The organism is Rhodococcus sp. C3V (assembly GCF_029269915.1).
In the GTDB taxonomy this organism is placed as follows: Bacteria; Actinomycetota; Actinomycetes; order Mycobacteriales; family Mycobacteriaceae; genus Rhodococcus_F; species Rhodococcus_F qingshengii.
This window is the reverse complement of record NZ_JARJBE010000008.1, coordinates 113,211-170,881: the sequence shown is the minus strand read 5'-3', so window position 1 is coordinate 170,881 and position 57,671 is coordinate 113,211. Positions and strand designations below refer to the sequence as shown.

The 57,671-nt window shown below is 63.1% G+C and carries 56 protein-coding genes and 4 tRNA genes (2 of these 60 cut by a window edge); 44 read left to right on the top strand and 16 right to left on the bottom strand.

What is annotated here, in order from left to right:
• Positions 1–2,801, top strand: the 3' portion of a protein-coding gene (locus tag P3G66_RS21055) for a BTAD domain-containing putative transcriptional regulator (RefSeq protein ID WP_276117072.1). Its footprint begins 448 nt before the window's first position; 2,801 of the gene's 3,249 nt are visible here — the last part of the coding sequence; its start codon lies off the left edge, out of view; it ends in the stop codon at positions 2,799–2,801.
• Between the two features lie 21 nt (positions 2,802–2,822).
• Here P3G66_RS21055 and P3G66_RS21050 read toward each other — a convergent pair whose 3' ends face one another.
• From P3G66_RS21050 to P3G66_RS21020, 7 genes are all read right to left on the bottom strand, one after another.
• The gene (locus tag P3G66_RS21050) at positions 2,823–3,650 is read right to left on the bottom strand and encodes an ABC transporter permease (RefSeq protein WP_003941848.1); all 828 of its coding nucleotides are present in this window, start codon (positions 3,648–3,650) and stop codon (positions 2,823–2,825) included.
• A complete protein-coding gene (locus P3G66_RS21045; RefSeq protein WP_192712110.1) occupies positions 3,647–4,654 on the bottom strand; it encodes an ATP-binding cassette domain-containing protein in 1,008 nt (335 codons plus the stop codon). Before P3G66_RS21045 ends, P3G66_RS21050 begins: the two co-directional genes overlap by 4 nt.
• Positions 4,655–4,742: 88 nt before the next feature.
• On the bottom strand, positions 4,743–5,882 hold the full coding sequence (gene menE / locus P3G66_RS21040) for an o-succinylbenzoate--CoA ligase (RefSeq protein ID WP_063315120.1): 1,140 nt from the start codon (positions 5,880–5,882) through the stop codon (positions 4,743–4,745).
• On the bottom strand, positions 5,879–6,181 hold the full coding sequence (locus P3G66_RS21035) for a DUF3349 domain-containing protein (RefSeq protein WP_003941976.1): 303 nt from the start codon (positions 6,179–6,181) through the stop codon (positions 5,879–5,881). Before P3G66_RS21035 ends, menE begins: the two co-directional genes overlap by 4 nt.
• 4 nt (positions 6,182–6,185) lie before the next feature.
• Positions 6,186–6,521: a DUF3349 domain-containing protein gene (locus P3G66_RS21030; RefSeq protein ID WP_003941853.1), complete on the bottom strand. Its 336-nt coding sequence runs from the start codon at positions 6,519–6,521 to the stop codon at positions 6,186–6,188.
• Positions 6,522–6,575: 54 nt separating this feature from the next.
• Positions 6,576–6,839: a hypothetical protein gene (locus P3G66_RS21025; RefSeq protein ID WP_003942079.1), complete on the bottom strand. Its 264-nt coding sequence runs from the start codon at positions 6,837–6,839 to the stop codon at positions 6,576–6,578.
• A 15-nt stretch (positions 6,840–6,854) separates the two neighbouring features.
• The gene (locus P3G66_RS21020; RefSeq protein ID WP_063314761.1) at positions 6,855–8,054 is read right to left on the bottom strand and encodes an inorganic phosphate transporter; all 1,200 of its coding nucleotides are present in this window, start codon (positions 8,052–8,054) and stop codon (positions 6,855–6,857) included.
• A 284-nt stretch (positions 8,055–8,338) separates the two neighbouring features.
• Between P3G66_RS21020 and P3G66_RS21015 the strand changes: the two genes are divergently transcribed.
• From P3G66_RS21015 to P3G66_RS20995, 5 genes are read left to right on the top strand one after another with little or no spacing between them, the layout of a single operon-like run.
• Complete coding sequence (locus P3G66_RS21015) at positions 8,339–9,763, top strand: ABC transporter substrate-binding protein (RefSeq protein WP_042453062.1); 1,425 nt, start codon at positions 8,339–8,341, stop codon at positions 9,761–9,763.
• 60 nt (positions 9,764–9,823) lie between these two features.
• The gene (locus P3G66_RS21010) at positions 9,824–12,082 is read left to right on the top strand and encodes an ABC transporter permease (RefSeq protein ID WP_276117071.1); all 2,259 of its coding nucleotides are present in this window, start codon (positions 9,824–9,826) and stop codon (positions 12,080–12,082) included.
• A complete protein-coding gene (locus P3G66_RS21005; protein WP_007728482.1) occupies positions 12,075–12,818 on the top strand; it encodes an ABC transporter ATP-binding protein in 744 nt (247 codons plus the stop codon). The genes P3G66_RS21010 and P3G66_RS21005 overlap by 8 nt, the downstream gene beginning before the upstream one ends.
• Positions 12,815–13,573, top strand: a complete 759-nt coding sequence (locus P3G66_RS21000; RefSeq protein WP_003941866.1) for an ABC transporter ATP-binding protein — start codon at positions 12,815–12,817, stop codon at positions 13,571–13,573. Before P3G66_RS21005 ends, P3G66_RS21000 begins: the two co-directional genes overlap by 4 nt.
• A 2-nt stretch (positions 13,574–13,575) precedes the next feature.
• Positions 13,576–13,935 carry a hypothetical protein gene (locus P3G66_RS20995; RefSeq protein WP_003942018.1) on the top strand — a complete coding sequence of 120 codons (360 nt, stop codon included), beginning with the start codon at positions 13,576–13,578 and terminating at the stop codon, positions 13,933–13,935.
• Positions 13,936–14,032: 97 nt separating this feature from the next.
• Here the strand turns inward: P3G66_RS20995 and P3G66_RS20990 are convergent, their stop codons facing one another.
• Both P3G66_RS20990 and P3G66_RS20985 read right to left on the bottom strand, forming a co-directional pair.
• On the bottom strand, positions 14,033–14,422 hold the full coding sequence (locus P3G66_RS20990) for a VOC family protein (RefSeq protein ID WP_003941917.1): 390 nt from the start codon (positions 14,420–14,422) through the stop codon (positions 14,033–14,035).
• 28 nt (positions 14,423–14,450) lie between these two features.
• Complete coding sequence (locus tag P3G66_RS20985) at positions 14,451–15,344, bottom strand: 1,4-dihydroxy-2-naphthoyl-CoA synthase (RefSeq protein WP_024487301.1); 894 nt, start codon at positions 15,342–15,344, stop codon at positions 14,451–14,453.
• An 83-nt stretch (positions 15,345–15,427) separates the two neighbouring features.
• Here P3G66_RS20985 and P3G66_RS20980 point away from each other — a divergent pair, with 83 nt between their 5' ends.
• From P3G66_RS20980 to P3G66_RS20970, 3 genes are read left to right on the top strand one after another with little or no spacing between them, the layout of a single operon-like run.
• Positions 15,428–16,072: a PaaI family thioesterase gene (locus P3G66_RS20980; RefSeq protein ID WP_037129937.1), complete on the top strand. Its 645-nt coding sequence runs from the start codon at positions 15,428–15,430 to the stop codon at positions 16,070–16,072.
• Between the two features lies 1 nt (position 16,073).
• Positions 16,074–17,069: an o-succinylbenzoate synthase gene (locus P3G66_RS20975; protein WP_219468046.1), complete on the top strand. Its 996-nt coding sequence runs from the start codon at positions 16,074–16,076 to the stop codon at positions 17,067–17,069.
• A gap of 48 nt (positions 17,070–17,117) precedes the next feature.
• Positions 17,118–17,564 (top strand): hypothetical protein, encoded by a 447-nt coding sequence (locus P3G66_RS20970; protein WP_003941973.1) that lies wholly within the window; start codon positions 17,118–17,120, stop codon positions 17,562–17,564.
• A gap of 66 nt (positions 17,565–17,630) precedes the next feature.
• Here the strand turns inward: P3G66_RS20970 and P3G66_RS20965 are convergent, their stop codons facing one another.
• Positions 17,631–18,458 (bottom strand): siderophore-interacting protein, encoded by an 828-nt coding sequence (locus tag P3G66_RS20965; protein ID WP_149357745.1) that lies wholly within the window; start codon positions 18,456–18,458, stop codon positions 17,631–17,633.
• 58 nt (positions 18,459–18,516) lie between these two features.
• Entirely contained in the window at positions 18,517–19,119 is a 603-nt protein-coding gene (locus P3G66_RS20960; RefSeq protein ID WP_039972961.1) for a flavin reductase family protein, read from the bottom strand.
• 68 nt (positions 19,120–19,187) lie between these two features.
• Between P3G66_RS20960 and menD the strand changes: the two genes are divergently transcribed.
• From menD to P3G66_RS20940, 4 genes are all read left to right on the top strand, one after another.
• On the top strand, positions 19,188–20,801 hold the full coding sequence (gene menD / locus P3G66_RS20955; RefSeq protein WP_058038142.1) for a 2-succinyl-5-enolpyruvyl-6-hydroxy-3-cyclohexene-1-carboxylic-acid synthase: 1,614 nt from the start codon (positions 19,188–19,190) through the stop codon (positions 20,799–20,801).
• Positions 20,798–21,241, top strand: a complete 444-nt coding sequence (locus tag P3G66_RS20950; RefSeq protein WP_231783085.1) for a DUF3592 domain-containing protein — start codon at positions 20,798–20,800, stop codon at positions 21,239–21,241. Before menD ends, P3G66_RS20950 begins: the two co-directional genes overlap by 4 nt.
• Before the next feature lie 68 nt (positions 21,242–21,309).
• Positions 21,310–22,455: a glycosyltransferase family 1 protein gene (locus tag P3G66_RS20945; protein ID WP_197523597.1), complete on the top strand. Its 1,146-nt coding sequence runs from the start codon at positions 21,310–21,312 to the stop codon at positions 22,453–22,455.
• A gap of 37 nt (positions 22,456–22,492) precedes the next feature.
• The gene (locus P3G66_RS20940) at positions 22,493–23,191 is read left to right on the top strand and encodes a demethylmenaquinone methyltransferase (RefSeq protein WP_003941879.1); all 699 of its coding nucleotides are present in this window, start codon (positions 22,493–22,495) and stop codon (positions 23,189–23,191) included.
• Positions 23,192–23,247: 56 nt separating this feature from the next.
• Here the strand turns inward: P3G66_RS20940 and P3G66_RS20935 are convergent, their stop codons facing one another.
• A complete protein-coding gene (locus P3G66_RS20935) occupies positions 23,248–24,516 on the bottom strand; it encodes a geranylgeranyl reductase family protein (protein WP_261258464.1) in 1,269 nt (422 codons plus the stop codon).
• Between the two features lie 98 nt (positions 24,517–24,614).
• On the opposite strand from P3G66_RS20935, the gene P3G66_RS20930 reads away from it, so the two are divergent.
• Together P3G66_RS20930 and htpX are read left to right on the top strand one after the other, a co-directional pair.
• A complete protein-coding gene (locus tag P3G66_RS20930; RefSeq protein ID WP_037129929.1) occupies positions 24,615–25,664 on the top strand; it encodes a polyprenyl synthetase family protein in 1,050 nt (349 codons plus the stop codon).
• Between the two features lie 153 nt (positions 25,665–25,817).
• Complete coding sequence (gene htpX / locus P3G66_RS20925; RefSeq protein ID WP_276117105.1) at positions 25,818–26,681, top strand: zinc metalloprotease HtpX; 864 nt, start codon at positions 25,818–25,820, stop codon at positions 26,679–26,681.
• 71 nt (positions 26,682–26,752) lie between these two features.
• Here htpX and P3G66_RS20920 read toward each other — a convergent pair whose 3' ends face one another.
• Positions 26,753–27,244 carry a YajQ family cyclic di-GMP-binding protein gene (locus tag P3G66_RS20920; protein ID WP_003941854.1) on the bottom strand — a complete coding sequence of 164 codons (492 nt, stop codon included), beginning with the start codon at positions 27,242–27,244 and terminating at the stop codon, positions 26,753–26,755.
• Between the two features lie 224 nt (positions 27,245–27,468).
• On the opposite strand from P3G66_RS20920, the gene P3G66_RS20915 reads away from it, so the two are divergent.
• The 27 genes from P3G66_RS20915 (at position 27,469) to P3G66_RS20785 (ending at position 54,726) form a co-directional block, all read left to right on the top strand.
• Positions 27,469–27,551: transfer RNA gene (locus P3G66_RS20915), tRNA-Tyr, on the top strand.
• 330 nt (positions 27,552–27,881) lie between these two features.
• Positions 27,882–27,954: transfer RNA gene (locus P3G66_RS20910), tRNA-Thr, on the top strand.
• Positions 27,955–27,999: 45 nt separating this feature from the next.
• Positions 28,000–28,072, top strand: a tRNA-Met gene (locus P3G66_RS20905).
• A gap of 61 nt (positions 28,073–28,133) precedes the next feature.
• The gene (gene rpmG / locus P3G66_RS20900) at positions 28,134–28,301 is read left to right on the top strand and encodes a 50S ribosomal protein L33 (protein WP_003941903.1); all 168 of its coding nucleotides are present in this window, start codon (positions 28,134–28,136) and stop codon (positions 28,299–28,301) included.
• 86 nt (positions 28,302–28,387) lie between these two features.
• The gene (hadA, locus tag P3G66_RS20895) at positions 28,388–28,942 is read left to right on the top strand and encodes a (3R)-hydroxyacyl-ACP dehydratase subunit HadA (RefSeq protein WP_007728457.1); all 555 of its coding nucleotides are present in this window, start codon (positions 28,388–28,390) and stop codon (positions 28,940–28,942) included.
• Positions 28,929–29,354 (top strand): (3R)-hydroxyacyl-ACP dehydratase subunit HadB, encoded by a 426-nt coding sequence (hadB, locus tag P3G66_RS20890; protein ID WP_003941909.1) that lies wholly within the window; start codon positions 28,929–28,931, stop codon positions 29,352–29,354. The genes hadA and hadB overlap by 14 nt, the downstream gene beginning before the upstream one ends.
• 173 nt (positions 29,355–29,527) lie before the next feature.
• Positions 29,528–29,600, top strand: a tRNA-Trp gene (locus P3G66_RS20885).
• 31 nt (positions 29,601–29,631) lie between these two features.
• Positions 29,632–30,135 (top strand): preprotein translocase subunit SecE, encoded by a 504-nt coding sequence (gene secE, locus P3G66_RS20880; RefSeq protein ID WP_007728455.1) that lies wholly within the window; start codon positions 29,632–29,634, stop codon positions 30,133–30,135.
• Positions 30,136–30,219: 84 nt separating this feature from the next.
• Entirely contained in the window at positions 30,220–31,056 is an 837-nt protein-coding gene (gene nusG / locus P3G66_RS20875) for a transcription termination/antitermination protein NusG (protein WP_003942049.1), read from the top strand.
• Positions 31,057–31,122: 66 nt separating this feature from the next.
• Entirely contained in the window at positions 31,123–31,557 is a 435-nt protein-coding gene (rplK, locus tag P3G66_RS20870) for a 50S ribosomal protein L11 (RefSeq protein ID WP_003941896.1), read from the top strand.
• Between the two features lie 109 nt (positions 31,558–31,666).
• Positions 31,667–32,386, top strand: coding sequence for a 50S ribosomal protein L1 (gene rplA / locus P3G66_RS20865; protein WP_003941982.1), 720 nt, complete (start codon positions 31,667–31,669; stop codon positions 32,384–32,386).
• 151 nt (positions 32,387–32,537) lie between these two features.
• Positions 32,538–33,230, top strand: coding sequence for a hypothetical protein (locus P3G66_RS20860; protein WP_042453090.1), 693 nt, complete (start codon positions 32,538–32,540; stop codon positions 33,228–33,230).
• 419 nt (positions 33,231–33,649) lie between these two features.
• Positions 33,650–34,234: a 50S ribosomal protein L10 gene (rplJ, locus tag P3G66_RS20855; RefSeq protein WP_003942074.1), complete on the top strand. Its 585-nt coding sequence runs from the start codon at positions 33,650–33,652 to the stop codon at positions 34,232–34,234.
• 78 nt (positions 34,235–34,312) lie between these two features.
• Positions 34,313–34,699, top strand: coding sequence for a 50S ribosomal protein L7/L12 (gene rplL / locus P3G66_RS20850; protein WP_003941857.1), 387 nt, complete (start codon positions 34,313–34,315; stop codon positions 34,697–34,699).
• A gap of 259 nt (positions 34,700–34,958) precedes the next feature.
• Positions 34,959–36,080: an ABC transporter ATP-binding protein gene (locus tag P3G66_RS20845; RefSeq protein ID WP_007728450.1), complete on the top strand. Its 1,122-nt coding sequence runs from the start codon at positions 34,959–34,961 to the stop codon at positions 36,078–36,080.
• A 9-nt stretch (positions 36,081–36,089) separates the two neighbouring features.
• A complete protein-coding gene (locus P3G66_RS20840) occupies positions 36,090–36,884 on the top strand; it encodes an ABC transporter permease (RefSeq protein WP_003942038.1) in 795 nt (264 codons plus the stop codon).
• Between the two features lie 5 nt (positions 36,885–36,889).
• The gene (locus P3G66_RS20835; RefSeq protein WP_003941894.1) at positions 36,890–37,750 is read left to right on the top strand and encodes an ABC transporter permease; all 861 of its coding nucleotides are present in this window, start codon (positions 36,890–36,892) and stop codon (positions 37,748–37,750) included.
• Entirely contained in the window at positions 37,747–39,108 is a 1,362-nt protein-coding gene (locus P3G66_RS20830; protein WP_003942007.1) for an MCE family protein, read from the top strand. Before P3G66_RS20835 ends, P3G66_RS20830 begins: the two co-directional genes overlap by 4 nt.
• A complete protein-coding gene (locus P3G66_RS20825) occupies positions 39,105–40,184 on the top strand; it encodes an MlaD family protein (RefSeq protein ID WP_003941932.1) in 1,080 nt (359 codons plus the stop codon). The genes P3G66_RS20830 and P3G66_RS20825 overlap by 4 nt, the downstream gene beginning before the upstream one ends.
• Positions 40,181–41,176, top strand: a complete 996-nt coding sequence (locus P3G66_RS20820) for an MCE family protein (RefSeq protein WP_003942053.1) — start codon at positions 40,181–40,183, stop codon at positions 41,174–41,176. The genes P3G66_RS20825 and P3G66_RS20820 overlap by 4 nt, the downstream gene beginning before the upstream one ends.
• A complete protein-coding gene (locus P3G66_RS20815; protein ID WP_003941941.1) occupies positions 41,176–42,429 on the top strand; it encodes an MCE family protein in 1,254 nt (417 codons plus the stop codon). Before P3G66_RS20820 ends, P3G66_RS20815 begins: the two co-directional genes overlap by 1 nt.
• Positions 42,426–43,703 carry an MCE family protein gene (locus P3G66_RS20810; RefSeq protein WP_003941859.1) on the top strand — a complete coding sequence of 426 codons (1,278 nt, stop codon included), beginning with the start codon at positions 42,426–42,428 and terminating at the stop codon, positions 43,701–43,703. Before P3G66_RS20815 ends, P3G66_RS20810 begins: the two co-directional genes overlap by 4 nt.
• The gene (locus P3G66_RS20805) at positions 43,700–44,947 is read left to right on the top strand and encodes an MCE family protein (protein WP_003942085.1); all 1,248 of its coding nucleotides are present in this window, start codon (positions 43,700–43,702) and stop codon (positions 44,945–44,947) included. Before P3G66_RS20810 ends, P3G66_RS20805 begins: the two co-directional genes overlap by 4 nt.
• A gap of 99 nt (positions 44,948–45,046) precedes the next feature.
• Positions 45,047–45,775: a hypothetical protein gene (locus P3G66_RS20800; protein WP_346349161.1), complete on the top strand. Its 729-nt coding sequence runs from the start codon at positions 45,047–45,049 to the stop codon at positions 45,773–45,775.
• 45 nt (positions 45,776–45,820) lie between these two features.
• A complete protein-coding gene (locus P3G66_RS20795; protein ID WP_007728432.1) occupies positions 45,821–46,684 on the top strand; it encodes a hypothetical protein in 864 nt (287 codons plus the stop codon).
• A gap of 461 nt (positions 46,685–47,145) precedes the next feature.
• A complete protein-coding gene (gene rpoB, locus P3G66_RS20790; RefSeq protein WP_276117069.1) occupies positions 47,146–50,652 on the top strand; it encodes a DNA-directed RNA polymerase subunit beta in 3,507 nt (1,168 codons plus the stop codon).
• A 117-nt stretch (positions 50,653–50,769) separates the two neighbouring features.
• Positions 50,770–54,726, top strand: coding sequence for a DNA-directed RNA polymerase subunit beta' (locus P3G66_RS20785; protein WP_003941914.1), 3,957 nt, complete (start codon positions 50,770–50,772; stop codon positions 54,724–54,726).
• A 71-nt stretch (positions 54,727–54,797) separates the two neighbouring features.
• On the opposite strand, the gene P3G66_RS20780 is transcribed toward P3G66_RS20785, so the two are convergent.
• On the bottom strand, positions 54,798–55,184 hold the full coding sequence (locus tag P3G66_RS20780; RefSeq protein ID WP_003942070.1) for a glyoxalase superfamily protein: 387 nt from the start codon (positions 55,182–55,184) through the stop codon (positions 54,798–54,800).
• An 88-nt stretch (positions 55,185–55,272) separates the two neighbouring features.
• On the opposite strand from P3G66_RS20780, the gene P3G66_RS20775 reads away from it, so the two are divergent.
• Positions 55,273–56,280: an LLM class flavin-dependent oxidoreductase gene (locus P3G66_RS20775; RefSeq protein WP_276117068.1), complete on the top strand. Its 1,008-nt coding sequence runs from the start codon at positions 55,273–55,275 to the stop codon at positions 56,278–56,280.
• A gap of 13 nt (positions 56,281–56,293) precedes the next feature.
• Here the strand turns inward: P3G66_RS20775 and P3G66_RS20770 are convergent, their stop codons facing one another.
• Positions 56,294–56,791 carry a histidine phosphatase family protein gene (locus P3G66_RS20770; protein ID WP_007728426.1) on the bottom strand — a complete coding sequence of 166 codons (498 nt, stop codon included), beginning with the start codon at positions 56,789–56,791 and terminating at the stop codon, positions 56,294–56,296.
• Between the two features lie 73 nt (positions 56,792–56,864).
• Here P3G66_RS20770 and P3G66_RS20765 point away from each other — a divergent pair, with 73 nt between their 5' ends.
• Positions 56,865–57,065, top strand: coding sequence for a hypothetical protein (locus P3G66_RS20765; RefSeq protein ID WP_003941897.1), 201 nt, complete (start codon positions 56,865–56,867; stop codon positions 57,063–57,065).
• Here the strand turns inward: P3G66_RS20765 and P3G66_RS20760 are convergent.
• Positions 57,062–57,671, bottom strand: the 3' portion of a protein-coding gene (locus P3G66_RS20760) for an acyl-ACP thioesterase domain-containing protein (RefSeq protein WP_083291738.1). The gene runs 149 nt beyond the window's last position; the window shows 610 of its 759 coding nt (coding positions 150–759); its start codon lies beyond the right edge, outside the window; its stop codon occupies positions 57,062–57,064. The genes P3G66_RS20765 and P3G66_RS20760 overlap by 4 nt on opposite strands.

The following is a 57,671-nucleotide window of genomic DNA, read 5'->3' as shown; positions in this document are numbered from 1 at the left end:
GGAGTGACGTCGTCGGCGACGTTGCAGATCGTCTGGCGCTCGACGCAGGCCGGGTGTACGACGAACTGGAGACGGCGCAGATCGACGCGTTGCTCACATTGGGGGAGTACGCGGCAGCCATTCCCCTGGTGCGCGGACGCCATCTGGCGAGCCCATTCGACGACACAGCGGCCGAGGCGTTGATGCGTGCACTCGCCGGAGCAGGCCGAGTCAACGAGGCACTCGAAGTGTTCGCGGAGTTCCGCAACCACCTCGCCAATCGCCTGGGCGCTGATCCGTCACCCGCACTGGTGACTCTCAACGCGGAACTTCTCGGGGCACCTGCGGCTACACCGCGGGCCGCCCGTGCGATCGGTCTGCGCGCTGCCCCCAACACCTTGCTCGGTCGCGACAACGACATCGACCAGATCGAATCCTTGCTCGCCCGCTCCCGCGTCGTCACCATTCTCGGACCTGGTGGCGCCGGAAAGACCCGTCTTGCACACGAATTGGGCCTGCGCGGATCCGTGAACCAGCCGGGCGTCTCGGTGGTCCTCGTGGAGTTGGCGTCGTTGCGCAGCAGCGAAGATGTCATCGCGGCCATCGGAGGCACCCTCGGAATCAGCGAATCCGATCTGGCGCCAGGCAAATTGACCGTCGGCCGAACGCATTCGGCGAGAGAGCGACTCAAAGAGGCGCTGTCCGCCGGTCCGATGTTGCTCATCCTCGACAATTGTGAGCACGTGATCGGCGCGTGTTCGGAGATCGTGGCCGAGATGATCGCGGCCGGTCGTCAGCTGACGGTTCTGACCACCAGTCGTTCTCCGCTCATGATCAGTGCCGAGGCGGTGTACCCGTTGCCGCCGTTGGCGATCGACGACGGAAGCGGCTCGGCAGTCGAACTCTTCTCGGCGAGAGCCCGTGCGGTGCGGCCCTCCGTTCATCTGGACGTCGACGCGGTAGTCAAGCTGTGTACGACGCTCGACGGACTCCCGTTGGCGATCGAGCTCGCTGCCGCTCGGGTCCGGACCATGAGCGTCGACGAGATCGGTTCGAGACTGCGAGACAGGTTCGCGTTGTTGCGCTCCGATGATCCGACGTCTCCGGATCGGCATCGCACCCTGCACGCGGTGATCGACTGGAGCTGGAATCTGTTGGGCAGCGGGGATCAGATTGCGCTGCGTCGATTGTGCCGATTCCCGGCCGGCTTCACCCTTTCTTCGGCGCAGGCCGTTGCCGGGTGGGGCGAGTTGACCGATGTGGCAAGCGCCGTCGAAGCGCTGGTGAATCAGTCACTTCTTTCCGTCAGCGACGGGCAGGGAGATCTTCGGTACTACATGCTCGAGACTGTCCGTGAATACGGCGAGGAGCAACTCGCCGCGTCCGGAGAGGGACCGGAAGTGATTCGGCGCCTCGACGACTGGGCGATTGCGATCGCCGAGGATGCCGTCGTGCGTGCACGGACGGATCAGCTCCGTCTGATTGCCGACCTCGACGCCGAGCACGACAACCTTCTGGCTGTACTTCGCTGGGCCGTGGAACGCGGCGACGCGGTGACCGTAGCCAACGTCTTCCCCGTCCTTGCGATTCTGTGGGCCGTACGAGGATCGAACTCGGAAATCTCGAACTGGGCGTCGAAGATCGTCGGGGCGACCGCGGACAACGATCTGCGCGACGTGAATGCAGAACTGGTGGGCGCTACGTTCATCCTGGTGGCGATGCATCTCTTCTTCGGAGAGGCCGATCGAAACCATGCCCGTGCGCGGATCCGACTTCGAAAGCTGTTGCGTGAGCGCGATGATCTCGGTCCGTTGTTCGCATTTCTGATCAAGCTGACCACGAGTGGGATCGCCAACCACAAACTTGCGCGGTTGGTGGCCGAAGGCGTTCGCAGTTCCGATCCCGAGACCCGAATGGCGGCGCTGTCCGCGCGTTCGAACATGCGGGAGAACATCGGAGATCTGCGCGGTGCGTTGCTGGACGGGGAGACTCTGTTCGACTACGCCACCAGCATCGGTGACGAGTGGGGTCTGGCGATGGCGGCCCAACATGTCGGGTCGGTTCACAGCCAATCCGCCCGCTATGGCGAGGCCATCGAGTTCTACGCGATCGCGGCGGCGTCGATGGAACGCCTCGGTGCGCGTGACGAGGCGATGCAGCTCATCTGCTTTCAAGCCGGAGCAATGATCGCGGCCGGTGACACCGCTGGTGGTCGGGTGCTTCTCGATCGTGCACGTCCGGCATTGGCGCATTCGGGTGGGACCGGGGCCATCGAAACCGATCAACGGCGCGCGGCGCTCATAGCGAGTATCGCCGAGGCGGATCTCGCGGACGGCCGTATCGACGAGGGCTTGGCTCGGTATCGAGAAGCGCTGGAGCTGTTGGGTTCTGCGATCGAGAACATCTTCGGTGATCCCTTCGTCGTTCTGCTCGGTGCCGCGGCTGTGTGCGCTCACGCAGTTCACGGCCGGCACGAACTGGTGGCGGGCCGCGTTCTGCAGATGAAGGAGTCGAGTGCTCTCAAGCTCGATCCCAACGGTTACGCGGACCTGCCGCTCGCGGGTTCGTTGGCGTCGGCGATCGGGTCGTTCGATCTTGTCACGGGCAACATCGAACGCGGAGTCGAACTGATGGCTTTGTCGTTGAAAATGCCGGGGAGACAAGACTTCGTCTCGCTCCATCACGCGCGCCTCTCCGACTTCGCGGTTGGTCTGGTCGGAGCCGACAGGTGGTCTGTGGAAACCGAGAAGGTATCGGGTTACTCACGCAGAGCGGTCCGCGAAGCAGTGTTGGCTGCGCTTCGCGGACCGGTGCTGGACTAGGTCTGGACGATGGTGCGGGACTTATGTCTTGCGCATGTACATCCGCACGGTCAAAGGTGCCATGACGGCAACGATCACCGCGGCGCCCACCAGCGACCACACGACGTGGATACCGAAGTGGCCGTCGTTGGCCAGCTCGCGAACCGCGGTCACCAGGTGTGAGACCGGATTGACGTTCACGAACTTCTGAAGCCAACTCGGCATGGTGGCAGGATCGACGAACGCATTCGACAGGAACGTCAGCGGGAACAGCACGAGCATCGAAACACCCTGCACCGTGGACGCTTTGTTCATCAGCACGCCCATGAGAGCGAAGATCCAGCTGATGGAGAACGCGCACACCATGACCAGGATCGCGGCAGACAGAATGCCGACCACGCCGCCTGCGGGGCGGTAACCCATCGCGAAACCGACGATGAACGTGATGGTCGTGGCGATGCCGTAGCGCACGACGTCGGCGAGCAATGCACCGGACAGCGGGGCGATACGAGCGATGGGAAGGGACTTGAAGCGGTCGAACACGCCCTTGTCCATGTCCTCACGAAGCTGAGTGCCCGTGACGATGGAACCGGTGATGACGGTCTGGACGAGGATGCCGGGGATGATCGTCGGCAGATATGCCGTCACGTCACCGGCGATCGCGCCGCCGAAGATGTAGGTGAACATCAACGTGAAGATGATCGGCTGGATGACGACGTCGAACAGTTGCTCGGGGTTGTGCTTGATCTTGAGAATTCCGCGGTACGCCATCGTGAACGTGTTCGCGAAGCTCTGCTGCAGGCTGATGCGGCGGGGTGCGGCATCCGGCTGGGCTATCGGCGACCGGGGTTTGGTGAGAGTGGTTGTCATGCGACGCTCCGATCGGAGTCGTTGTCGGACTGGGCGTCGTTGCGACCAGTGTCTTCGGGCTGGTGCCCGGTGATGGTCAGGAACACTTCGTCCAGGCTGGGTTTCTGTACGTTGATTTCGTCGACGGCGATACCTTGCTCACGCAGACGGATCAACAGGTCCGCCGTGATCGACGGGTCGCTCAGCGGGGCGGTGATCCGCCCGACCTCGGGAGTGACACCCACCTCGACGCTCAGCGCAGCGGCGATGAGCGAGCGAGCCTCCTCGGTGCGATCACGATCGACCAGCTTGAGTTGGAGCGAGGAGATCCCGACCGAAGCCTTGAGTTCGTCGGCGGTGCCGTTGGCGATCACGCGGCCGCGGTCGATCACCGCGATGCGATCGGCCAGTTGATCGGCTTCGTCGAGGTACTGCGTGGTGAGCAACACCGTCGAACCCTCGGCGACGAGTCGCCGGATGGTCACCCACATCTGGGCGCGGGTGCGCGGATCGAGGCCGGTGGTGGGCTCGTCGAGAAACAGCAGCGGCGGGCGCGCGATCAGGCTTGCCGCCAGATCCAGGCGTCGACGCATGCCACCGGAGAAGTTCTTCAGCGGTTTGGTCGCGGCCTCGACCAGATCGAACTCCTCGAGGAGTTCCAGGGACTTGGTGCGCGCATCGCGGCGGCTCAGGCCGAGCAGCCGCGAGAAGATCACGAGGTTCTCGGTCGCCGTCAGATCCTCGTCGACGGAGGCGTACTGACCGGTGACGCCGATCAGGGATCGGACCGCGGTGGGTTCACGGCTGACGTCGTGGCCGAAGATGCGCGCCTCACCGCCGTCGGGGCGAAGGAGAGTGGCGAGCATGCGGACGGTGGTGGTCTTGCCGGCGCCGTTCGGCCCGAGGACGCCGAACACCGAGCCGGTGGGGACGGTGAGGCTGACGCCGTCGACCGCGCGGTGCTCGCCGAACTTCTTGACGAGTCCGTCGGCCTCGATGGCAAGAGGCGAAGCTGTGTGGTTCATGGGATGAAGCTTGGCAGACCGATCTTGCATGGACCTTGCGTGGAACTTGCGGTTACTTGCACAGCGCGCGAGGTCGGTGCTGCGGCTGCTAGCTGAACCGAGCCACCAGGGCGGCGCGGTCGAGCTTGCCCGGTCCGCGCAGGGGGAGCGCGTCCAGGACGAAGAGTTCCCGCGGCGCTGCGGTGACGTCGAGTGTCCGCTGAGCATGTGCGCGCAGTTCGTCGAGCGTCGGAGCTTCGCCCTCGGGTACGACGACGGCCACCACCCGCTGCCCCAGCCGCGGGTCCTCGATGCCGATCACCGCGCACTCGCGAACGGCGGGGTGATCGGCCAGCGCGGCCTCGACCACCTGCGGTACGACGGTCAGCCCGCCGGTGGAGATTGCCTCGTCCAACCGGCCGGTGATGCGCAGGACTCCGTCGACCACTGATCCGGCGTCGTCGGTCCGGAACCACCCAGGCTCGGCGAAAGCGGGGTGGTCGGCAAGCCCGCGGTACCCGGACGCGAGCATCGGACCGCCCAGCAGAACTCGGCCGTCGTCGATACGAATCTGCGCTCCGGACAACGGGATTCCGTCGTAGACGCAACCGCCGGACGTTTCGCTCATCCCGTAGGTGCGGACGACGGTGATGCCCGCTTCGGTGGCCTGCGCGAGTACCGGTGCGGGAGTAGCAGCGCCGCCGAGCAGAACCGCGTCGAGCGAAGCCAGAGCCTCGACCGCGGCGCGATCACCGAGTGCCTTGACCAACTGCGTCGGCACCAACGAGGTGTAGCGGCGCGGTCCGCTCATCGCGGCGACAGCGCCCGGCAATGCGGCAGGGTCGAAACCCGCACTGACGTCGACGATCACCGGTTGTGTTCCGGCGAGGACACTGCGCAACAGAACTTGCATCCCGGCGATGTGGTGCGGGGGGAGAACCAGTAACCAGGATCCGGTGCCGCCGAGGCGTTCGTGGGTCGCGTCGCCGCTGGCTCGCAGTGCGCTCGCGGTGAGCATCGCGCCCTTCGGGGTTCCGGTGGTCCCCGACGTGGCGACCACCAGCGAGATGCCGTCGTCGATTGGCTGATCGGGGTGCAGAGCGTCGCTCAGTCGGGCCGTCTCGCGTGCGTCGGCCGCCGGGACGGGAAGCACGGCGTCGTGCACGCCGTCCAGGATCTGCGCGATGGCAGGCAGTACCTCGAAGACCGCCTCACCCTGTGGAACGGCCAGTGTGCGAAGAACGTTCACCGGACGTCCGGCCCGGCCAGCGGCCAACCACCGGCAGCCAGATGGCTTCGTACGCGGTCGACGTCGGTTTCGAGTGGCATCTCGTTGGTGATCTTCGTGATGAGGACCTGGATGTCGGTCTTCTCGATGGGCAGATCGCCGTCCTCGATCAACGCATCGGCGACGGCGTCGACCTCGGTTTCGGAGAGTCTGCGAGTGAGGAGCGCGAAAAGTGGGATGTAGTCCTGCTCGGGGACGCCATTGGGATAGCCGGCCCGCAACCAGCCGACTATCGACGTGAGGAAGGGCGGAAGGGCCATGACGTCAGCTCACGTCTCGAACTTCGTTGTCGGTGTCCACGTCTTCGATGACCGGCCACCCACCTGCGCGCAGCCTTTCGGTGACACGATCGACGTCGTCCTCGGACGGCTCCTCGTTGAGGATTCCCTCGATGATGGCGCGGATGGTGTCGTAGTCGACATGGCGGTCCGGCACTTCGTGTGCCGACTCGATGGACATCGAAACGACCTGCTCGATCTCCTCGTCGGTCAGACGACGACGGAGAACGGCGAGCAGCGCAAAATGATCCTTGTCCGGGATGCCCTCGGGATACCCGGCACGCAGCCAGTCGAGCACGCTGCGCAATGAATACTTGCTCAAATCCTCGGCCTCATTTTCGTTTCGGTGGTTTCAGTGGTGTGCCGCGACGACCACTCAGAAGACGTGGATTCCGAACGTGCTGGCCAAGAAGTTCTTCATCAACAACAGTATTCCGGCGAAGATCGTGACGAGCACGACCGCAAAACAGAGGTACGCACCCATTTTACCCAGGGTGGACGGTCCTTCGGTGCCGTCGGCGTTCGGCAGACTCAGCGACTTGAGGCCGAAGGCGAAGATCGCCGGCAGTCCGGCTCCGAAGAGCAGTCCCACTGCCACTACCTGCCAGAGCGAATCGAGGGTATCGGTGAGTAGATGCATTCTCTTGCGCCCCTTTCAGGAGTTGCGAGTGGGTTCGGTGGACGGAGTGGGATCAGCAGTCGGAATCTCGCGAGCCGTCGCATCCGGATTGTCGTCCCATTCGGCGGTCACGTTGGCGGCGTCTACGGGTTCCTTACGCGAACGCAGGTACATGAAGATCGCGAACGCGATGAGGGCAGCGAAGACGACGAGCACGCCGGCCAGGCCGCCGATCAGATGCGCGAGTGCCCAGCAGATGGCGCCGACCACTGCGGCCGACGGCAAGGTGATCAACCAGGCGGCGGCCATCCGGCCTGCGACGCCCCAGCGGACCTCGGCGCCCTTGCGCCCGATGCCGGTACCGAGGATCGATCCGGTGGCGACGTGGGTGGTCGAGAGGGGGAGTCCGAGGTGGCTCGACGTGAGAATGATGGCGGCGGACGACGCTTCGGCTGCCAGACCCTGCGGCGCGGCGATCTCGACAAGGCCCTTGCCCAGGGTGCGGATGATGCGCCAACCGCCCAGGTAGGTGCCGAGAGCGATCGCGACGGCACAGGTGAACTTCACCCAGAACGGCATCTCGGTCTCGGCGGTGATGGTGCCGTGAGCGACCAGGGCCAAAAAGATGACGCCCATAGTCTTCTGGGCGTCATTGGTGCCGTGCGCAAGTGAGATCAATGAGGCGGTGCCGATCTGGCCGAAACGGAAACCGCGCTCACGCTCGTCTTCCTTGACGGATGCGGTGATTCGGTACACGAGCTTGGTACCGACGCCTGCGACCAGGGCCGCGACGACCGGCGCGAGGATCGCGGGGACGACGACCTTGGTCAGAACTCCACCCCACTCGACGCCGCCCATACCGATGGAGGCGATTGCGGCGCCGATCAATCCGCCGAACAGTGCGTGTGAGGAGCTCGACGGCAATCCGAGCAGCCAGGTCGCCAGATTCCAGATGATTCCGCCGACGAGACCGGCGAAGACGATCAGCAGCAGATCCTGCCCACTGACCGCGCCGAGGTTGACGACGCCTTTGGCCACGGTCGCAGCGACCTCGACGGACAGGAACGCACCGACCAGGTTCAGGATCGCGGAAAGTGTGACCGCAACTTTGGGCTTGAGTGCTCCGGTCGCGATGGAGGTGGCCATTGCGTTACCGGTGTCGTGAAAACCATTCGTGAAATCGAACGCGAGGGCGGTGACAACTACCACCAGGAGGATTACGAGCTCTGCGGTCACAACGTGAATTGTGCGTATCGAACGCGTAAAAGTACAGCGAACGGGATGCGAACAGGGGCTCCGCGGAGTACGTCCCCGCGCGTGGGCTGCGGCGCTGCCGTTCGCGATGTGTTCAGCGCCACGAAATCGGAACCCTGTGTGGGACCTCACTTTTTGGTCTCACTCACCGGGAAGGCACATTCGGACCGTTTTAAACGCTGATTACCTACGGGCACCGAGCGCACCGGAACAGGGGTTTCACCCCTGTTTCTCGGTGTCTGTCAGTGAGAAGGAGAGCTCCGACCGTGAAGCCCAACAAGTCCACGAAGCTGATCGTGGCACTCGCCGCGACCGCCGTTCTGGCGTCAGCCTGCGCATCGAATCGTGGTGACGATCCCTACGCCGTCGCTGTCGGCGGACCCGGCGTCAGCGCAGACCTTGCGTCGAGCACATCCGACGCGAAGTTCGGCACCCTCGATTCGCCCTGTGGTGAAGGCGACGCCGCCGGCGCAACCGATCAAGGCGTCAGCGACACCGAGATCAAGATCGGGTTCGGTGACGACCGCGGTTATGTGAAGTCTCCTGGGCTGAACAAGGAAATGAGCGATGCGGTGAACGCGCTCATCTCTTGGTGCAACGATCAGGGCGGCATCAACGGCCGCAAGGTTGTCGGTACCGACTACGACGCCGCGATGACGCAGGCCAACTCGGTCATGCAGGAAGCGTGCGCGAGCCAGTTCATGATGGTCGGCTACGGCTTCGCGATGGATCAGACCGCCGAGCAGACGCGTGTCGCGTGCAACCTGGTGTCCGTGCCAGGCTTCACCGTGTCATCCGACGCAGCCAACGGACCGATGACATTCCAGGGTGTCCCGTTCCCGGTCGACTACGCGAACGGTTCGCAGTGGTTCCAGATGGCCGAGATGCACCCCGATCTGGTGAACGACTTCGACGTCGTCAACAGCACGATGCCCACGATCATCAGCTCCACCACGAAGATTCGTTCGATCGCCGAGGCTGCGGGCTTCAAGCTCAAGGATTGCGGCGTCACACTCAACTACGAGGGCGAATCGAGCTACGTGCCGTTCGCCGAGAAGTACAAGGAGTGCGGCGCGAAGGGGATCTGGACGTCACGATCGGCAAGCCCGTCGGAGCTGAACTTCGTGAAGGCGCTCGACCAGGTCGGGATCGATCCCATCTTCTTCGGTGAAGCCACCTGGTACGGCGCGACCGTCTCCGATTGGAACAAGGACACCGGACTGCTCGACAACCTCAACGCGGGCATGACCTTCCAGATGCTCGAGAACGCGGACAAGGTGCCCGCAGTGAAGAAGTACGTGGATCTGGTCTCCGAGCAGGGTGGCAAGACCGCGCTCCTCGGTATGCAGGCGGCGTCGTCGTTCCTGCTGTGGGCGGCCGCCGCGGACGAGTGCGGTAGCGATCTGACGCGTCAGTGCATGGTGAACGAACTCTCGAACATTCACGAGTGGGACGGCGGCGGATTGCATGCCGTCACCGATCCCGGCAAGAACATGCCGGCCACCTGCGGACTCATGACCTCGCTGAAGGGCAGTACCTACGCGCAGGCGTTCCCGTCCACCGCGGGCGAATTCAAGTGTGACCCCAAGTACCTCGTCGCGACCGACAAGAGCACCTGGGGAACCGAACTCGGCGCTGACCGCGTGTCGACGAAGTACCAGAACGCCAACGTCATCAAGCCGCAGTCCTGATTCTTCCGACTCGGGCGGCGAGCGCCAACCGCCGCCCGAGTCCCTAACGAGGGTTCAGCCATGAACACTTTTGTCACTTTCACGATCCTGGGCCTGGTCCTGGGATCGGTGTACGCGATCGCCGCCTCCGGGCTGGTACTCACGTACAACACGTCAGGCATCTTCAACTTCGCGCACGGTGCACAGGCAATGCTCGGTGCGTTCATCTACTGGCAGTTGCGCTACGGCTGGGAACTTCCCACCGTCGTCGCTTTGCTGATTTCACTCGTCCTGGTCGGGCCACTGATGGGCCTCGGCCTCTACGTCCTCATCATGAAGGGTCTGCGCGATACCGCCGAGGTCACCAAAATCGTTGTGACGGTCTCGATCCTGCTCGGAATGCTCTCGATCTCGCACTGGTTCTGGCACCCCGAGACCGCTCGGACGATGCAGATGTTCTTCGGCGACCAGTCCAAGATCACGGTGTTCGGCGCGAGCATCCGCTACCACGAGTTGATCTGCATCCTCGTTGCGATCGCCATCGCCGTCGGCCTGCGCATCCTGTTCACGCGCACCCGCGCCGGTGTCGCGATGCGCGGCGTCGTCGACGATCCGGAACTGTTGCGCCTCAACGGCCACAATCCGGAGCGTCTTGCGGCACTGTCCTGGGCGATGGGTTCGACGCTCGCAGTCCTGGCCGGCATCCTGATCACCCCGATCAGTGGCGGCACACTCGAGGCGAACATGTTGACACTCTTGGTGATCGACGCGTTTGCCGCGGCCATGTTCGGCCGGTTGCGCAGCATTCCGCGCACGTTCGTCGGCGCCGTGGTCCTCGGGCTTGCCGGTACGTACGTATTGGCATACTTCCCGACGAGTTGGAGTTGGACATCGAATTTCCGTGTCTCCCTACCGATGATCGCGCTGTTCGTGGTGCTGATCGTGCTCCCACAGGACCGCTTGCGTGGCGCGGTCACCCGTACTCGCGAGCGTTACCACGTGCCGAGCGTGCGCAAGGCCGTCGTCTGGGGCGTGGCCCTGATCGTCATCGTCTACCTGATCCGTCTGCTGATGGTGACCTCCGCCGTCACCACACTGACCATCGGAATGACGTTCGCGATCATCGCGCTCTCGCTCACACTCCTCACCGGCTACGCGGGTGAATTGAACTTGGCGCCGGTGTCTTTCGGCGCCATCGCGACCATCGTGGCCTTCCACTTCGGGATCTCCGGTTCCGGGTTGGCTGCGCACCTCAACCTGTGGGGCATCGTCGTCGGAGTCCTCGTCACCGCAGTCATCGGTGGCCTCGTCGCCCTACCGGCGCTGCGGCTGAGAGGGCTGTATCTCGCGCTGGCAACCATGGCCTTCGGAGTGTTCCTCTCCAACATGGTTCTTCGTGACACCACCGAACACGAGATGTTCGGCATGAAGTACTCGCTGTTCAAGGACGGGAACATCGCCCTCCCTCCGCTGAAGATCGGTCCGCTCGATCTGAGCAACGAGACGGTGTTCCTGATGACCGTGACCGCGCTGTTCTCGATACTCGGCGTCGGCGTCATCGCGTTGCGTAACAGCGGCTACGGGCGCCGACTCGCTGCGATGAAGGACAGCCCGGCCGGTTCGGCCATGCTCGGACAGAGCCTGGTTCGGCTCAAGCTGAGCGTCTTCATGATCTCTTCGGGGATCGCCGGTCTCGGCGGCATTCTGATGTCGAGCGCCATGGGGTCCGTCTCGGGCGAGAGCTTTGCCATCATGGTCAGCCTCTCGCTGCTCATGCTGACCGTCGTCGCGGGTATCGGATACGTCACCGGCGCCCTGTTCGGTGGACTGATGGCCGGAATCGGGTTTGCGGTCATCATGGTCTCGTTCACCAATCTGGCTTCGGCGCAACCGGAGTTGGAGGGAATGTGGCTGCTCTTCGGCAACATCGCGGCAGTCAGCCCGGCACTGATCGGCATCGGCGTCGGCGCGAACCCCAGCGGAACGGTCCACAGCGTGATCGAGGGCTACCGACGGCTCGCCGGTGCCAAGCCTGTTCTGATCGGCGGCGCCGCAGTCGTTCTGCTGACCTACGTCCTTGCTCTGACCGGTGTACTCGGCAACTGGTGGTTCGCGTCCATCACGATCGCGGTGGTGTTCATGCTGCCGGTGATCGGTGAGATGGTCATGCCCAGCGCGGTTCTCACTCCGGAGGAACTGGCCGCCAAAGCGACAGTCGTTCCCGAGGACATCGGGATCGATGTCCCTTACAGCCCCGAGATCCGTGACGAGATCGACCGCGAACTGGGGCTTCCTCAGTACCAGGGTGGCTCGCCGAAGGAGTTGACCGTCCATGTCTGATACACCACTTCTCGAAACGCGCGGTGTGAGCGTTCGTTTCGGTGGACACGTCGCGGTCAAGGACGTTTCGCTCACCGTGCAACCCGGCACCGTGACAGGACTCATCGGACCGAACGGTGCCGGCAAGACGACGCTCTTCAACACCATCACCGGGCTGCAGAAACCCACCTCCGGTCAGGTGTTCCTCGGTGGCGTCGACGTGACGAAGCTGCCGCCGCACAAGCGGGCGGGTCGCGGGCTGGCACGTACCTTCCAGCGGCTCGAACTGTTCGTCTCGCTGTCGGTGCGTGACAACCTGCGCGTCGCGGGAGACATCCACAAGGCGAACGGCCGCAACAAGATCGACGTGGACAGCGAGACGGATCGTCTGCTGGAGCTGACCGGGCTGACGGATGTCGCGGACAAGGACGTCGCGGACATCCCCACCGGACGCGCCCGCGTCGTCGAAGTTGCACGGGCGCTCATGACCGACCCGCGAGTGCTGCTGCTCGACGAACCGGCCTCGGGTCAGACCGAGCAGGAAACCGAGGTCTTTGCCGAGATGCTCACCGAACTTGCTGCGGGTGGACTCGGAATCTGTCTGGTGGAGCACGACATTCCGCTGGTGATGAAAGTGTGCTCGACCATCCACGTGCTCGACTACGGCGCAGTCCTCGCCTCGGGTGATCCGGAGAAGATCCGGACGGATCCGGAAGTGATCGCGGCCTACATCGGGACCGAGGAGGAGGCGGTATGACGTCAGCGAAAATTGGCGAGGCGAAAATCGACGAGGGTATACGCAGCCCCGACCGCGCCGAACCGTTGCTCGAACTGTCCGGTGTCCGCGCCGGTTACGGATCCATCGAAGTTCTGCACGGGGTGGACCTGATTCTGGAACCGGGCGCCGTGGTGGCGCTACTCGGACCCAACGGTGGCGGCAAGACGTCGACGCTCAAGATCTGCTCGGGCGTCCTTCCGGTCACCCGCGGCGAGTTCCGGCTCGCGGGCCAGGTCGTGAACGGAGTCGAGCCTTCGGAGTTGGCTCGGCTGGGGGTCTGCTCCATCCCCGAAGGACGCGGGATCTTCGCCAACCTCACTGTGCGGGAAAACCTGTGGATCGCCACCGGAACGGGCGTCGGGCTGGCCGAACTCGAAGAGGTTGCGTACGGCAGGTTCCCGATCCTGGGGGAGCGGCGCGGACAGTTGGCCGGATCGATGTCCGGTGGTGAGCAGCAGATGCTGGCGCTGTCACGGGCACTCGGCACTCACCCGACGGTGCTCCTGCTCGACGAGCTGTCGATGGGTCTCGCACCTCGAATCGTCTCGCAGATGTACGACGTCGTCGGCTCGCTTGCAGCCGAGGGCATTTCCATTCTCGTCGCCGAGCAGTTCGCGCGAGCGGTGCTGCCCATCGCGACGTCGGCCGCACTGATGTTGCAGGGACGCGTCGTCAAGACCGGCGATCCACACGACATCGAAAACGAACTTTCTACCAGTTATCTAGGAGGATGACGATGACTACTCTCGCCGAAGATCGCCGTGAGGAATTCAAGAAGAACATCGCAGAGTTGAAGCTGGACAAGAAGCAGGCAGGCGGCGACGCGGCGACGCGCATCGCGGGCCTGGTGCTCATGGTCGTCGGTGTGGTCGGCGCCTTCGTCGTCTACATCTCTTCGCTGACGCTCTCGGACCTGCGGGATCTGGTGTCGTACCAGATCCTCACCGTGGTTTTCCTCGCCCTGACAGTGGTCGGTGCCGCTCTCTTCCTGGCCGCATCGGTGGCAAAGGTGCTGCGGCTGTGGCTGGTTCGCCAACTGCTCGAGGGCCAGGCACAGACAGATCAGATCTCGCAGGCGTTGAGCACGCGCAACTGATCTTTGTGAAGAACCGAAAGATGCCCGCCACGAAAGTCGTGGCGGGCATCTTTCATTGCTCGGCTACAGCGGTGTCTCGGCTACAGCGGTGTCTCGACTACGCGGACGGTGGCCGGGAATCGCGTCGGATGGGATGGTCCTCCGGGATCTGCACCATCACGATCGGTGTCCCGTCCGGGTCGGCGATCCACATCTCGTGTAGACCCCACGGTTCCTGTCTTGCCTCGCGCGCGATCTTGACCCCGGCGAGAACCAGTTCGGTCTGAACGGCAGTGAGGTCCCGGACCTGCAGCCAGATCGCGCCGCGAAAGCCGCCCTCGCCGGTGCCGCCGTGCGCAGCGACTTCGATCAGCCCTTGGCCGGCGAAGAAGACTGTGCCGCCGGGATATTCACGAGCGATCGCCAGACCGAGGGTGTCTCGGTAGAAGCTCAGCGTTCGTTCGTACTCGCTCGGGCGCAATATCGTCCGACTGCTCAGAATCTCCACGTCCGACCTCCCTCTCGCACCTACTGTGTCAGAAATACCAGGGATATGGTGACCAGTCGGGATCACGCTTTTCGAGGAACGAGTCACGACCCTCGACGGCCTCGTCGGTCATGTACGCCAAACGTGTTGCCTCACCGGCGAACAGCTGCTGGCCGACCAACCCGTCGTCCTGCAGGTTGAACGCGTACTTGAGCATCCGCTGTGCCTGCGGCGACTTGCCGTTGATCTTGCCGGCCCAGTCGATCGCGACGTTTTCGAGTTCAGCGTGGTCGACAACCTTGTTGACCGCGCCCATCTGATGCATTTCCTCGGCGGTGTAGGTCTCACCCAGGAAGAAGATCTCGCGAGCGAACTTCTGGCCCACCATCTTTGCCAGATAGGCGCTGCCGTAGCCGCCGTCGAAGCTTCCGACGTCGGCGTCGGTCTGCTTGAACCGTGCGTGCTCGCGGCTGGCGAGCGTCAGGTCGCACACCACGTGCAGGCTGTGGCCGCCGCCCGCAGCCCAGCCGTTGACCAGGCAGATCACGACCTTCGGCATGAAGCGGATCAAGCGCTGGACCTCGAGGATGTGCAGGCGCCCGGCGCGTGCTTTGTCGACGGTGTCCGCCGTTTCTCCTTCGGCGTACTGGTAGCCGCTGCGACCACGGATGCGCTGGTCTCCGCCGGAGCAGAACGCCCAACCGCCGTCCTTCTCGCTCGGTCCGTTGCCGGTCAGGAGCACCGCTCCCACGTCGGAGGTCATCCGGGCGTGATCGAGCGCGCGGTACAACTCGTCGACGGTGTGCGGGCGGAACGCATTACGCACTTCCGGTCGGTCGAAGGCGACGCGAACGGTGCCTTGGCTGACATGCCGGTGGTAGGTGATGTCGGTGAGGTTCTCGAATCCGGGGACAGGGCGCCAGAGCTGCGGGTTGAAGGTCACCTGAGCCACGATAGAGGCACGGCTCGCGCGTCTAACGGATACCTGAGGTAGAACACGTTCCCGGGCGCGCTAACGTGCAGGTCATGAGCGAACAAACCGCAGACGGCACGGAGATCGTCACAGACGGTGAGAAGCGGGGCGGATTTCCACGGTTCCGGCACACTCCCGCAGGTCCGGACTTCGGCCGCTTCGTCGAAGCGATGCGCAGGTTGCAGGACCTTGCCGTCTCGACCAATGTTCCCGACGACGTACTCGCAGACATCGCTACGCAAGCCGAAGAGCTTGCCGATCGGTTGACTCCGTACGAGGTCCCGGAAGGCAAGTCGCCCGCGGGCTCGAACATCCAACTGCCCGGACGCGGCAGCCTCCTCATGCTCCCGTGGATGGTTGAGAAGTTCGACACCGAAGGAGTCCGCAGTACCGGCGTCTTCCGCCGCTACCACCTGGGCGGCAACGGCGCCGCTCACGGCGGTGTCCTGCCCTTGCTGTTCGACGACGTCTTCGGGATGACGGTCCACGCGGGTGGCCGTCCGATCTCCCGCACCGGCTACCTCCACATCAATTACCGCGCGATCACTCCGCTCAATCAACAACTGGTGATCGAGGGGCAGGTGGATCGGGTCGAGGGTCGCAAGACTTTTGTCAGCGCGCGCCTGACCGATCTCGACGGCAAGCTCCTCGCCGACGGTGAGGCGCTCATGATCGAACTGCTTCCGGGACAGCCCTGACATGTTCCCCTCGTTCGACGATCTGATCGCGGACGCCGTGGTGCTCGCGCTGCCGATGCGAGTTCGCTTTCGCGGCATCACGACTCGTGAGGCCCTGCTCGTTCGCGGCCCGGCCGGGTGGGGAGAATTCGCCCCGTTCGTCGAGTACGACGACGACGAGGCGTCGCAGTGGCTGCTCGCGGGTATCGAAGCGGCGTGGCTGGGTCCGCCGCCTGCGCTTCGTGACGCAGTTCCCGTCAACGCGACCGTGCCGGCGATCGACGCGTCTGCCGTTCCGGAATTGCTGGAGCGCTTCCCCGGGGCCCGGACAGCGAAGGTCAAGGTCGCCGAGAAGGGACAGTCGCTGGCGCAGGACGTCGCCCGGGTGAACGAGGTGCGTCGGCACATCCCGAACGTGCGCGTCGACGCCAACGGCGGGTGGAGCGTGGACGAGGCGATCACGGCCTTGCGAGCGATCACCGATGACGGTGAACTCGAATACGCCGAGCAGCCGTGTGGAAGCGTCGAGGAACTGGTCAGGGTCCGCGCCGCGGGGACCGGTGTGCGGATCGCTGCCGACGAGAGCATTCGCCGTGCCGAGGACCCGCTGCGCGTCGTACGAGCGGGGGGAGCGGACGTCGCCGTCGTGAAGGTGCCGCCGCTGGGCGGAATGCGTGCTGTGGTGGCGCTGTCGGCGCAGCTGGCGGACTACGGGGTGCCGGTGGTGGTCTCGAGCGCTCTGGACACGGCTGTGGGGATGTCCGCGGGACTGGCGGCCGCGGCAGCCTTGCCCACCCTTCCGTTTGCCTGCGGACTCGGTACCGGCGGCCTGTTCGTCCGGGATGTCGCGGTCACCGGGGCAGCTGTCGACGGTGCTTTGTCGGTGGGTGCCGTCGAGCCTGATCCGGTTCTGCTCGAGACGCTGGCCGCGCCCGCGGACCGGCGCGACTGGTGGTTGGAGAGGGCCAGGCGCTGCCATCGGATACTCGGCAGTAGGGACCAGCCGAATTTCGTATAGTCTCGGGCGCGACCTGATGAACATCAGTGAAGAATGAAGGGATCGAAAGTGGTTGCAGCTCTGAACGAAACCCTGCTCGAGGAATCACGGGTTCCCGCGGTCGTCGCGGACGTGCAGACCTTGATCGACGCAGAGGTTTCGGATAAGTCGGGGGCCTCAGGGCTGGCTCTCAAGGGTGGCTACGGCGCGGTCAAGAAGGTGAGCCCGTCCATCGTGCCGGACGCCGTCACCGCGCTTCTGCCGGCTTTCGTGGCAAAGCTCGAGCCGTACTGGCAGGAATTCTCGGCTTCCGGTGAAGGCAGCTTCGCCGATTTCATCAGCGCCCGCGGTGACGCGGTTGCCGATTCCCTCCTCGAGGTGACGGACGAGCGTATCGAAGGTAGCGACAAGGCCGTCGTCAAGTCGATGTACTCGAAGCTGCGCGGTTCGGCGAAGAAGCATGTGACTGCAGCTCTGCCGCGTCTGGGCGATGTGATCCAGAAGCACGCTGCATAAGCGAACGTAAAACGACGAGTGGCCCGGGAGTTTCTCTCGGGCCACTCGTCGTTTTCGGTGCGTTTGTCAGTGAGCCGAATGTCCGTGGCGCCAGAAGCCGGTGAAGGTGATGTCGGTTTTGGCGAACTTCCGGTCGTTCACGAGGTGCCGACGCAGCCCGGTGGTGAGTGCCTGTTCGCCGGCGACAAAGGTGTACGACGGCCCCTCGGGCAGTTCGGCGGCGCGGACGGTCTCGAGGGTCAGAACACCCGGCGTCGCGTGTTCGTCCTCGCGAACGAGCCAATGCACGTTGACGTTCGCCAACTCCGGAATGCCTTGCTTGTCTTCGATGTTCGGAATCTCGACGAAGACCTCGGCACGCAGGTCTGCGGGCGCGGATTCCAGAATGCCGATGATCGCGGGAAGTGCACTCTCGTCGCCGACGAGCAGTTGCCACTTGGCCTCGGGTGTGGGGTTGTAGATGCAGCCTTCGTCCAAGAGGGCGACCTCGTCGCCGGCCGACGCGGTGTCCGCCCACACGGATGCCGGGCCGATGTCGCCGTGATAAGCGAAGTCGATGTCGATCTCCGTGGTCTCGCCGAAGAGACCGGATCCGGCGGCACGGTAGGCGCGAATCGTGTAGTTGCGCACGACGGGTCGCGTGTCCTTGGACATCAACAGGTACTGCGCATACCAGAGATTGCTGGCCGCGCTCGGCAACCGGAGTTCACTCTGGCCGACCTGCGGGATGAACATGCGGAACCACTGATCGGCACCCATCGGAGCGATGGTGGACAGCTCTTCGCCGGCAATGGTCACCCGGATGAAGCTGGGGCTGATTCGTTTGTTCGCCACGACCTGCGCCGACACGATGCTGCGTGAGGCCGGTTTCACGAACTTGGCGCGCTTGGCCATGGCTGGTTGCTCCCTGATTATCTGCTACTCGTACCTAATCAGGTAACCCTAACCTGATTTACGGTCGCTGTGGAGTGGTGGGTCTGTCCTTTTCGACGACTTCGGGAGGAAGACCCCACTGCGCTCGGCCAAGTCGGCTCATCGGTGCGATTGCCGCGAAGTCCGGTAGGCCGTCGTCGGCGACAGCCTCGGGACGAACCGCGACCGCGACCACATTTCCCATCACGACAAATGAATTACCGACCTCGATGACCTGGTGGAGCGTGCATTCGATGGCGATCGGGGAGTCGGCGACCCGGACGGGGCGAACCCGCTCGCTCGGCTCGCTACGGATGTTCAACTCGAGAAACTCGTCGGCCTCGGCGTCGTAGAAGGCGGAACTCTGGTTCACCACGTCGGCAAGCCTGGCAGTCGCCAGGTTGATCACGAATTCGCCGGTCGCTTCGATGTTGCGCAGACTGTCCTTGCGTCCGACCGACGTGAACTGCACGATCGGCGGCGCCGAACTTGCCACGGTGAAAAAGCTGTACGGAGCTAGATTGCCGACGCCGTCCGCCGACAGGGTGGACACCCAGGCAATCGGCCGGGGGACCACCGAAGCGGTGAGTAACTGATAGAACCGGCGGGGTTCGAGCTCGGCTGGATCGAAGAGTGTGCGCACCCACACATAATGCCGCTGTCCCCGCCCCTGGGCATGCTTGCACCCGAACATCTGACACTCTTGAAGGCGTGAATCCGTCCACTGCACAAGCCACAGCCGTCGTCGACGAACTGGTTCGTGGTGGCGTGCGTGAAGTCGTGCTGTGTCCAGGCTCTCGCAACGCGCCCCTCGCATTTGCCCTCCAGGCTGCCGATCTCGACGGCCGGTTGCGTCTGCACATGCGGATCGACGAGCGGACAGCAGGCTTTCTGGCACTCGGACTGGCAATCGCCGGGAAACGACCGGTCCCCATCGTGATGACCTCCGGGACCGCCGTTGCAAACCTCGGACCTGCTGTCCTCGAGGCGAACTACGCACGAGTGCCGCTGGTGGTCCTGAGCGCCAACCGGCCTTACGAGATGCTCGGCACCGGCGCCAACCAGACCGTCGAGCAGCTCGGGCTCTTCGGCAGTCAGGTTCGCGCAACCATCAGCCTGGGCTTGGCCGAGGACGATTCGACGCAGAACAGCCAGTGGCGCTCGGCGGTCTGCCGGGTCCTCGCCGCTGCCCGCGGAACCCGATCCGGAAACGCGGGTCCGGTGCATTTCGATATCCCGCTCCGTGAGCCGCTGGTGCCGGACGTTCACGTCCAGGGACCGGTTCCGGAGGGCCGTCCCGGCGGTGCGGCCTGGACCACCACCCAGAATGCGACGCTCGACGTTCCCGTCGATCTGGATCTCACCGCAGATACGGTGGTCATTTCCGGACACGGTAGTGCGCTTCGGCCTGAGCTGGCCGGCCTGCCGACCGTGGCCGAGCCGACGGCTCCGATGCACGGGATCGCACTGCATCCACTCGCGCTCTCGCAACTCAAGCCCAAGCAGGCGATCATCACCGGCCGCCCGACGTTGCATCGTCAGGTCTCGAAGGTGCTGGCCGACCCAGGCGTCGACGTCTACGCGCTGACTACCGGGCCGCGCTGGCCGGACGTATCCGGCAACGTACTCGCCACCGGAACCAGAGCAGTGGTCACCGGGACTCCCGATCCCGCCTGGATCGCTCGATGCGCCGCGCTGACCGAACACGCCGAAACTGCCGTCCGCAAGCAACTCGACGCCCACCCCAAGGCCACCGGCCTGCACGTGGCCGCTGCTGTGATGGATGCTCTCGCGGACGGCGACCAGCTTCTGCTCGGCGCATCCAACCCTGTTCGCGACGCGGCCCTCGTGAGCTACCCCAAGCCCGCCGTGCGGGTGCTGTCGAATCGTGGCGTCGCAGGTATCGACGGCACCGTCTCGGCGGCGGTCGGTGCTGCGTTGGCGTACGACGGTGGCCGGACCGTCGCTCTCATGGGCGACCTGACCTTCCTGCACGACGCTTCCGGGCTGCTGATCGGGACCGGTGAGCCGAGGCCGAGCGACCTCACCATCGTCGTCGCCAACGACGACGGCGGCGGTATCTTCGAGCTCCTCGAACAAGGCGACCCGCAGTACGCCGGAGTCTTCGAGCGAGTCTTCGGAACTCCGCACGGCATGGACCTGGCCGCGCTCTGTGCGGCGTACCGCGTGCCACACGCAGCTGTCACCGTCGACGCCCTGGCCACGACGCTGGCGCAACCGGCCAACGGCATTCGTGTGCTCGAGGTCGCGACGGATCGCAGTGGGCTGCGCGAACTCCACGCTTCCGTGCGGGCACAGCTGTGACGCAAACGGTTCTGCGTCGCCTCCGCATCGGTGTGCTGGTGGTTGCGGTCGGCATTTCCGTGCTCGCGGTGATCCTGGTTCTCGGTGCCTGGCGCAACGATCGGACCATCGAATCGAACATGGGGACCGCAACTGCCGAGGTGCTCTCGGCAGGCTCGCTACGTTCGGCGATCAACTTCGTGACACCGGACGGCGCCAACCACAACCCTGAACTCGGCGTGCTCTACCCCACCAATCTGACTGTGGGACAACGCATCGAGGTGGAGTACTCCAAAGCCGACCCTGATTTGGTCCGGGTAGCGGGACGCAACGCGACGGTGGCGCTGATCCCGGCAGGATCGGTGATCGTCGTGACGTGGCTCCTGGCTGGACCGTCGATCTGGTACCTGCGCAAGCGGGAAGCGCAGGCGGCAAGTTCGGCGCCGGTCGCCTCGAGTTAGTTCGCGCTTCGCCCGAACTTCACACGAACATGACGTGGACTTTTCCTGGCCCTGTCACCGTTCTCGGTGTGAGAGTAGCCATCGTTGCGGAGTCATTCCTGCCCAACATGAACGGCGTCACCAACTCGGTACTACGCGTGCTCGAACACCTCGATCGCACTGGCCACGACGCCATGGTCATTGCGCCGGACACCGTCGGATCCGACACCTCTGCCGCCACCGAACACGAAGGCGTTCAGGTGGTTCGGGTGCCAGCCGTCATGGTGCCCAAAGTCAGTTCACTTCCCGTCGGCCTGCCGCAACCACGATTGACCACGGCCGTGCGGACCTTCGCGCCCGACGTCGTCCATCTGGCGTCACCGTTCCTGCTCGGCGCCGGGGGAGTGGCCGTCGCGAAGCGGCTCGGGATCCCGACCGTCGCGGTCTACCAGACCGACGTCGCCGGATTTGCCGAAAGCTACGGTCTCGGCGTCACCAGTCGCGCCGCATGGGCGTGGACCCGTCGAATCCACAAGAGCTGCAACAGGACACTCGCGCCCTCCACGTCGGCAGTCGACGCCCTCGAAGAGCACGGCATTCCGCGCGTGCACCGATGGGCCCGCGGCGTCGACGCACAACGATTCGCGCCTTCGCGTCGTAGCTCGGTGTTGCGGCAGTCCTGGATCGGCGACAGCGACCGGTTGGTGGTCGGCTTCGTCGGTCGCCTCGCGCCCGAAAAGCACGTCGAACGATTGGCGGCCCTGGCCGGCGATCCCAGTGTGCAGATCGTCGTCGTCGGAGACGGCCCGGACCGCGAGAACCTACGACGACTGATGCCGGACGCGATCTTCACCGGACAACTCGGCGGTACCGCGCTGGCCGACGCCTATGCGAGCCTGGACGTATTCGTTCACCCCGGCGAGCACGAGACCTTCTGCCAGGCGGTCCAGGAAGCCCTCGCGAGCGGTGTGCCTGTCGTCGGACCGGACGCCGGCGGACCACGTGACCTGATCTCGCATTGCCGCAACGGCTACCTCCTGCCGACGGACAGGTTCACCGAACTCCTGCCAAGCGCCGTCGACGCACTTCGTCAGCGTGATCTGCGGGTGCAGTTCGGCTCCGCGGCGAGGCGCTCGGTGCTGCACCGGACCTGGCCGGCAATCTGCGAAGAGTTGCTCCGTCACTACGAGGACGTGCAGGGCCTCGGGCGGCGAACGGGTGCCAGAGCAGCCTGAACGCCCTCGCTGCCCGAGGGTTGGTAGCGTTTGGGGTGTGGCCACTACACACGGAACCCGAGCAACTCTCGAGAAGCAACCGCACGAAGTCGCGTCGATGTTCGACGACGTCGCGGAGCGATACGACCTCACCAACACCGTGCTGTCCTTCGGCCAGGACAAGGGTTGGCGCAAGGCCACCCGCGAAGCCCTCGACCTCAAGCCGGGCGAGAAGGTACTCGACCTCGCCGCCGGAACCGGAGTCTCGACCGTCGAACTGGGGCGCTCCGGTGCCTGGTGCGTCGCCACCGACTTCTCCAAGGGCATGCTCAAGGCCGGAATCTCGCGCAAAGTTCCGATGGTCGCAGGTGACGCGATGTACCTGCCCTATGCCGACAACGTGTTCGACGCCGCGACGATTTCCTTCGGCCTGCGCAACGTCTCCGACTTCGAAGCCGGACTGCGTGAGATTGCCCGCGTCACCAAGCCGGGCGGACGTCTCGTCGTCAGCGAGTTCTCGACGCCCGTCTTCGGGCCCTTCCGCACGGTCTACATGGAGTACCTGATGAAGGCGCTCCCGCAGGTCGCACGCACCGTCAGCAGCAACCCCGACGCCTACGTGTACCTCGCCGAATCGATCCGTGCCTGGCCGACCCAGGAAGAGTTGGCCCGCAAGATCGAGGCTGCCGGGTGGAAGAACGTCAAGTGGCGCAACCTCACCGGCGGCATCGTGGCGCTGCATTACGCCACTGCCTGAACTGCTGTGCGCCTTATATTAACCCCCGGCGGTTAATAAAGGCGCACAGCACTTGCTCAACCGAACAACGGTCGGGAGTCGATCTTTCTCGACGCGGCCCCCGACGCCCGCCATGCCTTCGCCGTCAGATCGGCGTCGGCGTCGGTGACGAGGTTCCCCATCACCCGAACGGCGACCGTCATCAGTGCCCGTGAGCGCATCGCGATCGGACCCGACGCGGGCAGGAACTGCGGAACCGTCAGCAGGCCTGCGAGCCGGCGCGCGACCGAGAACGCCTGCCCGTAGTGCTCCCGAAGCACGGTCGGCCACAGCTCCGTCAGATCGTCGGCGCCGAGCTGTTCGACCACCAGACGTCCGCCTTCGAGGCCGTAGTCGATGCCCTCACCGTTGAGCGGGTTCACACACGCTGCGGCGTCGCCGATCACGGCCCAGTTGCGTCCGGCGATGTTGGAAACGGCTCCACCCATGGGTAGCAAAGCCGAAGCGACGGAATGTATTTCGCTGCTCCACTGCCACTCGCTTCGGCGCTGATCGGTGTAGAGGTCCAGCAAGGGTCGCAGGGCACCTGGTGCCGGGCGCCTGGACGTCGCCAGTGTCCCGACGCCGATGTTCACCTCGCCGGTACCGAGCGGGAAGATCCAGCCGTACCCCGCCTGCAACGTGCCCTCCGCGTCCCGCAGTTCCAGATGCGAGGTGATCCACGGGTCGGCGCTGCGCGGCGTCGCGACGTAAGCGCGTGCCGCGACGCCGTACGCGGTGTCCCGGTGCCACTGCCGTCCCAGCTTCTTGCCGAGCGTCGAGCGAACGCCGTCGGCGATGATCAGCGTCCGGCAACGAAGAGCGCTGCGTCCCGAGGGGCCGGCGAGTACGACGGCGGCTACTCGATCACCGTCGAGTTCGACGTCGACGGCCTTGGTGCCCTCGACCATGACCGCGCCCGATTCGACGGCGCACCGGCGAATGGCGTCGTCGAGTTCGGTGCGGGGGATGGCGCTGCCGATCGGCGGGAACGACGTCCCCGGCCACTCGAGTTCGAGTTCTTGTCCGAAGCCGGACAACCGCAGGCCCTTGTTCGTCGTATGTGACCGAACCCACTCGCCGAGGCCGAGGAGATCCAGTTCGGCCACGGCGCGCGGAGTGAGTCCATCACCACAAGTCTTGTCTCGCGGGAAGACGGCAGAGTCCACGAGGACGACGTCTCGGCCGCTGCGGGCGGCCCATGCAGCGGCCGAAGAACCCGCGGGACCTGCGCCGATGACCACAATGTCGGTTTCGTTCGGAAGCGAATCGACGACGGGGGACTGCTCTTCTACGGACACACTCACATCTTCCCAGGCTCGCGATCGCCACCGTGGCGAGGCCGTCCCGAGTGCGAACCGCTAGGTTCACTATCGTGGGAACCGAGCCGTCACTGACGACAGGAATGGGTACTGACATCGTGAGCACCGAAAAGACTGCTGCCGACGCAACCGCATCGAGCACCGTCGTTGCAGGCATCGACCTGGGCGACGAACAGCTCGCCGCAGTAGTGCGTGGTGGACTCTCCGATGTCGAGGAGTTGTTGGTCAGCGAGCTGTCCGACGGAGAAGACTTCCTCACCGAGGCCGCGCTGCATCTCGCGCGAGCTGGTGGAAAGCGCTTCCGTCCGTTGTTCACGATCCTGACCGCGCAACTCGGACCGGTGCCGAACGATCCGTCGATCATCACCGCAGCGACTGTCACCGAACTCGTTCATCTGGCGACGCTCTATCACGACGACGTCATGGACGAGGCGTCCATGCGGCGCGGAGCACCCAGCGCCAACGCCCGCTGGGGAAACAGTGTGGCGATCCTGGCCGGCGACTATCTGTTCGCGCACGCATCACGACTGGTGTCGACGCTCGGACCCGAGGCCGTTCGGATCATCGCCGAAACATTCGCCGAACTGGTCACCGGCCAGATGCGCGAGACGATCGGTGTCAAGAAGGAGCAGGATCCGGTCGAGCACTACCTCAAGGTCGTGTGGGAGAAGACCGGTTCGCTGATCGCTGCTTCGGGACGCTTCGGCGGCACCTTCTCCGGCGCCGACGCAGCTCACATCGAGCGCCTCGAGCGCCTGGGTGACGCCGTCGGCACCGCGTTCCAGATCTCCGACGACATCATCGACATCTCGTCCGTCTCGGCGCAGTCCGGCAAGACTCCGGGCACCGACCTGCGCGAGGGTGTCCACACCCTGCCCGTCCTGTACGCGTTCCGCGAAGAAGGGGCCGACGCAGATCGCCTGCGGGAGCTGCTCGCGGGCCCGGTTACCGAAGATGCCCTGGTAGAAGAAGCTCTCGAACTGCTCGAGCGTTCGCCGGGCATGGTCAAGGCGAAGGCAAAGCTGGGCGAGTATGCCGTCGCGGCGAAAGCTCAGTTGGCTGAGCTCCCGCAGGGACCGGCCAACGAAGCGCTCGTGCGTCTCGTCGATTACACGATCGAACGAGTCGGCTGACACCTCGGCGAATCGGGGCTACCGGGTGGAAACCCCGACAGTCACTGGGTGGGAACCCTGATGACCCTGTCCTTCGTTGACTGAACAGAACCGGTGCATACACCGGGGAGTTCGGGTGAGCCTTCGGCTCCAGCGAGGCAAGAGGTGAGCGGTTTGCACGGCTACGCGAACGGTGCGAAGACATTCGGCTTGTTGGTGGGGATGTCGGCGCTGATCGTCTTCATCGGCTCGCTGTTCAACAGCCCGTTCCTTCTGTGGGGATCCGTTCTGTTTGCCGTCGGCACGAATGCCTACGTGTACTTCAACAGCGACAAGCTGGCGCTTCGATCGATGCGCGCCCAGCCCATCACCGAGGTCGAGGCACCGGCGATCTACCGGATCGTGCGCGAACTCGCCACTACGGCGCACCAACCGATGCCCAGGCTGTACATCAGCCCCACGAACGCCCCGAACGCGTTTGCCACCGGTCGTAGCCCTCGGCATGCCGCGGTATGCGTGACCAGCGGCATCATGCAGATCCTGAACGAACGCGAACTGCGTGCCGTGCTCGGGCACGAACTCTCCCACGTTTACAACCGGGACATTTTGATCTCTTCCGTGGCCGGCGCGATGGCCAGCGTCATCTCTGGCCTGGCCAACTTCGCGATGTACGCGAGCATCTTCGGCGGCCGAGGGAACGGGCAGGGAAGCAATCCGATCGCGCTGCTGCTCGTCTCCCTGCTGGGACCGATCGCAGCAACCGTGGTCAAGCTGGCCGTCTCGCGCTCTCGCGAGTACCAGGCGGATCAATCGGGAGCCGAGCTCACCGGTGACCCGCTGGCGTTGGCGTCGGCGCTGCGCAAGCTCGAGTCGGGCGTGGCAGCCGCGCCGTTGCCGCCTGAGCCCAAGCTCGCGGCGCAGTCACACCTGATGATCGCCAACCCCTTCAGAGCGGGGGACAAGGTGAGCAAGCTGTTCTCGACGCATCCGCCCATGGCGGATCGTATCGAGCGTTTGGAGAAGATGGCGGGGATGTAGGGGCCTTCGGCCCCTGTGAGCCTTTCTGGTCGTCGGAACTACCAAAAAGGCGCACAGGGGCGCAGCCCCTACTACCGGTAGTTCACGAACTGCAGGGCGATCCCGAAGTCCTCACCCTTGAGCAGGGAGATGACGCCCTGGAGGTCGTCGCGCTTCTTGCTGCTCACACGAAGTTCCTCACCCTGGATCTGCGCCTTGACGCCCTTGGGGCCCTCGTCGCGAATCTTCTTGGTGATCTTCTTCGCGTTCTCGCTGCTGATGCCCTGGACCAAGGTTCCGGACAGCTTGTAGATCTTTCCGGACTGCGCCGGCTCGCCGGCATCGAATGCCTTCAGCGAGATGTCGCGACGGATCAACTTCTCCTTGAACACGTCGAGGGCGGCCAGCAGTCGCTCCTCGGTGTCGGCGTTCAACGTGATCGTCTCTTCACCAGACCACTCGATCGACGCTCCCGTGTTTCGGAAGTCGAAACGCGTGGTCAACTCCTTGGCAGCCTGATGCAGGGCGTTGTCCACCTCTTGACGGTCAACCTTGCTCACCACGTCGAAGGACGAATCAGCCACTTCACACTCCCGCTTTCCGGTAGTTCACGAACATCGAGTTCCGCCCACCTTCCATACCGGTGGACACCTCGACGTTATCGGGTCGGCACCGCCCGTTACCACCCGGTTTGCAAAATGGGGGTGTGTTCGTTGTATTCTTCTCACCGCACCGAGGAAGCCGTTTTCGGCCGCCGCACGTCGCGATATACTTGCGAATGCGCCGGATCGAAGCCTGGTGCAAGCACGGCAGATTGCCCGAGCGGCCAATGGGAGCGGACTGTAAATCCGTCGGCTTATGCCTACGTAGGTTCGAATCCTACATCTGCCACACCAAGTCAGCCCCGATTCTCTTCGCGAGAGTCGGGGCTGACTTTTTTGTGCGTGTACCGAGGTCGAGCGCGCGTTGGCGACGCAGGCGCCGGCTTCGGCTCAGGGGTGTCGGGGGCTCAGGGGCCTCGGGATGGGCACCGGGGGATGGTTTCAGGGGGAGTGCAGGGTCGAGCTGGTTCCCGCAAAGCCCTCGCCAGCGGCCCCGATCGGTGCAACAATGGGCTCCGGCACCATTTTTGCCCCGATGACCAGCGGATTTGGTGCTGGCGCTCGTTCGTGTGTAATCTTTCGGAGGCTTCAAGAGAGCGGCAACGCACTCCTGAGCCACGCCCCCTTAGCTCAGTCGGTAGAGCGTTTCCATGGTAAGGAAAAGGTCAACGGTTCGATTCCGTTAGGGGGCTCGCTGGATTGTGGTGCCGTGCTTTCCGCGCGACACTCGACACCGAGGCGGTGTAGCTCAGTTGGTAGAGCAAACGACTCATAATCGTTGCGTCGCCGGTTCAAGTCCGGTCACCGCTACACAATATGCATGATCCACCCTGATTGCTCGTAATCAGATACACCCGAAAGAAGGCATCCCGTGGCCTCCTCGACCGACGTTCGGCCCAAGATCACCTTGGCCTGCGAGGTATGCAAGCACCGCAACTACATCACCAAGAAGAATCGGCGCAACGACCCCGATCGCCTGGAGCTCAAGAAGTTCTGCCCCAACTGCGGAACCCACCAGTCGCATCGCGAGTCGAAGTAGTAAGTCCTTAACAGGACGACGATTTTCGCGGAAGACCCTCTCTGGGCCTGCGTCTTCGGGTCCTAGCTAGAAGAGAGTCTCACCGCGTGACAGATTTGCAAGAGAACCAGGCAGCGGCCGAGGTCCCTACGGACCCGGCCGCTCATGCCGTCCAGATGGTCGGTCACCACTATCGTGTCGAAGACTTCTACGAGGTCGGACGCGAGAAGGTACGCGAGTTCGCTCGCGCCGTCCAGGACGCCCATCCCGCGCACTACGACGAGACGGCAGCCAAGGGCCTCGGATATGACGGCCTGATCGCTCCCATCACGTTCGTCGCCATCGTGGGTGCCATTGCTCAGCGACGTCTGTTCGAAGAGATCGTCACAGGCTACGACCTGAGTCAGATTCTTCAGACCGATCAGCGCTTGGTGCTGCACAAGCCCATGCAGGTCGGTGACCGACTCTTCTGCGACGTCTTCCTGGATTCGTTCAGGCAGGCCGCAGGTAGCGACATCATCGTGACCAAGAACATCATCACCGATCAGAACGACGAAGCCGTCGTCACCACGTGGACGACGCTTGTTGCTCGAACGGGTGGGGAAGTGGACGAGAACATCGCCCACGCAGTCAAGGACGTGATGATGCATGTCGCTTCGTAAATTTTCCGACGTGAGTGTCGGCGAACTTCTCCCCGAGAAGTCCGTCACCCTGACGCGTGGAAACCTCGCCAACTACGCGGGTGTTTCGGGAGATCCCAATCCGATTCACTTCAGTGACGAGGTCGCACGACTTGCCGGCTTGCCGGACGTCGTCGCGCACGGCATGCTCTCCATGGGCATCGGTGCCGGCTACGTCACCGAATGGCTGGGAGATCCGGGCGCAGTGACCGAGTACAACGTACGGTTCACGAGCCCGGTGATCGTGGCAGCCGACAAGGCTGCCGAGATCGAGTTCACCGCCAAGGTGAAGTCGATCGACGAAGAAAGCAAGACCGCAGTACTGGCAATTGTGGCCAAGTCCGAAGGTAAGAAGATCTTCGGTCGTGCCACTGCCACGGTCCGTCTAGCCTGATCGCAGGGCGGATTGTGTTTGTTCCGGGGCTTTGAAGTACACTGAGATTTCTGGGATTCCTCAGCGCTGCGCGCTGCCCTGAATGTTGCAAGACATTCACCTCGGGTAGCGCGTATGTTGTGTGATCGCAGAACGGTTGATTCAGGCAGGGTCTACCTGTCGAGGTCAACCAAAGGGGCGTAGCTCAACTGGCAGAGCAGCGGTCTCCAAAACCGCAGGTTGCAGGTTCAAGTCCTGTCGCCCCTGCCCCCGGATGCCAGCGACTGAGAGGAACGACGTGAGCGAGGAGCGCGCCAAGCGCGACGCCGACACTTCGGATGCGGAGACTTCACCGTCTGCCGATTCGACCGGTGTCGACGACACTGCAGCTGACGCGACTACGCGTTCCGATCTTTCGTTGGACAAGGACGGTGCCGAAAAGGCTCCCTCCGCATCCACTGGGGTTTCCAACAAGCCGACCGGCAAGCGCGCTGCACGCGGCGCCTCGGTCAGCGCGTCCACCGTGAAGACTCCGGCCCGGACGGCATCCCGGACATCTTCGGCCAAGCCGACTGCAACGAACCCCGGCAAGAAGCCCAAGGCGAAGAAGGACAACATCTTCAAGCGCCTGCGCAAATTCTTCCGCGAGGTCATCGCAGAACTCCGTAAGGTCATCTGGCCGAACCGCAAGCAGATGATCACCTACACCAGCGTCGTGCTGACGTTCGTGGTCTTCATGGTCGCTTTCATCAGCGGCGTCGATATCGCTGTGATCAAGGGTGTCACCTGGCTGTTCGGCTGATCGCCGTAGCAGTCGGGCGTCTTTGCCTGCGAGCGCGACAAGACCCGACCCGGGTCCGAGTAACGAGAGGAAGCGAGTGCCCCAGTGAGCACCCCCGAGAACGACACGAATGAGGCTTTGGCCGAAGAGCGTGTTTCTGCCGAGGCGGCAGCCGAAGTAGACGTCGTGGTTGCCGAAGGCACCGATGCAGACGTTGCCGAAGGCACTGATGCAGACGCTGCAGCGACCGAGGACGTCATCTCCGACGATGCCGAGAACTCCGACGAGGCCGCTCCCGCCGCCGAGCTCGAGGTCGAGGATCCCGTTGCCGAACTCAAGGCTGCGCTGCGCCGCGCCCCGGGTGACTGGTACGTCATCCACTCGTACGCCGGTTACGAGAACAAGGTCAAGACCAACCTCGAGACTCGCGTTCAGAACCTCGATGTCGGCGACTACATCTTCCAGGTGGAAGTTCCCACCGAAGAGGTCACCGAGATCAAGAACGGCCAGCGCAAGCAGGTCAACCGCAAGGTTCTGCCCGGATACATCCTTGTTCGCATGGAGCTCAACGACGAGTCGTGGGGCGCCGTGCGCAACACGCCTGGTGTCACCGGTTTTGTCGGTGCTACGTCGCGTCCCTCGCCGCTGACCCTCAACGAGGTCGTCAAGTTCCTGCTCCCGCAGCAGGAGCAGAAGAAGCAGCAGGCTGCAGCGGCCGCCGTCGCAGCAGGCGAGGCACCGTCCGAGTCCTTCGGCAAGCCCCTCATCGAGGTCGACTTCGAGGTCGGCGAGTCGGTCACCGTCATGGACGGCCCGTTCGCAACCCTTCCGGCCAGCATCAGCGAGGTCAACGGCGAGCAGCAGAAGCTCAAGGTTCTCGTGTCGATCTTCGGTCGTGAAACCCCGGTTGAGCTCAACTTCAACCAGGTCGCGAAGATCTGACCACCCCAAAACTTGCAATTTGTTCGACGCAAGACACACACCCAAGCTAGAAACTAGGAACTAGAGATGCCCCCAAAGAAGAAGAAGCTCGCCGGGCTCATCAAGCTGCAGATCCAGGCAGGTCAGGCTAACCCTGCACCTCCCGTGGGTCCCGCGCTCGGTCAGCACGGCGTGAACATCATGGAGTTCTGCAAGGCCTACAACGCGGCGACTGAGTCCCAGCGCGGCAACGTTGTGCCGGTCGAGATCTCGGTCTACGAAGACCGGACCTTCGATTTCAAGCTGAAGACCCCTCCCGCCGCCAAGCTGCTCCTCAAGGCAGCCGGCGTCGCCAAGGGCTCCGGCGAACCGCACAAGACCAAGGTTGCCTCGGTGACCATGGATCAGGTGCGCGAAATCGCGAAGACCAAGGCTGAAGACCTCAATGCCAATGACATCGAGCAGGCCGCGAAGATCATCGCCGGCACCGCTCGTTCCATGGGCATCACGGTCCAGGGCTGATAGTCCGCTCCACAGCATTACGTGGGAGGGCCGGCCAGGCCCCGACCACAACTGAACCATTCACCACTGCACAGGTAATTCGCTGCAGTGACAAGTAAGGACAGAACAAATGGCAAAGCGCAGCAAGGCGTACCTCGCCGCCGCTGAGAAGATCGACGCAGACAAGCTCTACAGCCCGCTTCAGGCTGCAAAGCTCGCCAAGGAGACGTCGTCCACCAAGATGGATGCAACCGTTGAGGTTGCAGTTCGTCTGGGCGTCGACCCCCGTAAGGCTGACCAGATGGTCCGCGGAACGGTCAACCTGCCCCACGGCACCGGTAAGACCGCTCGCGTCATCGTGTTCGCTGTTGGCGAGAAGGCAGCAGAAGCCGAGGCTGCAGGCGCTGACGTAGTCGGTGCAGAAGACCTAATCGAGCGCATCCAGGGTGGATGGGTCGATTTCGACGCCGCAATCGCGACTCCTGATCAGATGGCCAAGGTCGGCCGCATCGCCCGTGTCCTCGGACCCCGTGGCCTGATGCCGAACCCGAAGACGGGCACCGTCACGGCGGATGTCACCAAGGCTGTCAACGACATCAAGGGCGGAAAGATCAACTTCCGCGTCGACAAGCAGGCCAACCTGCACTTCGTCATCGGCAAGGCATCGTTCGACGATGAGAAGCTGGTGGAGAACTACGGCGCAGCCCTGGACGAGATCCTGCGTGCGAAGCCCTCGTCGGCCAAGGGTCGCTACGTGAAGAAGATCACGGTCTCGACCACCACCGGTCCGGGCATCCCGGTGGATCCGAACCGTACTCGCAACCTCCTCGAGGATGCTGCAGACGCGTAAGCAGTCCGCATACGAACAAGAAGGCCGGCAGGGATCACTCCCTGCCGGCCTTCTTGTCGTTTCGGGAGAGGGTGATCCCTGCCGGTGGTATCGGTCCAACGGTGGTATCGGTCCAACGGTGGTATCGATCTAACGGTGGCATCATCGGGGTATGCACGAAGCGTTCCAGTTCCTCGGAAACTTTTGGTGGCTGATCTTCGTTTTCGGCGGCACCATCGGTGGGGCGCTGAAGGGTGTCGCGGTTGCCAACGAAAGGCGGATCGAGCGCCGGCAAGAGCGCTTCCGGCTCAAGCAGCAGACCAAGGTCGCCATCGCGCAAGCCAACGCACAACATCACGCCGACGAAGAAACACAGCGCCGAGAGCTGGCCAAGGCAATCGAGCAGCACGATGCGGTCGACGCCCGATGGTTCTCGTACGAGCTCGATCCGGTCACACTGCTCGACACCCCGATGATGACGGACATGCGCGAGCCTTTGACCGCCGATTTTCATCGAGCCAAATATCGTGCCGATCTGCTTCGCCCAGGCAATCCGGAGACGATGATCGGCAACCAGCAGGCACAAACCGAGTACCGCGAGGCGGTGCACGCTTACTCGATCGCCTTCGAAATCGCGGAAGCTGAGGCGAAGCGCCGCCGACGGAGCGGATTCACCCTCGACGAACAAGAACGCCTGGTAAGGGCGCAACGTCTGCTGCGACTGGCCATGGACGAGGGCGCGACGCCACAGGAACGTCAGAGTGCGTACCGGAAGGCCCACAAGGAACTCGATGGATTGCTGGTGTTGCCGGACCGAGCTCGGGCAGCAATCGAACACAAGATCGCCAGGGCTATCGGTGCTTGAAGGAATCGGGTGCGTGACGAACCCGATTTGGTTGTGCAGCGAGCAGTCAGGTAGTCTTCGAGGCGGAGTTCAGTGCTGGATATGAACTTCACCCCAAAATCATGTTCTACCCAAGACCGTTGGTGATTGCACTCAGTGATGGGTGTGGTTGAAAGTCCGGGAGTGCCCGGCGGCCCACGTAGGTGAACGAGGTAGGGGGATAGCTTGATGTAGTGGTTCTACAGTTTGCCTGGTTATGCACTGCCTCGCTTTGCATCGTTACGCTGATTCGTAAGCCTCTTCTTCATGTTTCCTCTGTACGCCCCGTGCGCTTGCGCCGGGGCGTTTTGCATGTCGCGGACTGTGTCTTCTCGGGTTCACCCCGATGAGGTGCAGCGGTTCCTGAGTGGGACAACGACTGTCACGAGAGGAGGCGAAGTATGGCAAAGCCTGAGAAGGTTTCCGCAGTTGCGGAAATCACCGAGCAGTTCAAGGGTTCGACCGCCGCTGTGGTCACGGAATACCGTGGCCTTTCGGTTGGCAACATCACGACACTGCGACGCGCTCTCGGAGAAGGTGCCACCTACTCCGTCGCCAAGAACACCCTGGTCAAGCGTGCCGCCGCAGAGGCTGGCATCGAGGGCCTTGATGACCTGTTCGTTGGTCCGACCGCCATTGCATTCATCAAGGGCGAACCGGTCGACGCTGCGAAGGCTCTGAAGAACTTCGCTAAGGACAACAAGGCGCTCATCATCAAGGGCGGCTACATGGACGGCGCTGCGCTGTCCGTGGAAGAGGTCAACAAGATCGCGGATCTCGAATCCCGCGAAATCCTGTTGGCAAAGCTTGCCGGCGCGATGAAGGGCAACTTGGCAAAGGCCGCAGGCCTGTTCAATGCTCCCGCTTCGCAGATGGCCCGTCTGGCCGCTGCCCTGCAGGAGAAGAAGGCTGCAGAAGGCGGAGCCGCAGAGGCCCCCGCAGAGGCTGCCACCGAGGCTCCGGCCGAGGCCGAAGCCGAAAGCTGATCCGCACCCGCGCATCACTGCTATAACCCCGCCCGGTCGCGGATCAGCGACATGGGACTTACAGGAAGGACCGCCACAATGGCGAAGCTCAGCACCGAAGAGTTGTTGGACCAGTTCAAGGAGCTCACCCTCCTCGAGCTCTCGGAGTTCGTTAAGGCATTCGAGGAGACCTTCGAGGTCACCGCTGCTGCTCCCGTCGCCGTCGCCGCTGCAGGCGCACCGGCTGCCGGCGCAGAAGCTGCTGAAGAGCAGGACGAGTTCGACGTCGTCCTCGAGTCGGCTGGCGACAAGAAGATCCAGGTCATCAAGGTCGTCCGTGAGGTCGTTTCCGGCCTCGGCCTGAAGGAAGCCAAGGATCTCGTCGAGAGCGCTCCGAAGGCCATCCTCGAGAAGGTTGCCAAGGACGCCGCAGAGGCTGCCAAGGAAAAGCTCGAAGCTGCCGGCGCAAAGATCGTCATCAAGTAAGACGGTTTTCCCGCTGCTCTTCGCGAGTAGTAACGAAGAGGGCCACTCCCCACGGGGAGTGGCCCTCTTTTTTTGAACTTTTTTCGCGGGTGATATGCCGGAATTCATGCAGGTGGGAGGGGTGTCCGAACTAGGCTGTGATCTGAATTATGCTTCTTCCCTACTCGTTAGTAGTATTCGCAGTCACGGGTACCACTCCCATGCGATAGAGTGACCCAACCCACACGGGTGCATGCATGCAACGGACGTCGCGGAGGTAATGGTGGGAGTCGAGGTAGCGGTACAAGGACTGACAAAGTCTTTCGGGTCGCAGAGGATTTGGCAGGACGTGTCGTTGACACTTCCCGCGGGTGAGGTCAGCGCACTGCTCGGGCCTTCGGGTACCGGTAAGTCGGTGTTCCTGAAGTCCCTGATCGGACTGCTCCGCCCTGAACAAGGCTCCATCGTCATCGACGGCACGGACATCCTGCAGTGCTCCTCCAAGGAGCTCTACGAGATCCGCAAGCTGTTCGGCGTTCTCTTCCAGGACGGCGCACTGTTCGGCTCGATGAACTTGTACGACAACATCGCCTTCCCGCTTCGTGAGCACACCAAGAAGTCGGAATCCGATATCCGCAAGATCGTGATGGAGAAGTTGGACCTCACGGGTCTGGTCGGCGCCGAGGACAAGCTTCCCGGTGAGATCTCCGGCGGTATGCGCAAGCGTGCCGGTCTGGCGCGTGCACTCGTTCTCGATCCCGAGATCATCCTCGTCGACGAGCCCGACTCCGGTCTGGATCCGGTGCGTACGACGTACATCAGCCAAACGCTGATCGACATCAACGCCCAGTCGGACGCGACGATTCTGATCGTCTCGCACAACATCAACCTCGCACGCACGGTGCCGGACAACATCGGCATGCTTTTCCGTCGTCAGTTGGTGATGTTCGGTCCTCGCGAGGTGCTGCTCACCTCGGACGAGCCCGTCGTCAAGCAGTTCCTCAACGGAACGATGATCGGTCCGATCGGTATGTCGGAGGAGAAGGACGAGGCTCAGATGGCGCACGAGCAGGCGCTCGTCGACGCCGGTCACCACGCCGGTGGTGTCGACGACGTCGAGGGCATCGTGCCGCAGATGAAGGCCACCCCCGGAAACCCGGAGCGTCAGGCTGTTCGTCGTCGCCAGGAGCGCGTCCGTCAGATCATGCACACCCTCCCAGCTAACGCACAGGCGGCGATTCAGGACAGCCTTGACGAGGTTGACGGAACTGGGCAGTACGATCCCCAGTACGCCGAAGCGAGCGGCTATCAGGGGGAGTGGAACGACAACTCGCAAGACACGCAGGTCATTCCTGCATACGAGGGCGATCCCTACGGAAACACGACACACGGGCAAGGGTAGGCATATCGGATGGGGGTTACCCGCAACTCGGTTCTGAGTCCGGTCAACGGAGCATTAACTCAGGCCGGAAACATCGTCGAACTGTTTGTCGACGTCGTCAGGAATACGTTCCGGCGTCCATTCCAGTTCCGTGAGTTCATCGAGCAGGCCTGGTTCATCGCCAGCGTGACAATTTTGCCGACGGCATTGGTAGCCATCCCTTTCGGCGCCGTCGTCTCACTGCAGACCGGTTCGCTGATCAAGCAGTTGGGTGCAGAATCGTTCACCGGCGCTGCCAGCGTCCTGGCAGTGATCCAGCAGGGTAGCCCCCTGGTGACAGCGTTGCTGGTCGCCGGTGCGGCCGGATCGGCCGTGACGGCCGATCTCGGTTCTCGAACCATCCGTGAAGAGATCGACGCGATGGAAGTCCTCGGAATCAATCCGATTCAGCGCCTGGTGGTTCCGCGTGTACTCGCGATGGTGCTGATCGCTGTTCTGCTCAACGGACTGGTGTCCGTCGTCGGTATCGCGGGTGGTTACTTCTTCAACGTGATCCTGCAGGGCGGTAACCCCGGTGCCTACATCTCGTCATTCTCAGCTTTTGCGCAGCTACCGGACATTTGGAGCGGTGAGATCAAAGCCGCGGTGTTCGGTGTCATCGCTGGTGTGATCTCCGCGTACAAGGGACTCCACCCGTCCGGTGGCCCGAAGGGCGTCGGTGAGGCGGTGAACCAGGCCGTCGTCATCACGTTCCTGCTGTTGTTCTTCGCCAATCTGATTCTGACGATGGTGTACCTCCAGATCGTGCCGGCGAAGGGATCTTGACCTAAATGACCATCGCACGAGGCCGCGGCGATCAGTTCCTGCTGAAGAGTCGCAAAGTAGCCAGAATTCCAGTGAACGCGTTGGACCGCGCGGGCGAGCAGATGTCGTTCTACGCGCGCGCCATCGCGTGGACCCCTCGCACGCTGCATCGGTACCGGAAGGAGACGCTTCGACTACTCGCCGAAGTGACCTTCGGTAGCGGTGCGCTCGCGGTGATCGGCGGAACCATCGGCGTCATCGCGATGATGTCCGGATTCACGGGTGTCGTCGTCGGCCTCCAGGGCTTCGCCGCTCTGGAGCAGTTGGGTAGCTCGGTCCTGACCGGCTTCCTCTCCGCATACGTCAACACCCGTGAGATCGCTCCGATCGTTGCGGCTCTTGCGCTCTCGGCCACGGTTGGTTGTGGCTTCACCGCCCAACTCGGTGCCATGCGAATCTCCGAAGAGATCGACGCGCTCGAGGTCATGGCAGTTCCGTCGGTGCCGTTCCTGGTCACGACGCGCATGATCGCCGGCTTCGTCGCCGTCATCCCGCTGTACATCGTGGGTCTGCTTGCGGCGTACCTCGCCTCGAGAGTGATCAGCACGGTCTTCAACGGGCAATCAACGGGTTCCTACGACCACTACTTCAACCTGTTCCTGCCACCGCAGGACGTGCTGTATTCGTTTGCGAAAGTCCTGGTATTCGCCTTCGTGCTGATCCTGATCCACTGCTACTACGGGTTCCATGCCTCAGGTGGTCCCGCAGGTGTCGGCGTGGCCGTCGGCCGCGCTGTTCGCGCCGCAATCGTGACGATCGCCGTTCTCGACTTCTTCCTCAGCCTCGCAATCTGGGGCACCACGACGACAGTGAGGGTGGCCGGATGATCGAGGCTCCGTCAGTCCTGCGCCGCCGTGTGCTCGGACTCGTGTTCTTCGTGGTGTTGGCATTGTTCCTGGCCTTCACCATCGGAACCTTCAACAAGACGTTCAAGGACGTCGTGAAGATCGACCTCGTGACCGACACAGTCGGAAATGCGTTGCCACCCAACGCGGACGTCAAGGTCCGTGGGCTGCTGGTCGGCGAGGTGCGATCCGCGTCGACGAAAGACGGCCAGGTCACCTCGGTCCTCGCGATCGAGCCGGACAAGGCTGATCTGATTCCGTCCAACGTCACGGCGCGTCTGCTCCCGAAGACGCTTTTCGGTGAGCGCTACGTCTCCCTGATCATTCCGGAGGGAACCACCGCGACCCCGATTTCCGCGGGAACGGTGATCCACCAGGACAAGAGCGGCAATGCTGTCGAGGTCGGCGACGTTCTGGACGGACTGCTCCCACTTCTGCAGGCGATTCCGCCGCAGGATCTGGCGAACACGCTCGGTTCTCTCGCGCAGGGTCTGACGGGACGCGGCGCCGAGCTCGGTCTGACGGTCGATCGTCTCGAGGAGATCTTCCGCGGCGTCAATACCGAACTGCCCGCGGTGCAAGAGGATCTGCGCAAGTTCGCGGACTTCTCCCAGACGTACTCGGACGCTGCGCCCGATCTGATCAACGCTCTCGACAATCTGCGGACCACGGGTAACACGGTGGTGCAGAAGCAGGACCAGTTGCGGACACTGCTGGCGTCGCTCACCGTGACATCGTCTGACACCGCAGCCTTCCTCGAAGCGAACTCGTCCTCGATCATCACGCTCGCTGCGGATTCGAAGGAAGCTCTCCAGCTTCTGGCCCAGTACTCTCCGACCTTCGGGTGCACGTTCAAGGGCTTCTCGGACACCGCTCCGGAAGCTGCCAAGATCCTGTCCACCGACGCGCCCAATCCTGGTGTGCGTGCGAGTATTCAGATCGTGAACCCCAAGGGTCGCTACCTGCCCAACCAAGACGAGCCACGGCTCGTCGACAACCGCGGCCCGGTTTGCTACGACAACGTCACCGAGCCCGGTCGTCCGTTCCCGCAGTACCCCGGCGGTTCGTACGGTGACGGTTCCTACCAGGTTCCTTCCCGCAATCCAGGTCCCGCCACCATGGAATTCCTGCCTGCACCCGAGGGCTCCGGACCTCAGTTGTTCTCGACCAACAACAGCGGTCCGGCTCAGCAGGCCGGCTACGCGGGCTCGAAACTCGAAGAGGATACGTTGAAGGTGATCTACGGACAGGCCAACGGTGTTGCGCCGGACGATGTTCCGGCGTGGACCACGATGGTCAGCGCTCCGGCATTCGCAGGTGCGGAGGTGAGCGTCCAATGAGAGGACTCGCAGCTCCGCTGACAAAGCTCATCATCTTCGTTGTGGTGACGGTCCTGGCGACAGGACTGCTGGCAGCCAGTATCGCCAACCTCGGCGGCGGTGGCGGCACCAAGTTCAACGCCGTCTTCTCCGACGTCACTTCGTTGAACGAGGGCGACGAGGTTCGCATTGCCGGTGTTCGTGTCGGCCAGGTCGAGAAGATTGCCATCGTCAACGACAACCAGGCCGAGGTCCAGTTCTCGGTATCCGACCGTGATTGGTTGCCGGCCAGTTCCATCGCCACCATCCGGTTCCGCAACCTGGTGGGGCAGCGGTACATCTCGCTCTCGCAGGGTGAAGGCAGCCAAGGCAAGAAGATCACCGGCGGCGATACCCTGCCGCTGTCTCAGACGCGCCCGGCAGTCAACCTCACGACACTCTTCAACGGCTTCAAGCCGCTGTTCACCACCCTGAGCGCGGACGACGTCAACAAGCTGTCGTACCAGATCATCCAGGTCTTCCAAGGCGAATCGGGCACCATCAGTGAGCTCGTGCGCAACACCGCGAGCCTGACCAACACCGTCGCGGACAAGGACGCGGTCATCGGCGCGGTGATCAAGAACCTCAACGACGTTCTCGACACCGTCAACGCGAACGACAAGAACCTCGATTCACTGATCGTCAACACCCAGCAACTCGTCACCGGGTTGGCCAACGAGCGTGGGGTGGTCGGTTCGGCCGTCACCTCACTCGCCGGCCTGACCGACGCGACGGCAGACCTGCTCGAGCCGACGCGGCCGTCGATTCAGGGCTCGATCACGGCACTCAACACGCTGGCGACCACACTCAATCGTCGGAGTGACGACGTCAACGCGGTGCTCGAGACCTTGCCGGTCAAGCTCGAGAAGCTCGCACGCGTAGCGAGCTACGGTTCCTGGTTCCAGTTCTATCTGTGCGGAATCGACATCGTTGCCGGTCCAGGACAGTCTGCCTCGCTGAATCTGCCCACCGGCCTGCCGACGGTCAATCAGCCGATTTACACCAACGCGGCCACGCGATGCACTCAAGACGGTATGAGGGAGTTGCAAGGTCGATGAGTAAACGTCGCAGTCCGGCAATGGCCGGAGCCATCGGTATCTTCGTGGTGCTGCTGGCCACTTTGTCCGCGTTCTTCCTCGATTCGCTTCCGTTCGTGGGAGCAGGCTCGTCCTACTCCGCCGAGTTCTCCGAAGCCGCGGGTCTCAAGCCTGGTAACGAGGTTCGTATCGCCGGCGTGAAGGTCGGCAAGGTCACTTCCGTCGATCTCGACGGTGACCGTGTTCTCGTCGACTTCAAGGTCAGTGACGCGTGGGTGGGAGATCAAACCTCTGCGTCCATTCAGATCAAGACCATTCTGGGACAGAAGTACCTCGCACTAGATCCGCGCGGAACCGACAACCTCGATCCCAAGGATCGGATTCCGCTCGAGCGCACCACCTCTCCGTACGACGTCGTTCAGGCCTTCTCGGCCGCGGCAGACACAGTCGGCGACATCGACACCGACCAGTTGGCGAAGAGCATGGAGACGTTGTCCCAGGCATTTTCCGAGACACCTGGCGATGTCCGCGCTTCGCTCGACGGTGTCAGTCGGCTGTCGCAGACGATCGCGAGCCGCGATCAGGACTTGCAGAAGCTCTTCGCCGCCACCGGGAAGACGTCGCAGATTCTTGCTGACCGCAACAAGGAATTCACCCAGCTGATCCGAGACGGCGGACTTTTGGTGCAGGAACTCAACAATCGCCAGCAAGCGATTTCGCAGCTGCTCACCGGAACTCAGCGCGTCTCTCAGCAGCTCACCGGTCTCGTTCGTGACAACGAGGCGGCAATCGGGCCGGCGCTGACGCAGCTCAACGGCGTCATCGACATCTTGAAGGCCAACAACGAGAACTTGGACAAGGCACTGAAGCTCTACGAACCCTTCATTCGCTTGTACGCCAACGTGGTCGGCAACGGCCGTTGGTTCGACCAGGTCGTCGTGAACCTCCTTCCGCCGGGTCTGCCGGACATTCCGGGCTACCGTGACCCCGTTCGTACGTTGGGAGGCAACTGATGGCTGATACTGCCGAAGCCGGAAGCGGCTCCAAGAAGCGCTCGGTCGCGATCATCGCCGCTGTTCTGATCGGGTTACTCGTAATCGGTGGCGCGCTGTGGTGGGTGTTCACTCGCGCCGGTACCACCAAGATCACCGCCTACTTCGACAAGTCGGTGGGTATCTACGACGGCTCCGACGTTCGTGTTCTCGGTGTCAAGGTCGGCACCGTCGAATCCGTCGAACCCCAGGGAGATCAGGTCAAGGTCGAGCTGCGTGTCGATCGTGGGATCGACATTCCCGCGGGTGCCAGTGCCGCTCAGATCACGCCGTCGGTGGTTGCCGACCGCTACATCCAGCTGACACCGGTCTTCACCGGCGGCGACAAGATGGCCAGCGGTGCAGTAATTCCGATCGAGAAGACGGCGACGCCTGTCGAGGTCGACCAGTTGTACTCCAGCATCGACGAACTCGCGTCGGCTCTCGGTCCTGAAGGTGCCAACAAGAACGGAGCACTGTCCGATTTCGTCGAGACAGGTGCGGCCAACCTCGAGGGCAACGGTGAAGCGTTGGGAGACAGCATCACCAACCTCTCGGATGCCGCACGGACGCTCAACGATTCGCGTGACAACATCTCGCTCACCATCAAGAACCTGGATACTTTTGTGGGCGCTCTCGCGGCCAACGATCAGCAGGTGCGCCAGTTCAACACGCAGTTGTCGGACCTGACCGGATTCCTGGCAGGTGAGCGCGACGATCTCGGTGCCGCTCTGAACCAGCTCTCGATTGCTCTCGGCGACGTCGCGAAGTTCGTGGCCGACAACCGCGATCAGTTGGTCCAGACAACCGAAGGTCTCGTCGAACCGACACAGACATTGGCGAACAACAAGGAAGCCCTGGCCAACACGCTCACCATGCTTCCGTTGGCGATCTCCAACTTGGTCAACTCGTACGACGCCGAATCAGGTGTGCTGGCTTCACGTCTGGCGTTCCCTGATCTTCAGAACCCGGCCGGCGTGCTCTGCAAGTTGATGGACCTCGGCAAGCTGTTGCCCGGTGATCCGCGGTTCGAGGCATTGGGAAGGCAGATGCAACCGGCCATCGACCAGTGCGCAAACGTCGCTGCGATGACCGACGCAGCCAATCAGGCTGCAGGCCTGAACCTTCCCTTCGGCATCCTTGCCGGTTCCGAACGACAGATGCAGGTAGTTCCGGGCACTGTGCCCGGCGTCGTGTCACCGCGACTGACCAGTGGAAACGGGGAGGGCGAGTGAAGCGTTCGTTGATAGTCGGCGCCGGATTGTGCGCCGTCCTGATCTCGGCAACCGCCTGCTCGTCCGAGGGGATCTACGCTGTCCCGCTTCCCGGCGGTCCTGATGTGGGTTCCGATCCGATGCACTTGACCATTCAGTTCGACGACGTGCTCGACTTGGTTCCGCAGTCCGCTGTGAAGGTCGACGGCGTTCCCGTCGGTCGAGTCGACGACGTGTCGGTCGGACCGGACGGATGGACCGCGGACGTCGGAATCATCCTCGACTCGTCGGTTGATCTGCCCGCCAACGCAATTGCCGCGGTCGAGCAGACCAACCTGCTCGGCGAGAAGTTCATCCAGCTGTCGGCCCCGCCGTCCGGACCGGACTCTGCGAAGCTGGCCGACGGTGACCTCATTCCGCTGGATCGCACTCGCCACGCCACGGAGATCGAGCAGGTTCTCGGCGCATTGTCGCTGCTGCTCAACGGCGGCGGTGTGGGCCAGTTGCAGCCCATCGTCGAAGAACTCGGTGCCGCGTTCGACGGTCGCGAAGGCAAGACGAGAAGTCTTCTGGAGCAGGCGAACACACTCATCGGTGGACTCAACGAGCAGCGTGACGACATCACACGCGCCCTCGACGGCCTGGATGTGCTCTCGACTCGCGTCAACGATCAGAACGAGAAGATCGGGAAGATTCTCGAGGAACTCCCCGTTGCGACACAGGTTCTCAACGAGCAGCGTCCGCAGCTGACGCAGATGCTCGCTCAGGTGGATCGACTCGGAACAGTGGGAACCGACGTCCTCACACAGTCCAAGGACGATCTGATCGCTGATCTTCAGGCTCTGCGTCCGACGCTGCAGGCGCTCGCAGACTCCGGTGACGACTTCGTGGGGGCACTTCCGTTCCTTCCGACGTTCCCGTTCCCGGACGGTGTCGAGAAGATTGCACAGGGTGGTTCCGTCAACCTCTTCCTGAGTGTCGACCTGCAGATCGGCAATACACTCTCGGGTCTCGGTGTCGGGCAGGGAGAACCGGAATACCGCCAGCCCAAGTTCGGCAATCCCAAGCCGGTGGTCGACCCCTCCAACCCGTACTACAACGGCAACGGGCCGCGACCGGGGTGGCCGACAGTGTCACTGCTGCCGATCGCTCCGATCCTGCCGCAGGTTCCCGTTGTCGCCGGCCTTCCCGCCACAACAGCGGGTGACCCGGCAACGCCGGCGCCCGCGGCGAACCCACTCAACCCCATCCAGGGAATGCTGGAACAGTTCGGAATCGGCGGTGATGGACAGTGAGATCAGCTCTGGTCAGATGGCAGCTCGTCGGCTTTGTCGTGGTTGCGCTCCTGGGTCTCATCTACGTCGGCGCCAAGTACGTGCGCCTGGACAACCTCATGGGGTTCGGTCAGTACACGGTCAAGACCGAATTGGCCACGTCCGGTGGAATTTTCACCAACGCCGAGGTGACGTATCGCGGCGTGCCGGTCGGGCGAGTGGGCGACATGTCGTTGACCGAGGACGGAATTCAGGTCGACCTGAAGATCGACAACAGTGCTCCGGAGATTCCCGCGTCGGCCCGTGCCGTCGTGGCCAACCGCTCCGCCATCGGTGAGCAGTACGTCGACCTTCAGCCCGATACCGACCAGGGACCGTTTCTCGAGGACGGCTCGGTGATCGCGGTGGGGGACACCACAACTCCGATCCCGATCGAGGATGTGCTGACCAGTGCCAACGGCTTGGTCAAGTCCGTGCCCGTCGACGCGCTCCACACCGTCGCCGTCGAACTCGGTGCAGCGTTCAACGGGAAGGGCGAGGACATTCAGGTCCTGGCCGATTCGCTGTCCGGTCTCTCGCAGTCCGGGCTCGACACTCTGCCTCAGACGCTCGCGCTGATTCGGAACAGTGAGACGGTACTGACGACGCAGTCGGATCAGTCCTCCGCGATCAAGCAGTTCAGTACCGATCTCGATGCTGTCACGGCGCAGTTGCGGACCAGTGATCCGGACATCCGTCGCTTGATCGACAACGGCATCCCGGCCAGCGATCAGATCGGTGCCCTCATCAACGAGGCGGGCCCGAGCCTGACGACTGACCTGACCAATCTTGCCGCGACCACCAAGACGCTTGCGCCGCGAACGATCGCGCTGCAGCCGTTCCTGATCTTCCTTCCCGGTCTGGCCGCTGCCGCACCGACGGTTGCTCCCGGCGACGGAACGGTCCATCAGGGCTTGGTGCTGGAGACCAACAATCCGCTCTCGTGCACGGTGGGTTACGAAGGCACCATGGCGATCCTGGACGAGATGAAGCGTCAGAATCCCAATTTCGACGACACCCAGCAGGACTTCCCGCTCAACACCGCCGCGTCGTGTGAGACGCCGCTGGGCAGCGAGACGGGCGTCCGCAGTGCCAACCGCGTGGTGTACGCCGATCCCGACACGATCCAGCCTTGGGACTTCAAGCCGAAGGTCGATCCGGACAAGTTGAACCTCAACCCGATCGCGACGCAGTTGGCGCCGTTGCTCGGAGTGACACCGAAGTAGACCGATCCGAATGTGGTCGAGTTTGTGCAGTTCAGGCTACTGAGTTGTGGCAGTTGACGATTCGCGGCCAGAGGCTGGGCAAAACAGGTAAGTAGGGTAGTGAGTGTGATTCAGAGAAACAGTTCCCCGCAGTCCGGCGGGCCCGAGCAAGTCGAATCGGGAGCGCCGACAACCGGTAGACCGAAGGGGCTGACAGCGTCTCTGATTGCGGTCGGTGTCTTGCTTCTGGCGGCAGTGGTTGCGCTCGGTGTGTTCGGCGTCCCGTACGTTCGGGCGCTCACCACCGACCGCACCGCCGCCGAGATGCGTGACGACGCGCTTATCGGTGCGCAGCAAGTCGCGATCAACCTCAACAACGCGGATTCGGCCAATCTCGACCAGTCGATCGAGAACATGCGTTCTTCGGTGACCGGTGACGAGATGACGACGTATCTGCAGACCGTTCAGGATTCCATCACCGACGAGTTGCGTAACTCGGGCTCGAAGGCTGACACCGAAGTCGTTCAGTCCGCGCTGACCGAGCTCAATACCGATGACCGGACCGCCACGGCACTGGTCGTCGTTCGTGTCACCACGACCCAGGGCAACCAGTTCGTCAAGAATCAGCTCGGCATGCGGCTGGGCATGGTCGAGATCGACGGGGTCTGGAAGGCGCAGTCGGCTGATCCGATCGGATCGCGACTCGATCTCGGCTCCGGCACCCTGCCGGCGGCCGACGGCTCCACGCCTGCACCTGATGCAACGCCTGCCCCTGGTTCGGGGACCGAGGCACCTGCGTCCGGTGCTCCTGCACCGACAACCGAGGGTGGTGATTCCGGTGGCCAGTAGTTCGTCGAACCTGCACACCGACATCCCTCGAAGGAGAAGCGCGTAATGCCACCCAAACGTCGTACCGGCGGACCGTCCTCCCCGCAGAACCGTCGGCCGAAGATCGCCGGAAGCGCTCGCTCGCTCAACGTCCCCGCGGGGACGTCCGATTCGGATCCGGTCGAGCCCACGATCGAACAGCCGGAAGAGGAAACACAGGAGGCTGTGAAGCCGGAGGTTGCGAAGCCGGAGGTTGCGAAGCCGACGCTCACGAAGGCAGAGTCCGGAGACATCGAGCCGCCGAAGACGGAAACCGACGCTCCGGAATCCACACCAGGCCCCGATCTGACCAAACCGGCGAAAACCGTCGCAGACGAGCCCAAGGCCCCTGCTACCCCGGAGACGGGCGCGGGGGAGTCGGCGACAACACCTACACAATCCAAGGCCGGTTGGCGCCTGGTCGCGATCCTGGGGGCCGCAGCGGTCATCGTCGCGATCCTCGCCGGCATCGCCTTCTTCAAAGTCGGCGCGAAGACGGACGACATCGCCTGGGTGGACGAAGGTGCCACGGCTGAAGTTCTTCGTGTGACGCCGTCGGCGTTGGCTGCAGTCTTCACGTTTTCTCCCGACACCTTCGACGCCGATTTCGACAAGGGTGTCCAGGGCCTGAACCAGTCGATGCGCGATCAGCTGACGCAGTACAAGGACACGCAGAAGGCCGGCGTCGAACAAACCCAGACGGCAACGACCGCTGATGTCCCGCTGATCGGGATCACACGGCTCGAGAAGGACCGGGCGCAGTTGCTCGCCCAACTGAACGTCAGCTCGACGCAGAACGGCGTGGCGGCAGACTCTCGCTCCGGAATGGTCATCGTGAGTCTGGAGAAGCAGGACGGAAACTGGCTGATCTCGGAGATTCGCGACCAGTAGCTCGGAGATTCGCGACCAGTAGCACCTGCGCACCAGCGCGAAGATCTGGATCGACGCACGATGTCGGTCCAGATTTTTCGTATGTGACGCCGTTGCTGGCTACACTCCCGGTGGCAGTGTTCGAATGCGCGTCACGAATGTTCGAATGCTGCGACACGCGCTCTCGCCCTTGACGGAGCGGTCCGCAAGGTCCACTCTGATCGGTGAACATGCACGGACGAGTGATCGGCAGTCTCACGTCAGTATCTGAATTCGACCCTCAGTTACACCCGACTCGACATTTCCAGAGTAAGGGTGTACTTTTGGACGTTGCGCTGGCTGCCTCCTGTCCACCCCTCGTCTCAACCGCTGCGAAGTCAAGTACTTCTTGCTTTCTGCGACGGGTTTCGTTCGGGTTGTAACCAGCGAAATTCGAAGCAGATACAGCGGCGGTCGCAACAGCACGGAGCGGCCCGCGTGAGGTGCTGGAAGGACGCATCTTGGCAGTCTCTAGCCAGACCAAGGCAGTTTCCGGAATCCCCGGAGCCCCGAAGAGGGTTTCGTTCGCGAAAGTTCGCGAACCCCTCGAAGTTCCCGGGCTTCTTGACGTACAGACAGATTCGTTCGAGTGGCTGATCGGCGCGCAGAGTTGGCGTGAACGAGCAGCGGCACTCGGCGACAATGCAGTGTCCGGTGGTCTCGAGGACATCCTCGCGGAGCTTTCTCCGATCGAGGATTTCAACGGCACTATGTCGCTGTCCTTCTCCGACCCTCGATTCGACGAGGTCAAGGCCTCGACGGACGAGTGCAAAGACAAGGACATGACCTACGCGGCGCCGTTGTTCGTCACCGCGGAGTTCATCAACAACAACACTGGTGAGATCAAGAGCCAGACGGTCTTCATGGGAGATTTCCCGATGATGACCGACAAGGGCACCTTCATCATCAACGGCACCGAGCGTGTGGTCGTCTCGCAGCTCGTGCGTTCCCCCGGTGTGTACTTCGACATGAGCGTCGACAAGAGCACCGAGAAGGATCTGCACAGCGTCAAGGTGATCCCGGGTCGCGGCGCATGGCTCGAGTTCGACGTCGACAAGCGCGACACCGTTGGTGTCCGTATCGACCGCAAGCGTCGTCAGCCTGTCACCGTCCTGCTCAAGGCACTCGGCTGGACCACCGAGCAGATCACGGAGCGCTTCGGCTTCTCCGAGATCCTCATGGCCACGCTGGAGAAGGACAACACAGCCGGCACCGATGAGGCGTTGCTCGACATCTACCGCAAGCTGCGTCCGGGCGAGCCCCCCACCAAGGAGAGCGCGCAGACCCTGCTGGAGAACCTGTTCTTCAAGGACAAGCGCTACGACCTCGCTCGCGTGGGTCGTTACAAGATCAACAAGAAGCTCGGCCTGAACGCGGGTCAGCCGATCGTTGCATCCACGCTCACCGAAGAAGACATCGTCGCCACCGTCGAGTACCTCGTGCGTCTGCACGCAGGTGACACCTCGATGACGGCTCCGGGCGGCATCGAGGTTCCCGTCGAGGTCGACGACATCGACCACTTCGGCAACCGTCGTCTGCGTACCGTCGGCGAGCTCATCCAGAACCAGATCCGCGTGGGCCTGTCCCGCATGGAGCGTGTGGTTCGTGAGCGCATGACCACACAGGACGTCGAGGCAATCACGCCTCAGACGCTGATCAACATCCGTCCCGTCGTCGCTGCGATCAGGGAGTTCTTCGGAACCTCCCAGCTGTCGCAGTTCATGGACCAGAACAACCCGCTGTCGGGGCTGACGCACAAGCGTCGTCTGTCCGCCCTCGGCCCGGGTGGTCTGTCCCGTGAGCGCGCCGGCCTCGAGGTTCGCGACGTTCACCCGTCGCACTACGGCCGCATGTGCCCGATCGAGACCCCGGAAGGCCCGAACATCGGCCTGATCGGTTCGCTGTCGGTCTACGCCCGCGTCAACCCGTTCGGTTTCATCGAGACCCCGTACCGTCGCGTCGTCGACGGACAGGTGACCGATGAGGTCGACTACCTGACCGCTGACGAAGAAGACCGCCACGTGGTCGCGCAGGCCAACTCGGCCATCGACCGCGAGGGTCGCTTCACCGACTCGAAGATTCTCGTCCGCCGTAAGGGTGGCGAGGTCGAGTTCGTCGCGTCCTCGGACATCGACTACATGGACGTTTCGCCGCGTCAGATGGTGTCCGTCGCAACCGCGATGATTCCGTTCCTCGAGCACGACGATGCAAACCGTGCCCTGATGGGCGCGAACATGCAGCGTCAGGCTGTCCCGCTGGTTCGCAGCGAGGCACCTCTCGTCGGTACCGGCATGGAGCTGCGTGCAGCTGTGGATGCCGGCGACGTCATCATCACCGAGAAGACCGGTGTCGTGGAGGAGATCTCCGCGGACTACGTCACGGTGATGGCTGACGACGGAAGCCGCAAGACGTACCGGATGCGCAAGTTCGCGCGTTCCAACCAGGGCACGTGCGCCAACCAGCGTCCGATCGTGGACGAGGGACAGCGTGTCGAGGCCGGCCAGGTTCTGGCCGACGGTCCTTGCACCGAGAACGGTGAGATGGCGCTGGGCAAGAACTTGCTCGTCGCGATCATGCCGTGGGAAGGCCACAACTACGAGGACGCGATCATTCTGTCGCAGCGTCTCGTGGAAGAGGACGTCCTGACCTCGATTCACATCGAGGAGCACGAGATCGATGCCCGCGACACCAAGCTCGGTGCCGAGGAAATCACTCGCGACATCCCGAACGTCTCCGACGAGGTCCTCGCCGACCTCGACGAGCGCGGCATCATCCGTATCGGTGCCGAGGTTCGTGACGGCGACGTGCTGGTCGGAAAGGTCACGCCGAAGGGCGAGACCGAGCTGACCCCCGAAGAGCGCCTCCTTCGCGCCATCTTCGGTGAGAAGGCTCGCGAGGTTCGTGACACGTCCCTCAAGGTTCCTCACGGTGAGACCGGCAAGGTCATCGGAATCCGCGTGTTCTCGCGTGACGAAGACGACGATCTGCCTCCCGGTGTCAACGAGCTGGTCCGCGTCTACGTGGCACAGAAGCGCAAGATCCAGGACGGCGACAAGCTCGCCGGCCGCCACGGTAACAAGGGCGTCATCGGCAAGATCCTGCCGCAGGAAGACATGCCGTTCCTCTCGGACGGCACGCCTGTCGACATCATCTTGAACACGCACGGCGTCCCGCGTCGTATGAACATCGGTCAGGTCTTGGAGACCCACCTCGGGTGGATCGGCAAGACCGGCTGGAACGTTCAGATCGCGTCCGACGGCTCTCGTCCCGACTGGGCTGCGACCCTGCCGGAAGAGATGCTGTCCGCTCCGGCCGACTCGAACATCGCCACCCCGGTGTTCGACGGTGCGAAGGAAGACGAGCTCACCGGTCTCCTCGGCGCGACGCTGCCGAACCGTGACGGCGAGCAGATGGTCGGACCCGACGGAAAGGCCACCTTGTTCGACGGCCGCTCCGGCGAGCCGTTCCCGTACCCGGTCTCGGTCGGTTACATGTACATCATCAAGCTGCACCACTTGGTCGACGACAAGATCCACGCTCGTTCGACCGGTCCGTACTCGATGATCACGCAGCAGCCTCTCGGCGGTAAGGCCCAGTTCGGTGGCCAGCGCTTCGGTGAGATGGAGTGCTGGGCGATGCAGGCCTACGGCGCGGCTTACACGCTGCAGGAACTGCTGACCATCAAGTCTGACGACGTGGTCGGTCGAGTCAAGGTGTACGAAGCCATCGTCAAGGGCGAGAACATCCCCGAACCCGGCATCCCCGAGTCGTTCAAGGTGCTCCTCAAGGAGCTCCAGTCGCTCTGCCTCAACGTGGAGGTGCTGTCCTCGGACGGCGCGGCCATCACGATGGCGGACGGCGACGACGAGGACTTGGAGCGGGCCGCAGCGAACCTGGGCATCAACCTGTCCAGGAACGAAGCTGCGACGGTCGACGACCTCGCGAACTAGGTTTCGGTCCCCGGGTTGCTCTTGAAAGAGCGGCCCGGGGGCGTAGTTCACATTTGAATTGGCAGTCAGGTTGCCGGGTGACCGGCAACCGTAACCCCAACGGGGAAAGGAAGTTACGTGCTCGACGTCAACTTCTTCGATGAACTCCGCATTGGCTTGGCCAGTGCAGAGGACATCCGCAATTGGTCCTACGGCGAGGTCAAGAAGCCGGAGACCATCAACTACCGCACGCTCAAGCCCGAGAAGGACGGCCTCTTCTGCGAGAAGATCTTCGGCCCCACTCGGGACTGGGAGTGCTACTGCGGTAAGTACAAGCGTGTCCGCTTCAAGGGCATCATCTGTGAGCGCTGTGGCGTCGAGGTCACTCGCGCCAAGGTTCGTCGTGAGCGCATGGGTCACATCGAACTGGCCGCACCGGTCACGCACATCTGGTACTTCAAGGGTGTTCCGAGCCGTCTCGGTTACCTGCTCGACCTGGCTCCGAAGGATCTCGAAAAGATCATCTACTTCGCTGCCTACGTCATCGTCGGTGTCGACGAGGAGCTCCGTCACAACGAGCTGTCCACCCTCGAAGCCGAGATGCAGGTCGAAAAGAAGACCGTCGCAGATCAGCGCGACGCCGATCTCGAGGCACGTGCGCAGAAGCTCGAAGCCGACATCGCCGAGCTCGAGGCAGAGGGCGCGAAGTCCGATGTCCGCCGCAAGGTCAAGGACGGCGGCGAGCGCGAAATGCGTCAGCTCCGTGACCGCGCGCAGCGTGAGCTGGATCGTCTCGACGAGATCTGGACCACCTTCACCAAGCTGAGCGTCAAGCAGCTCATCATCGACGAGCTCCTGTACCGCGAGCTGGTCGACCGTTACGGCGAGTACTTCACGGGTGCGATGGGCGCAGAGTCCATCCAGATCCTGATGCAGAACTTCGACCTCGACGCCGAGGCAGAGTCTCTCCGCGAGACCATCCGCAGCGGCAAGGGCCAGAAGAAGCTGCGTGCACTCAAGCGTCTCAAGGTGGTTGCGGCATTCCAGACCAACGGCAACTCGCCGATGGGCATGGTCCTCAACGCTGTTCCGGTGATCCCGCCGGAGCTTCGCCCGATGGTTCAGCTCGACGGTGGACGTTTCGCGACGTCCGACCTCAACGACCTGTACCGCCGCGTCATCAACCGCAACAACCGCCTCAAGCGACTGATCGACCTCGGTGCTCCCGAGATCATCGTCAACAACGAGAAGCGGATGCTGCAGGAGTCGGTCGACGCCCTGTTCGACAACGGTCGTCGTGGACGTCCGGTCACCGGACCGGGTAACCGCCCGCTGAAGTCCCTGAGCGATCTGCTCAAGGGCAAGCAGGGTCGCTTCCGTCAGAACCTGCTCGGTAAGCGCGTCGACTACTCGGGTCGTTCCGTCATCGTCGTCGGTCCTCAGCTCAAGCTGCACCAGTGTGGTCTGCCCAAGCTGATGGCTCTCGAGCTGTTCAAGCCGTTCGTGATGAAGCGTCTGGTCGATCTGAACCACGCGCAGAACATCAAGTCGGCAAAGCGCATGGTCGAGCGCAAGCGCGTCCAGGTGTGGGACGTCCTCGAAGAGGTCATCGCCGAGCACCCCGTGCTGCTCAACCGTGCACCTACGCTGCACCGTCTGGGTATCCAGGCATTCGAGCCGCAGCTCGTCGAGGGCAAGGCCATTCAGCTCCACCCGCTGGTGTGTGAGGCCTTCAACGCCGACTTCGACGGTGACCAGATGGCTGTTCACCTCCCGCTGTCGGCAGAGGCACAGGCCGAGGCACGCATCCTGATGCTGTCCTCGAACAACATCCTCTCGCCTGCTTCGGGTCGCCCGCTCGCCATGCCGCGTCTGGACATGGTCACGGGTCTGTTCCACCTGACCCGTCTCGACGAGGGTGTCACCGGTGAGCTCGTTGCTCCGACCAACGACGAGGCAGAGCAGGGCGTGTACTCCTCGCCCGCCGAGGCTCAGATGGCAGTCGACCGCGGCGCGCTCTCGGTTCAGGCTCAGATCAAGGTGCGTCTGACGCAGCAGCGTCCGCCGCGCGACCTCGAGAACGAACTGTTCCCTGAGGGCTGGAACTACGGTGACGGCTGGACCGCCACCACGACACTCGGCCGTGTGCTCTTCAACGAGCTGCTTCCGGCGGACTACCCGTTCGTCAACGAGCAGATGCCGAAGAAGCGCCAGGCGACGATCATCAACGATCTCGCCGAGCGGTACCCGATGATCGTGGTTGCTCAGACCGTCGACAAGCTTAAGGACGTCGGGTTCTACTGGGCCACCCGTTCGGGTGTCACGGTCTCGATCTCCGACGTGCTCGTGCCGCCGGAGAAGCCTGCCATCATCGAGGACTTCGAGGCTCAGGCCGACAAGATCGAGAAGCAGTACCAGCGTGGTGCTCTGGACAAGAAGGAGCGCAACAGCGCTCTGGTCACCATTTGGCAGGAAGCGACCGACAAGGTCGGCAAGGCCATGGAGGCTCACTTCCCCGACAGCAACCCGATCCCGATGATCGTGAAGTCCGGCGCAGCCGGCAACATGACTCAGGTTCGCTCGCTCGCCGGTATGAAGGGCCTGGTGACAAACCCGAAGGGTGAGTTCATCCCGCGTCCGATCAAGTCTTCCTTCAAGGAAGGCCTGACCGTTCTCGAGTACTTCATCAACACGCACGGTGCTCGTAAGGGTCTGGCCGATACCGCACTCCGCACCGCCGACTCGGGTTACCTGACCCGTCGTCTGGTGGACGTTTCGCAGGACGTCATCGTCCGCGAGGTCGACTGTGGAACAGAGCGCGGCATCGTCACCACGATCGCCGAGAAGCAGGCCGACGGCACGATGATCCGCGATGCTCACGTGGAGACCAGCACGTACGCCCGTACCTTGGCGGCCGATGCAGTCGACGCGAACGGCACCGTCATCGTCGAGCGTGGCCACGATCTCGGTGACCCCGCGATCGATGCTCTGCTCGAAGCCGGCATCACGACGGTCAAGGTCCGCTCGGTCCTGACCTGCACCACCGGCACCGGCGTTTGCGCCACTTGCTACGGCCGCTCGATGGCCACCGGCAAGCTGGTCGACATCGGTGAGGCTGTCGGTATCGTCGCCGCACAGTCGATCGGTGAGCCCGGTACCCAGCTGACCATGCGTACCTTCCACCAGGGTGGTGTCGCAGGAGATGACATCACCGGCGGTCTGCCGCGTGTCCAGGAGCTGTTCGAGGCACGTGTGCCCAAGGGCAAGGCTCCTATCGCGGACGTCACCGGTCGGGTACAGCTCGAAGACGGCGATCGTTTCTACAAGATCACCATCGTTCCGGACGACGGCGGCGAAGAGGTTGTCTACGACAAGCTCAGCAAGCGTCAGCGTCTGCGTGTCTTCAAGCACGCCGACGGTCGCGAAAGCCTCTTGGCTGACGGTGACCACGTCGAGGTCGGACAGCAGCTCATGGAAGGTGCTGCCGATCCCCACGAGGTCCTGCGAGTCATGGGTCCGCGTCAGGTTCAGATCCACTTGGTCAACGAGGTCCAGGAGGTGTACCGGAGCCAGGGTGTGTCGATCCACGACAAGCACATCGAGGTCATCGTGCGCCAGATGCTTCGTCGCGTGACGATCATCGATTCCGGTGCCACCGAGTTCCTGCCCGGTTCGCTCACCGAGCGCGCCGAGTTCGAGTCGGCAAACCGCCGCGTTGTCGCCGAGGGGGGCGAGCCCGCAGCCGGCCGTCCGGTGCTCATGGGTATCACGAAGGCGTCGCTCGCGACGGATTCGTGGCTGTCCGCGGCATCGTTCCAGGAGACCACTCGTGTCTTGACCGACGCGGCTATCAACTGCCGCTCGGACAAGCTGATCGGTCTGAAGGAAAATGTCATCATCGGCAAGCTGATCCCTGCCGGTACCGGTATCAACCGTTACCGCAACATCCAGGTTCAGCCCACCGAAGAGGCACGCGCCGCTGCTTACGCAGTGCCGTCGTACGACGACCAGTATTACAGCCCGGACGGCTTCGGCCAGAACACCGGTGCTGCAGTTCCGCTGGACGACTACGGCTTTAGCAACGACTACCGCTAAGCGTTAGTTCGTAGAAATCCCCCCACTTCGAAAGAGGTGGGGGGATTTTTCATGTCAGGAGTGGGACGTTTTCAGGAGTTGCTGCCGCTGAGGTCCGGGATGACGATCTCCTGGACGGCCCACTTGTTCCCGTCGGGGTCGGCGAAGTAGATGAACCGCCCCCAGGCCTGGTCGTCGATCGGGCTGATGTCGATGCCGCGGCTCTTGAACTCGCGCTCGGCCTCTTCGATGTCCTTGACCACTACCTGCATGCCGACGACCGAGCCGGGCTCGGCGTCGGTGATTCCCTTGCCGATGCAGATCGAGCAGGCCGAACCGGGAGGGGTCAGCTGGACGAATCGCAGGTCTTCGCTGACCGTGTGATCGTGGTCGGCATTGAATCCGAGGCGGACGTAGAAGTCCTTGGCGCGGTCGATGTCGGTGACGGGAATGGCGACCAGTTCGAGCTTGATGTCCATGACGTGCCCTTCATGTGATGGTGAATTCCGGCGACAGGTCCAGTGTTGCGGGTATTGCGGTCAGAAACGGTCCTCGTTCGGCGTCCGGATGAAACTTTCCGAATTCCTTGTTGCTCCGAGGGCGCTTCTCTCACTGCTCGACCGATCCCGAACCAGGAGCGGATACCCCGACTCCGCAGCTCTGACGCATTCCGTCGAACGTGCCGCGCACGCCGACGCTCTCGGCTACCACCGGTTCTGGGTCGCCGAGCATCACGCGGTGCCCGGGATCGGGAGCGGGTCGCCGGCAGTACTGCTTGCCGCGATCGGCGCGCATACGCGCGATATCAGACTCGGCAGCGGTGGAGTCATACTGCCGAATCACCAACCGCTGATCGTCGCCGAGCAGTTCTTGATGCTGGAGGCTCTCTACCCGGGGCGAATCGATCTCGGCCTCGGCCGATCGCTGGGATTCACGGAGCCCGTACGTCAGGCACTACGACGCAGCAAGGACGCTCCGGACACGTTTGTGTCGGACCTGGACGAGGTGAGGCGTTACCTGGACGGATCCGCCGCAGTGACGGCACGGCCGGCGTCGCAGACTGGGGTGCCGATCTTCGTGCTGGCGACGCGCACAGGTCTGAAAGTTGCAGCGCAGCTGGGGCTTCCGGTGGTCGTGGGTGGGCCGATACTGGGAATCGGTAGCACCGATCGGGTGGATGCGTTGGACGAGTACCGCCGAGCTTTCCAGCCCACCGACACACACCCCGAACCCTATGTGGTGGTTTCCCTCGAGGTGGCGGTTGCCGATACCACCGAGGCGGCCCGTGAGTTGCTGATCCCGGAGGCGTACGCGCTCGCAGAATCGTCACGGACAGGGGAGTTTCCGCCGCTCGTGTCGCCGGACGAGATCAGGCGCGCCCCGCGCAGTGATCGAAACGCCAGGCGCATCGAGTCGTTCACGGCTTCGGCGCTGCACGGGACGCCCGTCGAGGTGAAGCAGCAGCTTCACGATCTGGCCGAGCGAACCGGTGCCGACGAATTGCTGGCGTCCACGTCGACGTACGACCGTGACGCGCTTGCACTTTCGGACCGCCTACTGCGTGAGGTGGTTTAGCAGTGTGGTTGATCTAACGAGGCACGTGAAACTCGAGCAGAGTGGCGACGGAGTCGTCGAGTTCGGTCCACGGCACCGGTACGGAGAGGACGGCGATCGCCGAAGTCGGGAACTTGTCGCGGATACGTTGGGCCGCTTCGGAGTTTTCGTTCGATGCGAGATCGAGTGCAGTCCAGGGAATTCCGGGTTCGTGTCCGACGATCAGGAGCGTCTTGACGTGGTCGGACGTGGTTCGCGCAGCTGCAATGACGTCTGCGGGTGAGCCGCCGTAGATGGACTTCTCGAACCCGGCGGGAGCTTCGATTCCCGTCGAGGCAAGGGTTTCGACGGTCCGCCGGGAGGTGGAGCACAGAACGGCGTCGACGGGCGGGACGTTTTCACGGATCCATTCGCCGCCGATGCGGGCCTCGCGCAGGCCCCGTTCGGCGAGCGGACGCTCGTGATCACGGATGCCCTCGGGGTAGCTGGACTTGCCGTGTCGCATGAGGACGAGGGTGCGGTGGTCGGCCATGCGTTCACGGTATCCGCTTTGTGCCCGTCAGTCCGGTTACTCTGGATGGTCAGGACCTTGAAGGAGGTTTTCGATGGCCGGTAAGAAGCTCGATCGAACTAATGCCCGAACTGCACTCGAGGTGGTACGCGAAAGCCCCACCATCGCTTTCATCACCGTTGCCCCGGCAGTGGTCGTGTTCGGCGTGGTGTGGTGGCTCTTCGGTTTCTGGGCCGCGATTCTTCTTGCGTTGGTGTTCGGTGTCGCGGCTGTCGCGACCCAGAAACTGCGTTAGAGGGCGCTCACCTGCGCAACTGCGCGGAGCGCTTCGCCGACCAGGAACCAGACCGTGACGGTCTTGTCGTCGACGCGGCTGCGCAGGACGACGTCGTCGCTGGAGACGATGGGGGAGAGGTACTCGATCAGTGCTCGATGCGGAACTGTCCGTAGTTCGGTGCGAGCGCTGAGGACCTCTTCGACTGCCTGCCAGTAGACGGCGTTGTTGACGTGGTCGAACGGGTCGATATCCGTGGCGCGCAGAGCGAACGGCGTGTCCAGAACACCCGCGCCGTCCGCCTCCGGTGCGTTCTCGGCGAGTACCCGCTTCCACTTCAGGCGATGCTCGTCGGTGGATTCCTCCAGTGGCCGCATGAAGTCGTCACTCATCCGCGTGGGCATGCCCGACTCGGCGCTGATGTTGATCCAGAAGCCTTCGGTTTCCATCAGCGCGCCGTTGCTGCCGTCGAAGCGCACACGCATGTTCGCCCATCTCGTGGAGAAGCCGGAGCACCAGCGAGTCATCGTCAACTCTTCCGGCCAGATCGCCGGGCGTACGACGTCGACGACCGTACGACGCACTATCCAGAGCGGATGGGTGTCGATGGCTCCCGCGGCCTCGATG

Bases quoted from the DNA above. Each gene is read 5' to 3' on its own strand.
- P3G66_RS21050 (WP_003941848.1), bottom strand. From the start codon at position 3,650: ATGACAACCACTCTCACCAAACCCCGGTCGCCGATAGCCCAGCCGGAT.
- P3G66_RS21045 (WP_192712110.1), bottom strand. From the start codon at position 4,654: ATGAACCACACAGCTTCGCCTCTTGCCATCGAGGCCGACGGACTCGTC.
- P3G66_RS21035 (WP_003941976.1), bottom strand. From the start codon at position 6,181: ATGGCCCTTCCGCCCTTCCTCACGTCGATAGTCGGCTGGTTGCGGGCC.
- P3G66_RS21025 (WP_003942079.1), bottom strand. From the start codon at position 6,839: ATGCATCTACTCACCGATACCCTCGATTCGCTCTGGCAGGTAGTGGCA.
- P3G66_RS21010 (WP_276117071.1), top strand. From the start codon at position 9,824: ATGAACACTTTTGTCACTTTCACGATCCTGGGCCTGGTCCTGGGATCG.
- P3G66_RS21005 (WP_007728482.1), top strand. From the start codon at position 12,075: ATGTCTGATACACCACTTCTCGAAACGCGCGGTGTGAGCGTTCGTTTC.
- P3G66_RS21000 (WP_003941866.1), top strand. From the start codon at position 12,815: ATGACGTCAGCGAAAATTGGCGAGGCGAAAATCGACGAGGGTATACGC.
- P3G66_RS20995 (WP_003942018.1), top strand. From the start codon at position 13,576: ATGACTACTCTCGCCGAAGATCGCCGTGAGGAATTCAAGAAGAACATC.
- P3G66_RS20980 (WP_037129937.1), top strand. From the start codon at position 15,428: ATGAGCGAACAAACCGCAGACGGCACGGAGATCGTCACAGACGGTGAG.
- P3G66_RS20975 (WP_219468046.1), top strand. From the start codon at position 16,074: ATGTTCCCCTCGTTCGACGATCTGATCGCGGACGCCGTGGTGCTCGCG.
- P3G66_RS20965 (WP_149357745.1), bottom strand. From the start codon at position 18,458: ATGGCCAAGCGCGCCAAGTTCGTGAAACCGGCCTCACGCAGCATCGTG.
- P3G66_RS20930 (WP_037129929.1), top strand. From the start codon at position 24,615: ATGGGTACTGACATCGTGAGCACCGAAAAGACTGCTGCCGACGCAACC.
- hadB (WP_003941909.1), top strand. From the start codon at position 28,929: ATGTCGCTTCGTAAATTTTCCGACGTGAGTGTCGGCGAACTTCTCCCC.
- rplK (WP_003941896.1), top strand. From the start codon at position 31,123: ATGCCCCCAAAGAAGAAGAAGCTCGCCGGGCTCATCAAGCTGCAGATC.
- rplA (WP_003941982.1), top strand. From the start codon at position 31,667: ATGGCAAAGCGCAGCAAGGCGTACCTCGCCGCCGCTGAGAAGATCGAC.
- P3G66_RS20860 (WP_042453090.1), top strand. From the start codon at position 32,538: ATGCACGAAGCGTTCCAGTTCCTCGGAAACTTTTGGTGGCTGATCTTC.
- rplJ (WP_003942074.1), top strand. From the start codon at position 33,650: ATGGCAAAGCCTGAGAAGGTTTCCGCAGTTGCGGAAATCACCGAGCAG.
- rplL (WP_003941857.1), top strand. From the start codon at position 34,313: ATGGCGAAGCTCAGCACCGAAGAGTTGTTGGACCAGTTCAAGGAGCTC.
- P3G66_RS20845 (WP_007728450.1), top strand. From the start codon at position 34,959: ATGGTGGGAGTCGAGGTAGCGGTACAAGGACTGACAAAGTCTTTCGGG.
- P3G66_RS20840 (WP_003942038.1), top strand. From the start codon at position 36,090: ATGGGGGTTACCCGCAACTCGGTTCTGAGTCCGGTCAACGGAGCATTA.
- P3G66_RS20835 (WP_003941894.1), top strand. From the start codon at position 36,890: ATGACCATCGCACGAGGCCGCGGCGATCAGTTCCTGCTGAAGAGTCGC.
- P3G66_RS20830 (WP_003942007.1), top strand. From the start codon at position 37,747: ATGATCGAGGCTCCGTCAGTCCTGCGCCGCCGTGTGCTCGGACTCGTG.
- P3G66_RS20825 (WP_003941932.1), top strand. From the start codon at position 39,105: ATGAGAGGACTCGCAGCTCCGCTGACAAAGCTCATCATCTTCGTTGTG.
- P3G66_RS20820 (WP_003942053.1), top strand. From the start codon at position 40,181: ATGAGTAAACGTCGCAGTCCGGCAATGGCCGGAGCCATCGGTATCTTC.
- P3G66_RS20815 (WP_003941941.1), top strand. From the start codon at position 41,176: ATGGCTGATACTGCCGAAGCCGGAAGCGGCTCCAAGAAGCGCTCGGTC.
- P3G66_RS20795 (WP_007728432.1), top strand. From the start codon at position 45,821: ATGCCACCCAAACGTCGTACCGGCGGACCGTCCTCCCCGCAGAACCGT.
- P3G66_RS20780 (WP_003942070.1), bottom strand. From the start codon at position 55,184: ATGGACATCAAGCTCGAACTGGTCGCCATTCCCGTCACCGACATCGAC.
- P3G66_RS20775 (WP_276117068.1), top strand. From the start codon at position 55,273: ATGAAACTTTCCGAATTCCTTGTTGCTCCGAGGGCGCTTCTCTCACTG.
- P3G66_RS20770 (WP_007728426.1), bottom strand. From the start codon at position 56,791: ATGGCCGACCACCGCACCCTCGTCCTCATGCGACACGGCAAGTCCAGC.
- P3G66_RS20765 (WP_003941897.1), top strand. From the start codon at position 56,865: ATGGCCGGTAAGAAGCTCGATCGAACTAATGCCCGAACTGCACTCGAG.